Annotated in this window: 43 protein-coding genes, 2 tRNA genes, 2 rRNA genes and 2 pseudogenes; 30 read left to right on the top strand and 19 right to left on the bottom strand. The window is 74.1% G+C overall.

What is annotated here, in order from left to right; translation table 11 throughout:
• Together LX15_RS28615 and rrf are read left to right on the top strand one after the other, a co-directional pair.
• Positions 1-98, top strand: a 23S ribosomal RNA gene (locus LX15_RS28615); the annotation flags it as partial.
• 89 nt (positions 99-187) lie between these two features.
• Positions 188-304 (top strand): 5S ribosomal RNA (gene rrf, locus LX15_RS28610).
• A 1,365-nt stretch (positions 305-1,669) separates the two neighbouring features.
• Here rrf and LX15_RS28605 read toward each other — a convergent pair.
• The 3 genes and pseudogenes from LX15_RS28605 to LX15_RS28595 all read right to left on the bottom strand — a co-directional run.
• Positions 1,670-1,810 (bottom strand): annotated as a pseudogene (locus tag LX15_RS28605) (enoyl-CoA hydratase-related protein); the annotation flags it as partial.
• Between the two features lie 56 nt (positions 1,811-1,866).
• A complete protein-coding gene (locus LX15_RS28600; protein WP_253673598.1) occupies positions 1,867-3,516 on the bottom strand; it encodes an isovaleryl-CoA dehydrogenase in 1,650 nt (549 codons plus the stop codon).
• 120 nt (positions 3,517-3,636) lie between these two features.
• Positions 3,637-4,341 (bottom strand): SDR family NAD(P)-dependent oxidoreductase, encoded by a 705-nt coding sequence (locus LX15_RS28595; protein ID WP_253673596.1) that lies wholly within the window; start codon positions 4,339-4,341, stop codon positions 3,637-3,639.
• Between the two features lie 531 nt (positions 4,342-4,872).
• On the opposite strand from LX15_RS28595, the gene LX15_RS28590 reads away from it, so the two are divergent.
• The 3 genes from LX15_RS28590 (at position 4,873) to LX15_RS28580 (ending at position 8,101) form a co-directional block, all read left to right on the top strand.
• Positions 4,873-6,324 carry an FAD-binding protein gene (locus LX15_RS28590; protein WP_253673582.1) on the top strand — a complete coding sequence of 484 codons (1,452 nt, stop codon included), beginning with the start codon at positions 4,873-4,875 and terminating at the stop codon, positions 6,322-6,324.
• Positions 6,325-6,521: 197 nt separating this feature from the next.
• Positions 6,522-7,436: an NADP-dependent oxidoreductase gene (locus tag LX15_RS28585; protein ID WP_253673572.1), complete on the top strand. Its 915-nt coding sequence runs from the start codon at positions 6,522-6,524 to the stop codon at positions 7,434-7,436.
• Entirely contained in the window at positions 7,433-8,101 is a 669-nt protein-coding gene (locus LX15_RS28580; protein WP_253673570.1) for a DsbA family oxidoreductase, read from the top strand. The genes LX15_RS28585 and LX15_RS28580 overlap by 4 nt, the downstream gene beginning before the upstream one ends.
• 70 nt (positions 8,102-8,171) lie before the next feature.
• Here the strand turns inward: LX15_RS28580 and LX15_RS28575 are convergent, their stop codons facing one another.
• The 4 genes from LX15_RS28575 to LX15_RS28560 all read right to left on the bottom strand — a co-directional run bounded on the left by LX15_RS28575 (position 8,172) and on the right by LX15_RS28560 (position 11,625).
• Entirely contained in the window at positions 8,172-9,092 is a 921-nt protein-coding gene (locus LX15_RS28575) for an NAD-dependent epimerase/dehydratase family protein (protein WP_253673568.1), read from the bottom strand.
• Between the two features lie 118 nt (positions 9,093-9,210).
• On the bottom strand, positions 9,211-9,552 hold the full coding sequence (locus tag LX15_RS28570) for a hypothetical protein (protein ID WP_253673561.1): 342 nt from the start codon (positions 9,550-9,552) through the stop codon (positions 9,211-9,213).
• 62 nt (positions 9,553-9,614) lie between these two features.
• A complete protein-coding gene (locus LX15_RS28565; RefSeq protein WP_253673559.1) occupies positions 9,615-10,646 on the bottom strand; it encodes a YVTN family beta-propeller repeat protein in 1,032 nt (343 codons plus the stop codon).
• A gap of 906 nt (positions 10,647-11,552) precedes the next feature.
• Positions 11,553-11,625 (bottom strand) — tRNA-Arg (locus LX15_RS28560).
• Positions 11,626-11,723: 98 nt separating this feature from the next.
• Here LX15_RS28560 and LX15_RS28555 point away from each other — a divergent pair.
• Positions 11,724-12,647 (top strand): ferredoxin family protein, encoded by a 924-nt coding sequence (locus LX15_RS28555; protein ID WP_253673557.1) that lies wholly within the window; start codon positions 11,724-11,726, stop codon positions 12,645-12,647.
• Between the two features lie 385 nt (positions 12,648-13,032).
• Positions 13,033-13,680 carry a response regulator gene (locus LX15_RS28550; RefSeq protein ID WP_253673554.1) on the top strand — a complete coding sequence of 216 codons (648 nt, stop codon included), beginning with the start codon at positions 13,033-13,035 and terminating at the stop codon, positions 13,678-13,680.
• 44 nt (positions 13,681-13,724) lie between these two features.
• Here the strand turns inward: LX15_RS28550 and LX15_RS28545 are convergent, their stop codons facing one another.
• Positions 13,725-15,254, bottom strand: coding sequence for a GGDEF domain-containing protein (locus LX15_RS28545; RefSeq protein ID WP_253673552.1), 1,530 nt, complete (start codon positions 15,252-15,254; stop codon positions 13,725-13,727).
• Between the two features lie 97 nt (positions 15,255-15,351).
• Positions 15,352-16,080: a 5,6-dimethylbenzimidazole synthase gene (gene bluB, locus LX15_RS28540; RefSeq protein ID WP_253673550.1), complete on the bottom strand. Its 729-nt coding sequence runs from the start codon at positions 16,078-16,080 to the stop codon at positions 15,352-15,354.
• A 150-nt stretch (positions 16,081-16,230) separates the two neighbouring features.
• On the opposite strand from bluB, the gene LX15_RS28535 reads away from it, so the two are divergent.
• Positions 16,231-16,728 (top strand): hypothetical protein, encoded by a 498-nt coding sequence (locus LX15_RS28535; protein WP_253673548.1) that lies wholly within the window; start codon positions 16,231-16,233, stop codon positions 16,726-16,728.
• On the opposite strand, the gene rpsR is transcribed toward LX15_RS28535, so the two are convergent.
• The 4 genes from rpsR to rpmB are packed head-to-tail and all read right to left on the bottom strand — an operon-like array spanning position 16,673 to position 17,622.
• Entirely contained in the window at positions 16,673-16,903 is a 231-nt protein-coding gene (gene rpsR, locus LX15_RS28530; protein ID WP_253673546.1) for a 30S ribosomal protein S18, read from the bottom strand. The two genes, LX15_RS28535 and rpsR, sit on opposite strands and share 56 nt — an antisense overlap.
• Before the next feature lie 9 nt (positions 16,904-16,912).
• Positions 16,913-17,218, bottom strand: coding sequence for a 30S ribosomal protein S14 (gene rpsN, locus LX15_RS28525; protein ID WP_253673544.1), 306 nt, complete (start codon positions 17,216-17,218; stop codon positions 16,913-16,915).
• A 3-nt stretch (positions 17,219-17,221) separates the two neighbouring features.
• Positions 17,222-17,386, bottom strand: a complete 165-nt coding sequence (rpmG, locus tag LX15_RS28520; protein ID WP_253673535.1) for a 50S ribosomal protein L33 — start codon at positions 17,384-17,386, stop codon at positions 17,222-17,224.
• Positions 17,386-17,622, bottom strand: a complete 237-nt coding sequence (rpmB, locus tag LX15_RS28515; RefSeq protein ID WP_253673516.1) for a 50S ribosomal protein L28 — start codon at positions 17,620-17,622, stop codon at positions 17,386-17,388. Before rpmB ends, rpmG begins: the two co-directional genes overlap by 1 nt.
• Positions 17,623-17,724: 102 nt before the next feature.
• On the opposite strand from rpmB, the gene mrf reads away from it, so the two are divergent.
• The 12 genes from mrf (at position 17,725) to LX15_RS28455 (ending at position 28,784) form a co-directional block, all read left to right on the top strand.
• Positions 17,725-19,251 (top strand): ribosome hibernation factor-recruiting GTPase MRF, encoded by a 1,527-nt coding sequence (mrf, locus tag LX15_RS28510; RefSeq protein ID WP_372502806.1) that lies wholly within the window; start codon positions 17,725-17,727, stop codon positions 19,249-19,251.
• A complete protein-coding gene (locus LX15_RS28505; RefSeq protein ID WP_253673507.1) occupies positions 19,248-19,502 on the top strand; it encodes a type B 50S ribosomal protein L31 in 255 nt (84 codons plus the stop codon). The genes mrf and LX15_RS28505 overlap by 4 nt, the downstream gene beginning before the upstream one ends.
• Entirely contained in the window at positions 19,502-19,675 is a 174-nt protein-coding gene (rpmF, locus tag LX15_RS28500) for a 50S ribosomal protein L32 (protein ID WP_253673489.1), read from the top strand. The genes LX15_RS28505 and rpmF overlap by 1 nt, the downstream gene beginning before the upstream one ends.
• 388 nt (positions 19,676-20,063) lie before the next feature.
• Positions 20,064-20,390 (top strand): EthD family reductase, encoded by a 327-nt coding sequence (locus tag LX15_RS28495; RefSeq protein WP_253673487.1) that lies wholly within the window; start codon positions 20,064-20,066, stop codon positions 20,388-20,390.
• A gap of 40 nt (positions 20,391-20,430) precedes the next feature.
• On the top strand, positions 20,431-21,279 hold the full coding sequence (locus tag LX15_RS28490; protein WP_253673485.1) for a 3-hydroxyacyl-CoA dehydrogenase family protein: 849 nt from the start codon (positions 20,431-20,433) through the stop codon (positions 21,277-21,279).
• A gap of 185 nt (positions 21,280-21,464) precedes the next feature.
• Positions 21,465-22,280: a class I SAM-dependent methyltransferase gene (locus LX15_RS28485; protein ID WP_253673483.1), complete on the top strand. Its 816-nt coding sequence runs from the start codon at positions 21,465-21,467 to the stop codon at positions 22,278-22,280.
• Positions 22,281-22,291: 11 nt separating this feature from the next.
• Positions 22,292-22,903 carry a trimeric intracellular cation channel family protein gene (locus LX15_RS28480; protein ID WP_372502805.1) on the top strand — a complete coding sequence of 204 codons (612 nt, stop codon included), beginning with the start codon at positions 22,292-22,294 and terminating at the stop codon, positions 22,901-22,903.
• A gap of 77 nt (positions 22,904-22,980) precedes the next feature.
• Entirely contained in the window at positions 22,981-23,673 is a 693-nt protein-coding gene (locus LX15_RS28475) for a response regulator transcription factor (protein ID WP_253673482.1), read from the top strand.
• The gene (locus tag LX15_RS28470) at positions 23,670-25,100 is read left to right on the top strand and encodes a sensor histidine kinase (RefSeq protein WP_308213533.1); all 1,431 of its coding nucleotides are present in this window, start codon (positions 23,670-23,672) and stop codon (positions 25,098-25,100) included. The genes LX15_RS28475 and LX15_RS28470 overlap by 4 nt, the downstream gene beginning before the upstream one ends.
• A gap of 181 nt (positions 25,101-25,281) precedes the next feature.
• Complete coding sequence (locus LX15_RS28465) at positions 25,282-26,094, top strand: DeoR/GlpR family DNA-binding transcription regulator (RefSeq protein WP_253673480.1); 813 nt, start codon at positions 25,282-25,284, stop codon at positions 26,092-26,094.
• A complete protein-coding gene (gene galT, locus LX15_RS28460; protein ID WP_253673478.1) occupies positions 26,091-27,173 on the top strand; it encodes a galactose-1-phosphate uridylyltransferase in 1,083 nt (360 codons plus the stop codon). The genes LX15_RS28465 and galT overlap by 4 nt, the downstream gene beginning before the upstream one ends.
• A 78-nt stretch (positions 27,174-27,251) precedes the next feature.
• Positions 27,252-28,784, top strand: coding sequence for a trypsin-like peptidase domain-containing protein (locus LX15_RS28455; protein ID WP_253673476.1), 1,533 nt, complete (start codon positions 27,252-27,254; stop codon positions 28,782-28,784).
• A gap of 749 nt (positions 28,785-29,533) precedes the next feature.
• Here the strand turns inward: LX15_RS28455 and LX15_RS33325 are convergent.
• Positions 29,534-30,763, bottom strand: a complete 1,230-nt coding sequence (locus LX15_RS33325; RefSeq protein WP_253673475.1) for a DUF6493 family protein — start codon at positions 30,761-30,763, stop codon at positions 29,534-29,536.
• A gap of 641 nt (positions 30,764-31,404) precedes the next feature.
• On the opposite strand from LX15_RS33325, the gene LX15_RS28445 reads away from it, so the two are divergent.
• The 3 genes from LX15_RS28445 (at position 31,405) to LX15_RS28435 (ending at position 34,439) form a co-directional block, all read left to right on the top strand.
• Positions 31,405-31,980, top strand: a complete 576-nt coding sequence (locus tag LX15_RS28445; RefSeq protein ID WP_253673473.1) for a TetR/AcrR family transcriptional regulator — start codon at positions 31,405-31,407, stop codon at positions 31,978-31,980.
• A gap of 244 nt (positions 31,981-32,224) precedes the next feature.
• Positions 32,225-32,722, top strand: coding sequence for a MogA/MoaB family molybdenum cofactor biosynthesis protein (locus LX15_RS28440; RefSeq protein WP_253673471.1), 498 nt, complete (start codon positions 32,225-32,227; stop codon positions 32,720-32,722).
• A 226-nt stretch (positions 32,723-32,948) separates the two neighbouring features.
• Positions 32,949-34,439 carry a M48 family metallopeptidase gene (locus LX15_RS28435; RefSeq protein ID WP_253673469.1) on the top strand — a complete coding sequence of 497 codons (1,491 nt, stop codon included), beginning with the start codon at positions 32,949-32,951 and terminating at the stop codon, positions 34,437-34,439.
• A gap of 64 nt (positions 34,440-34,503) precedes the next feature.
• Here the strand turns inward: LX15_RS28435 and LX15_RS28430 are convergent, their stop codons facing one another.
• Positions 34,504-34,776 (bottom strand): hypothetical protein, encoded by a 273-nt coding sequence (locus tag LX15_RS28430; RefSeq protein ID WP_253673467.1) that lies wholly within the window; start codon positions 34,774-34,776, stop codon positions 34,504-34,506.
• Between the two features lie 104 nt (positions 34,777-34,880).
• On the opposite strand from LX15_RS28430, the gene LX15_RS28425 reads away from it, so the two are divergent.
• A complete protein-coding gene (locus LX15_RS28425; RefSeq protein ID WP_253673615.1) occupies positions 34,881-35,060 on the top strand; it encodes a hypothetical protein in 180 nt (59 codons plus the stop codon).
• Between the two features lie 187 nt (positions 35,061-35,247).
• On the opposite strand, the gene mscL is transcribed toward LX15_RS28425, so the two are convergent.
• Both mscL and LX15_RS28415 read right to left on the bottom strand, forming a co-directional pair.
• Positions 35,248-35,685 (bottom strand): large-conductance mechanosensitive channel protein MscL, encoded by a 438-nt coding sequence (gene mscL, locus LX15_RS28420; RefSeq protein ID WP_253673465.1) that lies wholly within the window; start codon positions 35,683-35,685, stop codon positions 35,248-35,250.
• A gap of 55 nt (positions 35,686-35,740) precedes the next feature.
• A complete protein-coding gene (locus LX15_RS28415) occupies positions 35,741-36,427 on the bottom strand; it encodes an SAF domain-containing protein (RefSeq protein WP_253673463.1) in 687 nt (228 codons plus the stop codon).
• Between the two features lie 165 nt (positions 36,428-36,592).
• Between LX15_RS28415 and LX15_RS33865 the strand changes: the two genes are divergently transcribed.
• Positions 36,593-36,736 (top strand): hypothetical protein, encoded by a 144-nt coding sequence (locus LX15_RS33865; protein WP_443729326.1) that lies wholly within the window; start codon positions 36,593-36,595, stop codon positions 36,734-36,736.
• Between the two features lie 14 nt (positions 36,737-36,750).
• On the opposite strand, the pseudogene LX15_RS33860 reads toward LX15_RS33865, so the two are convergent.
• Together LX15_RS33860 and LX15_RS28405 are read right to left on the bottom strand one after the other, a co-directional pair.
• A pseudogene (locus LX15_RS33860) lies at positions 36,751-36,891 on the bottom strand (FmdB family zinc ribbon protein); the annotation flags it as partial.
• Positions 36,892-37,059: 168 nt separating this feature from the next.
• Positions 37,060-37,665: a 5-formyltetrahydrofolate cyclo-ligase gene (locus LX15_RS28405; protein WP_253673452.1), complete on the bottom strand. Its 606-nt coding sequence runs from the start codon at positions 37,663-37,665 to the stop codon at positions 37,060-37,062.
• Positions 37,666-37,731: 66 nt separating this feature from the next.
• Here LX15_RS28405 and LX15_RS28400 point away from each other — a divergent pair, with 66 nt between their 5' ends.
• The 5 genes from LX15_RS28400 (at position 37,732) to LX15_RS28380 (ending at position 41,849) form a co-directional block, all read left to right on the top strand.
• Entirely contained in the window at positions 37,732-38,622 is an 891-nt protein-coding gene (locus tag LX15_RS28400) for a UTP--glucose-1-phosphate uridylyltransferase (protein WP_253673450.1), read from the top strand.
• A gap of 73 nt (positions 38,623-38,695) precedes the next feature.
• Positions 38,696-39,919, top strand: coding sequence for a molybdotransferase-like divisome protein Glp (glp, locus tag LX15_RS28395; RefSeq protein WP_253673448.1), 1,224 nt, complete (start codon positions 38,696-38,698; stop codon positions 39,917-39,919).
• A gap of 6 nt (positions 39,920-39,925) precedes the next feature.
• Positions 39,926-40,600, top strand: a complete 675-nt coding sequence (locus tag LX15_RS28390; RefSeq protein WP_253673446.1) for a GNAT family N-acetyltransferase — start codon at positions 39,926-39,928, stop codon at positions 40,598-40,600.
• Between the two features lie 334 nt (positions 40,601-40,934).
• The gene (sepX, locus tag LX15_RS28385; protein WP_253673444.1) at positions 40,935-41,720 is read left to right on the top strand and encodes a divisome protein SepX/GlpR; all 786 of its coding nucleotides are present in this window, start codon (positions 40,935-40,937) and stop codon (positions 41,718-41,720) included.
• Positions 41,721-41,776: 56 nt separating this feature from the next.
• Positions 41,777-41,849, top strand: a tRNA-Ala gene (locus LX15_RS28380).
• The last annotated feature ends 429 nt before the right edge of the window (positions 41,850-42,278 follow it).

Here is a 42,278-nt window from a genome sequence, read left to right as displayed (position 1 = left end):
GGTAAGGCTCCCAGGAGATGACTGGGTTGATAGGCCGGAGATGGAAGGTCGGTGACGGCTGGAGTTGACCGGTACTAATAGGCCGAGGACTTGTCCATGGAGATGTCTCGCATTCACTGTGTGGTTCTGGGAGAACCAGCACCGCTGGCCCGTGTGTGGGTTGGTGTGTTGGTGTCTTCGTGGGTGTTTCGGTGGTTTTGGCGGAGGGGTCACGCCCGGTCCCATTCCGAACCCGGTAGCTAAGTCCTCCAGCGCCGATGGTACTGCACTCGTGGGGGTGTGGGAGAGTAGGTCGCCGCCGAACGTTGTGTGGGTCGTGGCCCGTGCCAGGTTTTCTGGTGCGGGCCACGGCTTTTTTGTGGGTTGTGTGGGGTTGTGGTGTGTGCCTGCCTGGGTGGGTGTGCGCGGCAACCCCTTTTTTTTGTTGTGTTGTGTGTTGGTGGGTGTTCCCGGCGGCGGCCCCTGCCCTGGTGTTGGCTCTGGTTCTGGTGCTGGGTGTGTGTGGAAGGCCAGCTTTTTTGGTGGGTGTGGGGGTTGTGGGGCTGGTTTCTCGTGTGCTGTCAAGCGCATCATCCTGTTGGGGGATGGGGTTGTCCACAGGTGCCTGAGTTATCCACAGGTGCGGCCGCTGCCGCTGCGGTGGCCGGGTGGTGGTCGGTAGGCTGGAGCGGGGCTCGCCCCCCAGGGCGGGTGGGGGCTGACCTGGGGTAGTGAGGGTGTTGGCCTGGCCGCGAGGGAAGTGCTGGGGCTGGGTGACCCTCGGGAGCTGCCGTTCTTCTGTGGAGCCGGTCCGGCCTGGTGTGAGGGTGCGCGGCAGAGCGTCAGGGTCGCGTGATCGGTGATCCGGAGCGATGTCTGAGCCGCCGTAGACGATGTGATCCTCGCGGTCTCCCGGACGGCCGCGCTCTCATGCGGCGCGCCCCGGGAAGAGGTGCCAAGCGCGCGGCGGCAGGACGAACCGCCGAGGGCGCACTCGGGGATCTGGGATCTGGTTGGTGGCGAGGCCCTGACGACGGCACGGAGAAGGTGCTCGGCCTGGGCGCTGATGTGAGGTCGCTCCCCGGTGCGGTGGCGCCCGGCGTGCGGGCCGGCCCGGGCGCCACCGCTGGTGGACTGGCGTGCCGGTGCGGTCCCGGCCCTGGGGGTACACCGGTCCGCACTCGGCTGTCGCCAGCCAGGCGCGTGTCCGTGCGAACTCCGGCCCCTGCTTCCGGTGTCCGCGCGGCGCGCCGTCCGCCCGGCGTCTGTCGTCGGGGAGCTTGCGCTCGGGCGAACATGATTCATGTTGCCGGCAGATGACCGGGGCGCGCATCGTGCGATCGTCCAAGTCCCGATGGTCGGCGGTCGTAGCCCGGTGGAGTGAGCGGTCGGGACGTGCGCTGGTTCTCGCTGGTCAGCTCCGGTCCCGGTGCACGTTCGGCCGCGAGTCGATCGGCGCGGTCCGTTCGGCTCGCGCCCAACCGGCCGGCGGCGGGGCGCCCGGGTGGAGGCTCCCCCGGCAGCCGGAGGAAAGCGCTTTCGAGGACGCTGACGGTACCTGTCCTGACTCAGCCGTGACTTCTGGTTTTCTCCTCCGGTCAACTGGTGGGGAAGTGACCGTGCCGGCCCTCTCCCGAGACGAAGCGCGCCGCGCCCCGCTCGGCGTCGGCCGCGAGGGACCGCAGGCCGTGCCGGAGCAGAAGGCGCCGCCCTCGCCCCACAACACGGCGACGGCGGCGTCGGGGTCGGCGTCGAACGCCCGGAACGCGTCGGCCAGGGCCTCGGCGGTGGGCCGGTCGACCGCGTTGCGCACCTCGGGGCGCGCCAGCATGACGGTGGTGACCGGGCCGGCGCGCTCCACCCGGACGGTGGGGGCGGGCACCGGTCTCACGCGACCTTCGGGGTCGCGCGCTCCAGGATGCCCGCGAGGTCCACGCCGGAGGGAAGCGTGCCGAAGGCGAGGCCGGCGTCGCCGTCCAGCCTGGCCGCGCAGAACGCGTCCGCCACCGCGGGGTGGCCGTGGCGCACGAGGAGGCTGCCCTGGAGGGTCAGGGCCATCGTCTCCACGAGGCGGCGCGCCCCGGCGGCGACCACGTCGACGTCCCGGGACGGCAGCGCGTGCAGCTCCTCCCGGAGGCGGGCCACCGCGGCGTCGAGTCGGCGGTCGCCGCCCGAAGCGGCGTCCAGCTCCGCGAGGAACGCCCGCACCGATTCGGGTTCCCTGGTCATCGCGCGGAGGACGTCGAGCGCGGCGACGTTGCCCGATCCCTCCCAGATGGAGACCAGCGGCGCCTCCCGGTACAGCCGGGGCAGGCCCGACTCCTCCACGTACCCGTTGCCGCCCAGGCATTCCAGCGCCTCCGCGGCGTGCGGGGCGGCGCGCTTGCACACCCAGTACTTGCTGACGGCCAGCGCCAGTCGCCGGAAGGCGGCCTCGTGCTCGTCGCCGGCGGCCGCGCGGTCGGTGGCCCCGGCCAGCCGGAGCGCGGTGCTCGTGGCCGCCTCCGACTCGACGGCCAGGTCCGCCAGGACCACCCGCATCAGCGGGGCGTCGGCCAGGCGTCGGCCGAACGCCGCGCGGTGGGCGGCGTGGTGGGTCGCGTGCGCGACGCCGAGTCGCATGCCGGCTGCCGCGCCGAGCACGCAGTCGAGCCGGGTCATGTTGACCATCTCGATGATGGTCCGCACGCCCCGGCCCTCCTCGCCGACGAGCCAGCCGACCGCCTCGTCGTACTCGACCTCGGCCGACGCGTTCGAGCGGTTGCCGAGCTTGTCCTTGAGGCGTTGGAAGTGCAGCCGGTTGCGAGTGCCGTCGGGCAGCACGCGGGGCAGCAGGAAACACGACAGGCCGCCGGGCGCCTGGGCGAGCGTGAGGAACAGGTCGGACATCGGGGCCGAGGTGAACCACTTGTGCCCGGTGAGCCGGTAGGTGCCGTCGCCGGCGGGCACGGCGCGGGTGGTGTTGGCCCGCACGTCCGATCCGCCCTGCTTCTCCGTCATCGACATGCCGGCGACCAGCCCGCGCTTGGTGTCCGGGGGACGGGTCCCCGGGTCGTAGTGCGGGGCGGCGAGGAGGGGTTCGTACCGCTCGGCGAGGTCGGGGGCGAGGCGCAGGGCCGGGACCGAGGCGTAGGTCATCGAGATCGGGCACCCGTGTCCGGCCTCGACCTGGCTCCAGACGAGGAAGGCCGCGGCGCGGGCCGCGTGCGCGGCGGGCTCGTCGGACCGCCAGGGCGCGGCGTGCAGGCCGTGCCGCACCGCGACCGTCATCAGCTCGTGCCACGCGGGGTGGAACTCCACCTCGTCGACGCGGTGGCCGTAGCGGTCGTGGGTGTGCAGCACCGGCGGGTGCGCGTTGGCCAGTCGTCCCCACTCCTGCGCCTGTTCGCTGCCGGCGAGGCGTCCCAGTTCGCGCAGGCGCTCCTCGGACCGTCCCGCGCCCTCCCTGCGCAGCGCCTCCAGCAACGCCGGATCGTCGGCGACGTCGTGGTTGACCAGCGGCGGGACCTGGTTGACGACCTCGTGTGTCGCGGGCATGGGATCCTCCGACGGCTGACGGACGGTGGGACCCACGGTACGGAGGAGATCAACCCCTCACGGGAGGATCAACGCCTCGCCGACGGCGGCGAGGCGGGCGCGAGGGCGGGGAGAGCCTGGTCAGGCGTTGCCGTAGACGGGCACCGCGGCGCCGCTGACCGGAGTCGCGTCCGGTCCGCACAGGAAGGCGATGACCCTGGCGATCGCCTCGGGCCGGACGGCCTTCGCGAGCGCGGCGGCCGACATCCACTCCCGGTTCGCCGGCGTGTCGATGACCGAGGGCAGCACGCAGTTCACCCTGATGCGCTGGGGCCGCAACTGGGCGGCGAGGACCTGGGTGGCTCGGAGCACGGCGGCCTTCGCCGCGGCGTAGGCCACGGGCGCGTCGCCCTCGACCGCGGCGCGCGCGGCGACGGTGACGATCGCGCCGCCGCCGGCCTCCGCCATGCGGGGCGCCGCGGCCTGGCAGCACCAGAGCGCGGTCACCAGGTTCGTGTCCATCATCGCCGTGAGGTCGCCGAGGTGGAGGTCGGGCAGCGCCGCCGCGCCGAACCCGCCGGCCACCGTGACCAACGCCGTCGTGGGCCCCAGGTCGTCGACGCGTTGCCAGGCTTCGTGCACGGCGTCGCGGTCGGTCAGGTCGAGGCTGACGGCCAGCGCGACGTCGTCCGAGTGGGCCAGCTCGTCGAACCGGTGGCCGGCGCGGTCCAGCCCGACCACGCGGTGGCCCCTGGCGGTGAACTCGCGGGCGACCGCGCGTCCCAGCGCGCCGGCCGCCCCGGTCACCACGGCGACCGGCGCTTCCGCCGCACCCGACTCGGGCATGGGGCACCTCCCGTTCCCGGGGCGTGTCCCGATCCTGGCAGTCCTGGCCGTGCTGGCCTTCGGTCGAGGCCCGACGCCACCCCAGTGGGTGGGGCTGGTTCCGCCTCGGGCGGTTCTGGTGTGGCGCGCGCCGGTTTCGGCGGTGCCAGGCCTGTCTGCCAGCGGTGACCCACGTTCGTGAAGGTCCGGCGGGTGGTTTTCGGTCGTCGCCGGCATATTTCCCTACGCCCTGCTTACGGTTTCCTTCCACCGGGTGGTTGTCGTCCCACGGACAGGTTTCGCGCGGTGTGTCCGAACGCTGTCGCCGTCTATAAACGGGGCGGCACAGTGATCATGGCGCTGATCTCGGTGGGATCACGGTGGGCGGAACGCTGTCGCTGTCGGCGCGGGCCGGTCCCGGCCGGTCGCGTCCCACCGCGCCGTGGTCGTTTCCCGGTCCGCCCGCGCGCGGACGGTGTTCGGGTCGCCCTGTTCCCCGCGAGACGACCGGTCGACGGGCGGGCGCACGGCGACACACCGGGTGGCCCGGGTGTGGAGAAGGCAGGAACCGACGAGGGCGGCGGTCGTGGCGCGGCCGGCGGGAAGGCGGAGTGCCGCATGGAGAGCATCCGACATCACGACGGGGACGGGGCGGTGGCGATCGCGGTCGACGCCCTGCCGGCGTTGGACGGCGAGCTGGTGGTGGACGTGGCCAGTCGGAGCGCCCTGGCCGACGACGACGGCCACGCCGCGCGCCACCTGCCGCTCGCCGTGCTCCGTCCCGGCTCGGTGGCCGACGTGGCGGCGATGTTGCGGTTCGCCGCCGAACACGGCCTGCGGGCCGCCCCGCGCGGGCAGGGGCACGCGACGGGCGGCCAGGCCCGGGTCCCCGACCGGATCGTCATCGACATGCGGACGCTCGACACCGTGCACAAGGTGTTGCCGGACCGGGTGGTCGTCGACGCGGGCGCCCGGTGGCGGGACGTGCTCACGGCCACCACGCCGGCGGGGCTGACCCCGCCGGTGCTCACCGACTGCGTCGAGCTGACCGTGGGCGGGACGTTGGCCGTCGGCGGTGTCGGCGGCACCTCGCACCTGCACGGCCTCCAGACCGACAACGTGCTGGAGCTGGAGGTCGTCACCGGCGACGGCAGGGTGCGGACCTGTTCGCCGAACTACGACCGTCCGTTGTTCGAGGCGGCGCTGGCCGGCCTCGGGCAGTGCGTGGTGATCGTGCGGGCGACGTTGCGGCTGGTCCCGGCGCGGTCCCGCGTGCGGCGCCACCGCCTGCGCTACGCCGACCCGCACCGTTTCCTGGTCGCCCAGCGCCGCCTCGTGACCCACCACCGGTTCGACCACGTGTCGGGGCGCGCCGTGCCGGACGAGCGGGGCGGGTGGCGGTACGTGGTGGAGGCGGCCCGGTTCCACACGCCGCCGTCCTCGCCGGAGGACCCGGCGGCGTGGGACGACGTCGTGCCGTGGGACGGCGACGTCGAGACCGATGATCTGTCCTATGTGGACTTCGTGACGCGGGAGAGCCCCGGTGCGGCGGGCTGGCCGCCCGCTCGGTCCGCGCACCCGTGGCTGGGTGGCTTCCTGCCCGACGTGCGGGCGGAGGAGGTCGTCGTCGACGTCCTGGCCAGGGTGTCCCGGGAGGAGTTGGGCGAGGGCGGCCGCGTGGTGCTGTACCCGACCACCACCGACCGGTTCAACACCCCGTTGTTCCGGATGCCCGGTGGTCCGGTCGTCGTCCACTTCGCCTTGCTGCGCACGACATCTCCCGACGACGCGGACGCGTTGGCCAGGATCGCCTCGGCCAACCATTACTTCGCGGAGCGGGTGCGCGAGGCGGGCGGCGCGGTCTACCCGCACGGCACCATGTCCTTCACGCGGGACGACTGGCAGGCGCACTTCGGTCCCGTGTGGCCCCGGTTCGCCGCGGCGAAGGTGCGGTACGACCCGCGGCACGTGCTCACCTCGGGGCAGCGCATCTTCCTGTCCTGACACCGGTTCCGTCCTTCCCGACAGGTGCTCCGGGTGTTCCTCGCGCGGGCCTGAGAGGGACGTCACGGGGTTCCGGGCATGGACCTCAACCTTGCTTGACGTCCTAGGTTCGGGTCGTCGCGGCGCGCCGATCACGGGCGCGGAGGCCGAACCTCCCGCGCGTGCCCTGGCATGCCGCACGGGGAAAGGACGAACCGATGAGAGCAGCCGTCATCACGGCCCCGGGGCCGACGGCGACCCTCCGCGTGGCGGAGGTGCCGGACCCCCGGGCCGGGCCGGGCGAGGTCCGGGTCCGGGTGCGCGCCGCCGGCGTGCAGCCGGTCGACACGGCCGTGGCCGCAGGGTGGGCGCCGCCGGGCGTGACGCCGAGGTACCCGCAGGCGCCCGGCAACGAGTTCGCCGGTGTGGTGGACCAGGTCGGCGAGGGCGTCACCGGGTTCTCGGTGGGCGACGAGGTGCTTGGGTGGCGGATGCTCTCCTGCTACGCCGAGCTGGTCGTGGCCCCCGCCGACCAGGTCGTGGCCAAGCCGGCGGGCATGCCATGGGAGGTGGCCGGCGGGCTGTCCGGCGCGGGGCAGACCGCGTACACGGCGTTGCGGGAACTCGGGGTCGGCCGGGGCGACACGGTGCTGGTCCACGGGGCGGCCGGCGGTGTGGGGACCGTCGCGGTGCAGCTCGCCCGGCTGTGGGGCGCCACCGTCATCGGCACGGCGAGCGAGGCCAACCACGAGCACCTCCGCTCGCTCGGCGCGGTTCCCGTGCGCTACGGCGAGGGCCTGGTGGAGCGGGTGCGGGCCGTGGCCCCGAACGGGGTGGACGCCGCCCTCGACGCCGCCGGCGAGGACGCGCTGCGCGCCTCGGTGGAGCTGGTGGCCGACCGGAACCGGATCGGCACGCTCGTCGCCTTCGGGCTCCACGAGGAGCTGGGGGTGCGGGCGATCCGCGGCCAGCGCGGCGCCGAGCGCCTCGCGGAGCTGGCCGAGCTGTGGGAGAAGGGGCTGCTGCGGATCTCCGTGCGGCGCACGTACCCGCTGGAGCGGGCGGCGGACGCGCACGGCGAGATCACGTCGGGCCACGGCAGGGGAAAGATCGTTCTGGTGGTGGGCTCGTGAGCGGCGGAGGGGACACGATGCTGGTCGAGATCTGGTCGGACGTGCTGTGCCCGTGGTGCTACCTCGGCAAGCGGCGGTTCGAGGCCGCGCTGGCCCGGTTCGAGCACCGCGACGCGGTCGACGTGGTGTGGCGCAGCTTCGAGCTGCGGGCCGACGAGCCGACCGTGCCGGGGCGGTCGCTGCTCGACGTGATGGCCGGCTACGGCCTGGACCGGGAGGCGGCGCTGGAGCGCTTCGAGCACATCCGCCAGCTCGGTGAGGCGGAGGGCCTGACGCTCAACCTGACCACCGCGCGCCCGGTGAACACCTTCGACGCCCACCGGCTGACCCACTGGGCGGCCGCGCACGGGCTGCGGGGCGAGCTGAAGGAACGCCTGTTCCGGGCCTACCACACCGAGAACCTCAACGTGGCCGACCACGACGTGCTGGCGGGCCTCGCGGGTGAGGTGGGGTTGGACGCGGACCAGGCGCGGGAGGTCCTCGCCGGCGACGCCTTCGGCGAGGACGTGCGGGCCGACGAGCGGCGGGCGCGGGAGGTCGGGGTCGGCGCCGTCCCCACCTTCCTCGTCGACGGGCGGCGGACCACGGCCGGGGCGATGTCGGCCGACGTCCTGCTGAACCTGCTGGAGACGGCCTGGTCGGAGCGGCAGCCGCACCACGTGTGAGTGCCGCGCCGCCGGCGAGGGGAGCCGGGGCGCGGGGCGGGCGGGTCGGCCCCCGCCCCGCGCCCCGGGATCACCCGTGGGCGCGTTCGGCGCGCCACTGGTCCAGCACGAGGTCGGCGAGGTCGGAGCGCAGCGGCGTCCAGCCCAACGCCCGGAGCCGGGTCGTGTCGGCCCGCGGCTCCGGCACCTCCGCCGGGTGCGGCTCGTGGTGGACGACGTGCACGGCGCGCCCGCTGGTCCGGTTGACCGCCTCGACGATCTCGCGGACGCTCGCCGGGGTGGCGCCGACGTTGAACACCTGGTGCGTGCCGGGTTCGCAGGCGTCGAGGGCGCACCCGACGGCCTGGGCGACGTCGGCGACGTGGACGAGGTCGCGCACGGCCGAGCCGTCGCCGTACACGTCGAGGTGCGGGACGCGGCCGGCGGCCACCGCGCAGGCGCGGGTGATGATCCGTGTCTCGTCGGTGTCGCCGCGGTCCGCGCACGCGCCCGCCACGTTGAAGATCCGCAGCGTCGCGGCGGCGAGCCGACCCGTGGCCGCCTGCCAGCCCACGGCCTGCTCGGCGGCCAGTTTCGAGGCGGCGTAGGGGTTCCTGGGGTCGGTCGGGGCGTCCTCGGCGACGGGTTGTCGGCGCGGCGCGCCGTAGACGGTGGCGGTGGAGGCGAGGACCAGGCGCGCGTCGGGGCGGCGGTCGAGGACCTTCAGCAGCGTGACGGTGCCCCCGACGTTGACCTCGTAGTAGCGGGCGGGTTGGTCGAGCGCCTCGCGCACCCGGCACAGGCCCGCGAGATGGACGACTCCCTCCACCCCGGTCAGCGCGTCCTCGACGGCGGCGGGGTCGAGCACGTCGCCGTGACGCCACTCCACTCCCGGAAGGATTGGTGGAGGGGTGGAGTGCGCCAGTCCCACCACCTGGTGGCCGGTGTGCGTCAGATGCCGCACCACCGCGTATCCCAGGTAGCCGGTGGCGCCGGTGACGAGAACACGCATGTCGGTCATCCCAACAGAACCCGGTCGTCACACCCTGAGAGCCGACCGGAGGTGGGCGTGGGCGGCGGCGGGCTCCTCCCTCGCCGCGGCGGGGCGCCGGGGCGGAGCGGCGGTCCCGCTAGACGCCGAGGTCGAGCGCGAGCTGGTTCCGGTGGGCGGGGGCTCCGGGCGCCGCCGCGTCCCGACACCGTTGGTGCTCGCAGGTCACCTGCTCGGTCGTCGGGTGCAGCTCCCCGGTCACCCCCGGCCCACCCCAGCCCTGTCCGCACGCCGGTCCCGGCAACGACAGCCCGCCGATCCACGGGTAGGACCGGACGGCGTGGACGACGCGGCTGCGCCGGATCCGGAGGTTGCGGCTGGCGAACCGGGACGCGGAGTCCCGCGCGATCCGGTCGAGGGCGGCCACCGTCGGGTCGGGTTCCCTCGGGTCGGGCTCCTTCGGAAGGTCAGGGGTGGTCACACCCCGCATCGTGCCTGATCCGTCCGACGGGCACCGGCCCCCCGCGCGCGGGTGGCCCGGGCTCACAGGGGCGAGACCGCCGCGCCCTCCGGAGCCGTGCCCACCGGGATGGTGGCCACCACCGTGTTGGTGAGCACGTCGATGATCGAGATCGTGTTGTCCAGGGTGTTGGTGACGAAGACGAAGCTGCCGTCCGGCGCGGCGGCCACGCCCTCGGGCTGGTTGCCGACCGGGATGGTCGCGACGACCTGGTTGGTCCTCGCGTCGATCACCGACACGGTGTTCGCGCCGGCGTTGGCCACGTAGATGAAGCCGTTCGGGGCCACGGCGATCCCCATCGGCGCCGCTCCGACGGGGATCGTGCCGATCGGCTGGAGCGTGTTGGTGTCGATCACCGTGACCGTGTTGTCGCCGGTGTTGGCCACGTAGGCGCGGTTGCCGTCCGGGGAGAAGGCGATCCCGGCGGGGAACCGGCCGACCGGGATCGTGGCGATCGGCTGGAGCGTGGCGAGGTCGATCACCGTCACCGACCTCGACCCGTTGTTGGTGACGAAGAGGCGGCTGAAGTCGGGGGTCACGGCCGGGGTGTGCGGGAAGCGGCCGACGGGGATCGTCGCGATGACCTGGTTGGTCGTGGTGTCGATGACCGACACCGTGCCGTCGCCGAAGTTGGCCACGAACACGCGGTTCGGGGTCGCGGCGATGTCGAAGGGGTGGTTGCCCACGGGGATGGTCGCCACCACCTGGTTGGTCAGGGTGTCGATCACCGTGACGGTGTTGGCGCTCTCGTTGGTGACGTAGGCGAACCGGCCGTTGGGCAGGAAGGCCACCCCGACCGGCGTGCCCTGCACGGGGATCGTGGTGATGATCCGGTTGAGCCGCGTGTCGAACACGGTGATGTCGCCGGAGCCGGTGTTGGCCACGAACAGCGGGACCCTGGGCGGGTAGAGGGTGCTGTCGTCCGCCGACTGCGCCGTGGCCGGCAGGGCCATGGCGAGCAACACCGCGAGGAGCAACGACAGACTTCGCCACGGGCGGCGTCGGGGGCGGGCGGGGATGTGGTGACGACCGGTCGTCCTCGTGCGCGCCTTCATGATGAGGCGACTCCTTCTCTGTCCTGCCGACCTGCGGGGCACGTCGGGTCGCCCGGACGGCGCGTGGGCGTCGTCCGCGCTCTCCCTGCGCCGGGTGGCGCCTCACGGACCGGCAGATCGGCTGCTCGGCCCTGGGTGGGAGGCCTGACGGCCGTGTCCCGCCGCGTCCGCCGCGTCCGCCGCGCCCGTGCGGGGCCCGGGCCGCTCGGCGACCGCGAGGGGCGCGGCGTCCCGGGGCCCGGCGGCGCGGCGGTCCGCCCGGGGACTCGGCGTCCCGTCCCCCTGGGGGAAGCCGGGCGGTGCCACGTCGGCTCGTCGGGCGCGCGCCCGCGGGCGAGGGGACCGCGCGGGTCCCCGTCGACCGGCTCGTCCGCGGCGCGCGGCACGTCCATCACGGCCTCCCTGCCGCGTCCTGCGGGATGCGTGTGATCGGAAGGAAGCGGCTCGCGATCCACGATGCGGAACGTCGGAGAACGCCGCATCTCGACATACCCGGCCGAGCAACGCCCGGCCGGGGGAGGGACGGCCGAGGTCAATTGCCGTGCCGACAGTGAGGCCCTGACCAGGCGGGAGGGCGGATTCCGTCAGGCGTCGCGGGGTATACGGCCTTCTGGGCCCGCGCCGACGCCCGACGCGTCGGGGCGCGATGCGGGCTGGGCGGTCACGGGTGGACGATGACGGCCCGGTGGCACCTGCCCGGCGGTCGTGTTCGAGAGGCGGGACGGGTGGCGGAGGGGACTGGCAGGTTCGCCGGGACGAGTGGCGCGCCAGCGACCGCCGGACGGGCGTGGCGCAGGAAGACGGAGGCGACAGCGACCACGCGCGGGACGTGGTCATCAGCGCCGGGGCGCGGCCGGACAAGCGGAAGGGGCGCGGACGATGACCGTCCGCGCCCCTTCGGCGCTGTGCCCCCGGCAGGACTCGAACCTGCGACACCCGATTTAGGAGATCGGTGCTCTATCCCCTGAGCTACGAGGGCGGGCTGTTGCCGAGTGACAGGGTAGCGGGCCGGGGGAAGGGGGTGGCACGCCGGGGTTCCCTCCGCGCCGTTACGCCAAGAGGGGGACACTCGGCACTGTGCCGAGACCTGTCGTGAGCGACGCCGACTGCGCGGTGCTGTCCGCGAGGCTCGGGGAGCCGCTGCCGGGCACCGCCCCGACCGCTCCGGCCTGGCTGTGCCTGGAGCAGCCGGGCCCGTGGGGCGACAAGGCGCTCGTGCGCAGCCACCTCGACCCCGCCGTCGGCGCCGAGTTGCAACGCCGGGGCGACGAGGTCGGCGTCCGGGTGGTGCTGATCCGCCGGCCGGGCCACCACGCCGACACCGGGCCGGCCGAGCCCCGGCGCGTCTACCTCGCCCACACCCGTCCCGGCGCGAGCTGGTTGGAGCAGGTGGCGGTGCGGGACGCCAAGGACCTGCTCGACCTCGACTTCGGGGGGCTCGCCAGGGGAGAACGCCCCGAGGTGGGCGAGCCGTGCGCCGACCCGCTGCTGCTGGTGTGCACCAACGGCCGGCGGGACCGGTGCTGCGCGTTGCTCGGCCGTCCCGTCGCGGACGAGTTGGCCGCGCGTCACCCCGGGCGCGTGTGGGAGAGCACGCACACGGGCGGGCACCGGCTCGCGCCGGCGGCGGTGGCGCTGCCCACCGGGTACGCGTACGGCCGCCTGGACGTGGCGACGGCCGAGGACGTGCTGCGGGCGACGGCGGAGGGCGTGGTCGCGCCCGTGGGCTGTCGGGGTCGGTCGACGTGGTCGCGGTTCGGCCAGGTCGCCGAGCTGGTGGTGCGCGAGCGGGTCGGGGAGCGCGACGCCGACGCGGTGCTGGTCGAGGGGGAGCGGGCCGACGGCGACGGGTGGCGCGTGCTGGTCGCGCACCGGGACGGCCGGGCGTGGGAGGTGCTCCTCGGGGAGCGGCCCCAGGAGCCGCCCCGGCCGGTGAGCTGCGGCAAGGCGCCGAGCACGCCGTCGGCCGTCGAGGCGCTGTCGGTCACCCGCGTGGGATGACCGCTGATGACCGCTGATGACCGCTGTGGGGTGACCGTCTCCGTCTGGTCCCTGTCCCCCAGGGCCGTTCGGGTCACCGCCGCCTCGTCCCGGCCGTCGGTCGTGGGACGGGAGTCGGAACCCTGGTCGGGCGCCCGGTGGCGGAAATGTTGACGGATTGGTGACACAGCGCCAGGAGTGTCCTCCCGTGTGGTGAGACAGTGATCACCATGTTCGATCCGAAACCGGGCGGAAACAACTGTGCGCGGGGTTATACCCGCCGGTTATGGCCGTTCGGGGGAAGAGCACTACACCATGGAGTGAAATCGTGGTGAGATGTGGCGAGCTGCGAAGCCTGCACCCACAAGGGCTCTCCTGAGCACGCCACGCCGCCGGGGAGGCGTCCGTGATCAAAGTTCTGCTGGCCGACGACGAGGACCTCGTCCGCTCCGGCCTGAGAATGATCTTGCGCAGCGCCGGTGACATCGAGGTCGTCGCCGAGTGCGACGACGGCTCGATGGTGGTCGACCTGGTCCGTCGGCACCGTCCGCACGTGGTGCTGCTCGACATCCGCATGCGGGAGGCGGACGGGTTGGCCGCGCTGCGCCGGTTGCGCGAGCTGGCCGACCCGCCGCAGGTCGCCATGCTGACCACCTTCGACGTCGACGAGTACGTCAGCGAGGCGCTGCGCCTCGGCGCGAGCGGTTTCCTGCTCAAGGACACCGAGCCGGCCCAGCTCGTCCGCGCCGTGCGCGACCTGGCCAGGGGCGGCGCGGTGCTCGACCCCGGCGTCGCCTCCCGGGTGCTGGCCGCGCTGGCCGACGAGGAACGGGTGGCCGAGCCGGCCCGCCGGCTGCTGTCCGGGCTGTCCGCCAGGGAACGCGAGGTGCTGGCGCTGATCGGGCAGGGCATGTCCAACGCCGAGATCGGCGCGGCCCTGCACCTGTCGGAGGCGACGGTCAAGGGCTACGTCTCCGCCGTGCTCGGCAAGATCGGCGCGGTGAACCGGGTGCAGGCGGCCCTGGTCGCCTACCGGGGCGGGTTGATCGCCTAGCCGCGACACGCCGGAGGGACCCCGGGGCGCGCTGCCCCTCGCCGTCAGCCCAGCCCGGCGTGCTCGGTGGTGGGGGAGGCGTCGGCGGTGTCGCTGGTGTCGCCGGTGTCGCCGCCCTCGCCCAACGGCGGGTGCACCTCGACCCGGTTCCTGCCGTGCCGTTTGGCCCGGTACAGCGCGATGTCCGCCGCGGCGAAGAGCTGGTCCAGCTTGGCGGGGCCGGCCGCGACGCCGATGCTCACGGTCGGCCGGCGCGTGTTGCCGAGCATCATCGTCCAGTCGTGCCCGTCGACCGCCGCCCTGATCCGCTCGGCCACCACCGGGCCGGCGTCCTGCCGGTCCTCGCTGGCGTCGACCAGCAGCACCACGAACTCGTCGCCCGCCCACCGGGCCACCAGGTCGTCCGCCCTGCACTCGCGGCGCAGCAACTGGGCGATCTCCCGCAGGGCCGCGTCCCCGGCCGCGTGCCCGGCGACGTCGTTGACCCCCTTGAACCAGTCGACGTCGACCAGCACCAGCCACGGCAGCCGCCCCCGGGCCGCGGTGCGCTCCAACAGGTGCGGCGCGGCCCGCTCCAGCCCGAGCCGGTTCGCCAGCCCGGTGAGCGGGTCCCTGGCCGCCGCCTCCTGCGCGGCCACGGCCAGCCGCTGCGCCTGCACCGCCAGCCTGCGCTGCTCCAGCGCCTGCGCCAGGCCCTCCTGGAGGGTCTCGACGGCCTTGCGCCCCGCGGTGACCGTGCGGCGCAACGCCGTGGCCTCGCCCACGTGGTCGCCCAGCTCCTCGCAGATGTCGGCCAGGTCCTGGGAGAACCGGCGCAGCAGCGCGGCGTCGTTGATCCGCTCCGCCTCGGCCACCGCGCGGCTGCCCAGCGTGCGGGCCTCGGGCAGCGCGCCCTGCGCCCTGCGCACCGTGGCCAGCACCCAGTTGCCCACCGCGAGGCCCCAGCGGTCCTCGGCCTCCCTGGCCAGCTCCATCGCCTCGCGCGCGACCCGCTCGGCCCGCTCCAGCTCGCCGACCCCGGCCAGCGACCGCCCGTAGGCCCCCAGCAGGGCGCGGTGCACGTAGCCGTCGCCGACCAGGCCGAGGCCCTCCTCCAGCAGGGCCCTGGCGTCGGCGAACAGCCGCCGGGCCGTGGCGGGCGCGGCGTCCAGCGCCCGGAAGTTCAACGTGCCGCCCAGCCGTTGCAGGCAGTGGGCGAGGGTCTGCGGGTGCCCGGCCTCCCTGGCCACCCGCACCGACAGGCGCATCATGTCCTGCGCCGCGCGGCGGTGGCCGATGCTCTCCAGCAGGTAGCCGAGCATTCCGATGGTCTGCGCCGCCGCCGTGCCCTCCGGCCGGGCCGTGTCGAACTCGGTCCAGCCCTCGGCGGCCAGCTCCAGCGCCAGCGGGATCCGGCCGAGCCGCCAGGCCACCACGGCGCGGTGCACCAGCACGGTCGCCCGGCGCCAGCGCTCGCCCCCACCGCCGGGCACCCTGGCGACCACCTCGTCGAACAGCATGTTCGCCTCGGGCACGCGGCCGGAGTCCAGCAGCAGGCGCACCTCGCGGTCCTCCCGCGGGATGTGGCCCGTCATCAGCGGCTCATCGTGCTCCACTGCGTCCTCGACATCCCCTACCCCGACGCGTGCCCCCGGGTGGCCCTCGTCGCCGGGAGCGCGGCTTGGCGACAGGCTACCGGGACGGTCGCTGCCCGTACCGCTCATAGTGCACAACGTCATCGAGGGGCATCCGCTTCCGCCAACCGTGCCGTTCCAGGTCGGGTGTCTGGTGGAGGTGGCGCACCGGGCCGAGGCACAGCCAGGCCACCGGCCGCACCCGCCCCGGGATGGCCAGCAGCCGGCGCAGGAAGTCCTCCCGGTAGAAGCTGACCCAGCCCACGCCCAGCCCCTCGGCGGTGGCCGCCAGCCACAGGTTCTGGATGGCCAGGCACACCGAGTACAGCCCGGCGTCGGCGATGGCGTGCCGGCCCAGCACGGCGGGGGAGCCCCGGTCCGGGTCGTAGGTGACCACGACGGCGAGGCTGGACTCCAGGATGCCCTCGATCTTGATCCGGGAGAACGTCTCGGCCTGGGTGGAGTCGAGCTGGGCGGCGAACACCGAGCGCTCCGCCTGCACGTGCTCGCGGAACGCGCGGCGCGTGGCCTCGTCCCTGACGACCAGGAAGTCCCACGGCTGCGACAGCCCCACGCTGGGCGCGGCGTGCGCGGCGGCGAGGACCCGGCGCAACACCTCGGTCGGCACCTCGCCGCCGGTGAACTCCGCGCGCACGTCCCGCCGGCGGTGCAGCACCTCGTAGAACGCGCCGAGCACGTCCTGGGCGCCGAGGGGGCCGTGCTCGCCGTTCGCGCCGGGGGCGCCGGCGGGTGTCGGGACGGTCTGGTGGTTGGGCTGGACCGGCATCACCCGTTCGATCCTGCCGCAGACCCCTCGGCGGACGGCAGCGCCCCGGGGTCCCGGGAACATCAACAGGACGTCAATCCTCGGACCGGGGTCGTCAAGACCGCGACACGGGCGGGCGCGCGCCCGCGGGGATCAACCCATGCTGGCCGCGTGTTCCGCGACGGAAGGACGCTGCCGAGGCTGTCAGGGGGCTACGGCTCCGCGCTCGGGTTCGGCGTCGGCGTGCTGACGACGACGGCCGCGGTCGCCGGGGGCGCCGCCGGCGCGCCCTGGCTCGGACTGGTGGCGTCGGCGGTCGCGGTGCTGGCGGTCTCGGTGGTGACGACCCTGCCCGGCGCGGCGCTCACCGCCGCCCAGTGCTGGGGGTTGCACGCCGGTTTCGTGCTCGGCAGGGCCGGCGCGGTCGCGCTCGACGAGCGGGCGGCGCGGGCGGCCGCGGTGTTCCTCGCGGCCGCCCTGCTCGGCACCGGTCTCGGCTGGTTGGCGACCCGTGCGGGGGCACGGCACGCGGTGCCCGCTCCTCGCTCCGGGAAGGAGGGCCTCGCGTGGCCCGAGCCCTCCCACCCGGAATGCCCGGAGGTCGCCGGTCCGGTCAGCGGCGGGCCGGCGTCGGGTACGGCAGCAACGCCATCTCCCGCGCGTTCCTGATCGCGGTGGCGACGGCCCGCTGCTGCTGTGGCGTGAGCCCGGTGACCCGTCGCGACCGGATCTTGCCCCGGTCGGAGAGGAACGTGCGCAGCAGCGCGACGTCCTTCCAGTCCACCCGCGTCACGCCGGCGCGGTGCAGCGGGTTCGGCTTCCGCCTGGGTGTCCGCGTCCGCATGTCCTCTCCTCACCAACTCGACTTCGTGACACCGGGCAGCTCCCCGCGGTGCGCCATCTCCCGCAGACGGATGCGCGAGAGGCCGAAGGCGCGGTAGTAGCCGCGAGCCCGGCCGTCGACGGCGTCGCGGTTGCGCAGCCGCGTCGGGCTGGCGTCCCTGGGCAGCCGGCTGAGCGCCCGTCGCGCGGCCTCCCGTTCCTCGGCGCTCGACCGGGGGGAGCGCAGGACCTCCTTCAGCGCGGCCCGCCGCTCGGCGTGTCGGGCGACGATGATCCGCCGTTGGCGGTCTTTCGCGATCTTCGACTTCTTGGCCACGGCTCAGCGCTCCTCGCGGAACTCGACGTGCCGGCGCGCCACGGGGTCGTACTTGCGCAGGCGCAGGCGGTCCGGGTCGTTCCGCCGGTTCTTGCGGGTCACGTACGTGTAGCCGGTGCCGGCGGTGGACCGGAGCTTGACGACGGGGCGCAGTTCGGAGCGGGCCATCAGACGCGCTCCCCGCGCCGGCGCAGCTCGGCGACGACCGCCTCGACGCCCCGGCGGTCGATGGTCCTGATGCCCTTCACGGACACCCGCAGCACCACCCAGCGGTTCTCGCTGGGCAGCCAGTAACGACGGCGTTGGATGTTGGGCTCCCACCGGCGCGAGGTGCGCGTGTGGGAGTGCGACACCCGCTTGCCGTACCCCGGCCGGCGGCCGGTGACCTGGCAGCGCGCGGACATGGCCCCTCCCTTGTTGAAATTGACGATCGTTTTCACAAATGCCGGTGGTCAGGGTAGCGTGACGGCCGTCCAGATGGAAATCGTTGTCAGAAGGAGGGGCGCGTGCCGGACGAGCGCACACCGATCGTGCTGGTGGCCGGCCTGGCGGGACCCACGCCGAGGACGGGGAGCGCGGCGGACACCGGTCGGCTCCCGCGCTCCGGCGGATCGCGCCGGGTGCCACCAGACGAGGGCGCGGGAAGCCCGGTGGAGGAAGTGGCCGACGCGTTCCTCCAGCTCCCGGGAACCGCGGTGGTCCACCACGACCTGCGGCGGATCAGCCAGGGCGTCGTCCGTCGCCGCGTCCGGTGGGGGACGCCCCCGGCTGGCGGCACACGCCCGTCGATCCGGGGTGCCGACCCCGCGAACGTGGTGCCGCACACGGGAATCCCCCTCGACCGGTGGCACGTGTTGGAGCTGGCCCACGGCTGCGTGTCCTGCACCCTCCGCGAGGACCTGTTGCCGCTGACCAGGCGGTTGTGCGCCACGCCAGGCGTGGAGCGCGTCGTGCTCCACCTCGACCCCGCGCTGGAGCCGGAGGCGCTGTGCTGGGCGTTGCGCCACGTGGTCGTCGACCCCGGCAACGGCTCTGTCGGGGCTGCCGGCGCCGAGGGCGCCGAGGGCGCGACCGTGCTGGACCACGCCCGGGTCGAGGCCGTCGTCACCGTCGTCGACAGCGGGACCTGGCTGGCCGACGCGACCGGGGACGAGACACTGGCCGAACGCGGCCTGTCCGCCAGCGCCGACGACGACCGCACGGTCGCCCAGGTGTGCGTCGGCCAGGTCGAGTTCGCCGACGCGCTCGTGCTCGCCGGCGCGGCGCCCGACGCGTGGACGGGCGCCCGCACCGGCGCCGTGCTCGACCGGCTCGCGCCCACCGCGCCCCGGACCCGGCTCGACCGCCTCGACCCGGCGGCGCTGCTCGCCGAGGTGCCGGCGGACGCCCGCCGGGGCGAGGTCGACGACGCGCACGCCCCGGTCCTGCGGGGACAACCGCCGCTGGACTCCGACTGCGGCGTGTCGACGGTGGTGTTCACCGCGCGTCGCCCCTTCCACCCCGAGCGCCTGCACGACGCCGTGGACGTGCTGCTCGACGGCGTCGTCCGGGCGCGGGGGCGGATGTGGGTGGCCAGCCAGCCGGACGTGGCTCTGTGGCTGGAGTCGGCGGGTGGCGGCCTGCGCGTGGGGCACGCGGGTCCCTGGCTCGCGGCCCTGGACCGCGCCAACACCCCAGACGCCGACACCCGCGACACCGACACCCGCGACACCGACACCCGGGACGGGAACGACCCCTGGGTCGGCGTCGACCCCCGGAGGCGGGCGATGGCCGCGCTGCGCTGGGACCCGTACTACGGCGACCGGGACCAGGAGATCGTCGTCGTCGCCCACCGGGCCGACCCCGACGAGATCGAGGCCGCGCTGCGGCACGCCCTGCTCACCGACGCCGAGCTGGCCGAGGGCGAGGAGGTCTGGCGGGGCTGGCCCGACCCGTTCGGCGAGTGGCACGACGACCCCTGCGCGAGCGCCGAACCGCACCGCGAGACCGACCGGAGCCCCAGCAACCCCCTCAGGAACACGGAGGAGAAGTGAAGAAGGGAATCCACCCCGACTACCACCCGGTGGTCTTCCAGGACGCCTCGACGGGCACGGCGTTCCTCACCCGCTCGACCGCCGTGTCGAGCCGGACCGTGACGTGGAGCGACGGCAACACCTACCCGTTGATCGTCGTCGACGTCACCAACGAGTCCCACCCGTTCTGGACCGGCGGCCGCCGGGTGCTGGACACCGCGGGGCGGGTGGAGAAGTTCCACCGCCGCTACGGGAAGCGGGGTGACCGCTGATGGCCGTGCCGAAGCGGCGGATGTCGCGGAGCAACACCCGGCACCGCAGGGCGCGGTGGAAGGCGTCGGCTCCGGATCTGGTGCCGGTGCGCGTCGACGGCCGGTGGCTGATGGTGCCCCGGCGTTTGGTGCGCGCGGTCGAACGGGGCCTGGTGCCGCCGCCCCTCGTCTGACCCTGGTTCGGCCGTCCTCCCGACTCCGGCGCCCTCTCCGCCCTTCCCCGGAGGGTGACCGGCGGAGCGCGGGCCGTGGCGCGGTCCCCTGCCCGTGTGCCACGGCCCGCGCTGTCGGCTGGTTCTCGTCTTGTCCCCGTGACGGCGTCCTCCTTGCCCCCGTGACCGCGTCGTCGGTCGGACCGAGGGGAACGCTGCGAGCGGGCGGCTCCGGGGGGCGGACTTCGGGGTGAGCGGCGTCGACACGCCCTCGGGCGACGGCGAGTGAACCCGGGCGAGATGGCGCGACGCGCCGTCGGTCGAGCGGTGTGGCCGTCCCCCGCGAGGGTCTGTCCCGGCCTCTTCCGCGCTGTTACAGTCCGGCAGCGAGTCGAGACGGGAGTGTCACATGATCAAGTATGTCGCCCTGTACCGGAAGCCGGCCGACGCCGCCGGGTTCGACGAGCGCTACTTCGGCGAGCACATGCCGCTGGTCACCAGGACTCCCGGCCTGGTCAGGTGCGAGGTGGCCAAGGTGGCGCGCGTTTTCGTCCCCGGCTTCCTCGGCGACACCGAGCCCTACCTGATGGCCGAGCTGTACTTCGAGAGCAAGGACGCCATGAAGGCCGCGTTCGCCACCGACGAGTGGAAGGCCTCCGGGGCCAACCTCACCGAGATCGGCGGCATGGAGCTGGTGGCGATGTTCTCCGCCGAGGTCGTGGAGGACCAGGCGTGACGTGCGGCCAGCGCCCGCCCCGGCTCCGCGAGGGCGGCCGATGAGCGCTCCCACCACCGCGGCGGTGATCGGCGGCGGCACGATGGGCGCCGGCATCGCCCACGTGCTCCTGGCGGCCGGGGCCAGGGTGACCCTGGCCGAGGCGACGCCCGAACGCGCGGACGCGGCGCGCTCCGCCGTCGCCGCGTCGCTGCGCAGGGCCGAGGAGAAGGGCCGGCTGGCCGGAGCGCCCGACGACCTGCTCGGCCGGCTGTCCACTGTGGACACGGCGGCCGCGCTCCCTCCCTCGGCCGAACTGGTCGTGGAGGCCGTCCCGGAGACCGTCGACCTCAAACGCTCCGTGCTCGCCGACGCCGCGTCGGCCTGCCCGGACGCGGTGCTGGCCTCCAACACCTCCTCGCTGTCCATCGCCGCGATCGCCGCCGGCCCCGCCGCCCACCGGGTGCTGGGCATGCACTTCTTCAACCCGGTCCCCGCGCAGGAACTCGTCGAGCTGGTCGTCCACGACGGCCTGGGCCCCGGCGTCGTCGAGCGCGCCAGGGGCTGGGCCGAGGCGCTGGGCAAGACCGTCATCGTGGTGCGGGACAGCCCCGGCTTCGCGACCTCCCGGCTGGGGGTGGCCGTCGGGCTGGAGGCCATCCGCATGCTGGAGGAGGGCGTGGCCTCGGCCGAGGACATCGACACCGGGATGCGGCTGGGCTACCGGTGGCCGATGGGCCCGCTGCGGCTGACCGACCTGGTCGGGCTGGACGTCCGCCTGGCCATCGCCGAGCACCTGGCCCGCGAGCTGGGCCCCCGGTTCGACCCGCCCGCGCTGCTGCGGGACAAGGTCGCCAGGGGGGAACTGGGCCGCAAGACCGGGCGCGGCTTCTTCGACTGGACGAGCTGATCCGAGCTGACGAGCCGGGCTCGCCGCACCCTCCGGACGGCCCGCCTGCCCGCCTTGCGCGGTCCGGCCGGACCCCCAGACTGGGGTGGGTGGGAACGCGGCCGTGACCGGGCGCCGTCCCGGCCACGGCCGCCTCGGCCGAACGCGGGACCAGCCGGGTCGGCGACACCCGGATCGGGGGAGCCATGGCGGAACAGGGCGCGACGCCGACCTCGTGGGAGTCCGCCGAGGTCGTGGCCGACTACGTGGCGCTCTACGACCTCGTCCGGTGGGTGCTGGGCTACCCCTTCGCGTTCCGCGCCGCCGGGCTGGGCCGGCCGGACGTGCGCGCGGTGCTGGACTTCGGCTGCGGCCCCGGCCTGGTCGCCGACCGCATGGCGCGGACGTTCGGCGTTCGGGTCCACGCCGTCGACGCCTCGCCGTCGATGGTCGCCCTCGCGAGGGCGGTCGGAAACCCCCTGGTCGAGGCGCGCCAGGTCGTGGCCAACCGGATGCCGTTCCTGGCCGACGGGTCGGTCGACGCGGCGATCTCCTGTTTCGTGTTCGTCTGCGTCCCGGCGCGCGCGGACCTGCGCGCGATCCTCGACGAGATCCACCGGGTCCTACGGCCAGGCGGCCGGTTCACCCTGCTCACACCGAACCCCGACGAGACCGGCCTCGTCCGGCACAGCGCCCGGTTCGGCGAACCCCACACCCACTACGCCTCGGGCGACCCGGTGCCGGTCTCGCTCCGCGGGCGGGACGGGTGGATGGACATCGTGGACACCCACTGGTCCACCGCCACCCTCCGCGAGCTGTTCGAGGAGGCCGGGTTCCGGATCGTCGCGGAGGAGCGGCCGGTGGTGGCCGACGCGCGGGGCGTGGTCGACGACGAGCTGATCGAGAACGCGCCCTGGGTCGTCGAGCACCAGACCCCGCCCTTCCTCCTGCTCACCGGTGAGCGCCCCGGTGAGCGCCCCACGCCCGTTCCACCTGTCGAGAACGCTCGTTCCAGTCGCTAAGCTGCGCTTTCGTGTTGCTGCTGGTGCTGGAGCTGGCGGGCACCGCCGTGTTCGCCGCCTCCGGCGCGCTGGCGGCGGTGCGCGCCCGGCTGGACGTCTTCGGGGTCGTCGTCCTCGGCATGACCACCGCCCTCGGCGGCGGCGTCATCCGGGACGTCCTGCTCAACGTCAGTCCCCCCACGACGCTGCGGGACTGGCGGTACCTCCTCGTGCCGGCGGTCACCGCCCTGGTGGTCTTCTGGTACCACCCGCAGGTCGCCCGCCTGCGCCGCGCGGTGCTGCTCGCCGACGCGGCCGGACTGGGCCTGTTCACCACCGCCGGCACCACCACCGCGCTGGCGCTGGGCGCCCCGGTCTACACGGCCTGCCTGATCGGCATGACCACGGGCATCGGCGGCGGCGCCGTCCGCGACGTGCTGCTCCGCGAGATCCCGATGGTGCTGCGCAAGGAGATCTACGCGCTGGCCGCGCTCGCCGGGGCGGTCGTGGTCGCCCTCGGCGACCGGCTGCACCTGCCGGCCGGGCCGGTCAGCGCCGTCGGCTCGGCGCTGGTGATCGGCATCCGGGTGCTGGCCCTGTGGCGGCGGTGGCAGGCCCCCGTCGCCAGGGGGCTGGAGCCCTAGCCCGGCTCCGGTGATCTCACGTGCCCTTCACATCCCCTTCTCAGCTCGGTCTCAGGAGCCGGGGCCAGACTGGCCGCATGCGGATCCTCGTGGTCGACGACGACCGGGCCGTGCGCGAGTCGCTGCGGCGCTCGTTGCAGTTCAACGGCTACCAGGTCGAGCTGGCCGGCGACGGGCTGGAGGCGCTGGACGCGGTCGGCCGCCAACGGCCGGACGCCATGGTGCTGGACGTGATGATGCCCAGGCTGGACGGCCTCGAGGTGTGCCGCCGGCTCAGGGGGACCGGCGACGACCTGCCGATCCTGGTGCTCACCGCCAGGGACGCGGTGTCCGACCGGGTCGCCGGGCTCGACGCCGGCGCCGACGACTACCTGCCCAAGCCGTTCGCGCTGGAGGAGCTGCTGGCCCGCCTGCGGGCGCTGCTGCGCAGGGCGGGCACGGCCGGTCCGGGGGACGACACCCCGCCCGCGCTGCGCTTCGCCGACCTGGAGCTGGACCCCGGCACCAGGGAGGTGCGCAGGGGCGAGCGGCCCATCAGCCTGACCCGCACCGAGTTCGCGCTGCTCGAACTGTTCCTCGCCCACCCCCGTCAGGTCCTCACCCGCGGTCGCATCCTGGAGGACGTGTGGGGCTACGACTTCCCGACCTCGGGCAACGCCCTGGAGGTCTACGTCGGCTACCTGCGCCGCAAGACCGAGGCGGGCGGTGAGCCGCGACTGATCCACACCGTGCGCGGCGTCGGCTACGTCCTGCGGGAGACGCCCCCGTGACCGTTCCCCACGGCGCGCAGGGTGAGGCGGGCGTCCAGACACCCCCGGCCGCCCGGCGACCCCGACGGATCTCCCTGCGCACCCGGATCACGCTGCTCGCCGCGATCTGCGTCGGCGGGGCGGTCGCCCTCGTCTCGCTGGCCGCCTTCCTGACCGTGCGCAACAGCGTCTACGGGCAGCTCGACGAGAGCCTCACCAAACGCGCCAACGACGCCGCCCACACCACCCTCGTCCAGGCCGAGCAGCTCAGGGCCGTCCCCGCGGCCCTGTTCGGGGTGTCCGACGTCTCGGTGGGCCTGCTCCAGGACGGCGGCCGCCGCCTCATCTACGCCACCGGCGCGGAGCCGCCGCCCGTCGGCGACACCGAGATCGCCGCGGCGCGCGGCGGCGTGCCCAGCCAGCCCCGCACCGACGGCAGGACCGACACCCGGGTCGTGGCCGTGCCCGTCGGGCCGGGCGCCGCGCTGGTCATGGCCCAGCCGCTGGGCGACGCGCGCAAGACCCTGGAACGGCTGAGCGTGGTGTTCGTGGTCGTCGGCGGGTCCGGCATCCTCCTGGCCGCCGCGGCCGGCACCGCGGTCGCCACCGCCGGCCTGCGCCCGGTGCAGCGGCTCACCGCCGCCACCGAGCGGGTCGCCAGGACCGGCATGCTGGAGCCGATCCCGATCGCCGGCGACGACGAGCTGGCCCGGCTGACCCACAGCTTCAACGCGATGCTCGGCGCCCTGGCCGAGTCGCAGGAGCGGCAACGGCGGCTGGTCGCCGACGCCGGCCACGAGCTGCGCACCCCGCTGACCTCGCTGCGCACCAACGTCGAGCTGCTCATCGCCTCGGAGCGGCCAGGGGCCCCGAGCCTGTCGGCCCAGGACCGGCAGGAGATCTACGACGACGTGCGCGCCCAGCTCACCGAGCTGTCCACCCTGGTCGGCGACCTCGTGGAGCTGGCGCGCGAGGACCCGCCGCAGGTGGTGCACGAGCCGGTCGACCTGGTCGAGGTCCTGGAACGGGCGCTGGACAGGGCCCGGCGGCGCGCCTCCGCCTCCGGCATCACCTTCGACGTCCGGCTCCAGCCGTGGAGCCTGCTCGGCGACGCCAGCGCCCTGGAGCGGGCCGTGCTGAACCTGCTGGACAACGCCGCCAAGTGGAGCCCGCCCGAGGGCGTGGTGCGGGTCGAGCTGCGCCAGCTCGGCGACGGCACGGCGCTGCTCCAGGTGGCCGACGCCGGACCCGGCATCAACGAGGCCGACCTGCCGCACGTCTTCGACCGGTTCTACCGCTCGAAGGAGGCCAGGACGCTGCCCGGCTCCGGGCTGGGCCTGGCGATCGTCAAGCAGGTCGCGGAGCGGCACGGCGGGACCGCCTCGGCCGGGCGCGCCCCGGAGGGCGGCGCGTTGCTGTCGATGCGGCTGCCCGGCCGCCCCGCGTGATCCTCAACGCATTCCAACAAAAGCGCTCAGATGGTCGGCCTGGTCGGTCCTCCGGTCTGTCAGGCCGCCACCTGCGGTTCCGCTGGTCGCGGACGCCGCGCCGGTGATGTTTGGTTGTGTTGACTCTGTGCGGTCCTGTGCGGCAGTCTGGGCATCGGCTTTCGGCGAACGGAGGAGCGGCGTGCTGGCGGGACAGCGGCAGTCGGTGATCCTGGACGAGGTGCGGCGCACCGGCGCGGTGCGGGTGAGCGACCTCGTCACCCGGCTCGGCGTGTCCGACATGACCATCCGGCGCGACCTCGACGCCCTGGCGCGTCGCGGCCTCGTCGACAAGGTCTACGGCGGCGCGACCGCCGTCGGCGGGCGCAGCACCGACGAGCCCGGCTTCGAGGCCAAGTCGATGCGGCAGCTCCCGGAGAAGACCGCGATCGCGTCGGCCGCCTCGGCCCTGGTCCGGCCGGGCACCGCGATCGGGCTCTCCGCCGGCACCACCACGTGGACCCTGGCGCGGCACCTCGACGAGGTGCCCGACCTGACCGTCGTCACCAACTCGGTGCGGGTCGCCGACGCGTTGCAGAGCGCGGGCCGCTCCGACCGGACCGTCGTGCTCACCGGCGGCGTGCGCACCCCCTCCGACGCCCTGGTCGGCCCGGTCGCCGTGCAGGCGCTGCGGTCCCTGCACCTGGACGTGGTGTTCCTCGGCGTCCACGGCATGTCCCCCAGGGCCGGCTTCACCACGCCCAACCTCAACGAGAGCGAGACCGACCGCGCGCTGGTCGAGGCCGCGAACCGCGTCGTCGTGGTCGCCGACCACACCAAGTGGGGCGTCGTCGGCATCTCCACCATCGCCGGGCTGGAGGAGGCCGACGTGCTGGTCACCGACGACGGGCTGGCCGAGGAGGCGGCGGCCGAGCTGCGCGAGCGCGTCGGCGAGCTGATCCTCGCCGGACGCCCCGGCGGCGCGGTCGCGCGGGACGCGGGGGTGGGCGCGTGAGGCGCACCGCGCGTCGGCTCGCCGACGGCAGGGAGATCGTCTACTTCGACGACGACCCGCAGGCCCCGCCCCGCACCGCCGAGGACACCCGGGACCTGCCGGCCCAGCGGCCCCTGTCGGAGATCCGCCGCGACCCGCTGACCGGAGAGTGGGTGGCGCTGGCCGCCCACCGCCAGACCCGCACCTACAAGCCGCCGGCCGACCTCTGCCCGCTGTGCCCGAGCAGCCCCGGCCGCCCCACCGAGATCCCCGAGCCCGACTACGAGGTGGCGGTCTTCGAGAACCGCTTCCCGTCCTTCGCGCAGGCCGTGCCCGAACCGGAGGGCGTCGTGCTCGACGGGCTGGTGCCCCGCCGCGCCGCCCTCGGCCGGTGCGAGGTCGTCTGCTTCACCTCCGACCACGACTCGGCCTTCGTCGAGCTGAGCCCGCGCAGGGCGCGCACGGTGGTGGACGCGTGGGCCGACCGCACCGAGGCCCTCGGCCGGCTCCCCGGCGTCGAGCAGGTCTTCTGCTTCGAGAACCGGGGCGAGGAGATCGGGGTGACCCTGCACCACCCCCACGGCCAGATCTACGCCTACCCGTTCGTCACGCCCCGCACCGAACGCATGCTGCGCGTGGCCGCCGAGCACCACGAGCGCACCGGGCGGCACGTCCTCGGCGACGTGCTGGCCGCCGAGCGCGCGCACGGGGAACGCGTGGTCGCGACCTCGGAGCACTGGACCGCCTACGTGCCGGCGGCGGCGCGCTGGCCCGTCGAGGTGCACCTCGTGCCCCACCGCCGGGTGCCCGACCTGCCGGCGCTCGACGACACCGAACGCGACGACTTCGCCCGCCTCTACCTGGACGTGCTGCGACGCCTCGACGGCCTGTACGCGCGGCCGCTGCCCTACATCGCCGCGTGGCACCAGGCCCCCGTCCACACCGGACGGGACCTGTCCTGGCTCCACCTCCAGGTGTTCTCCGTCCTGCGCACCGCCGACAAGCTGAAGTACCTGGCCGGCTCCGAGTCCGGCATGGCGGTGTGGATCAACGACGTCACCCCGGAACAGGTCGCCGACCGGCTCCGGCGCGCCGTCTGAGGAAGATCACTGACATCGCACACGGGACGCCCAGCGTCATCTCAGCGTGCTCTCAGCTCCACGGCGCACAGTAGAGACATGACCGAGCAGAACCCGGGTGCGTCCGGCGGGCAGCCGGAGCGGTCCGCGCAGCCCGCCGACGGCGCCCCCCAGCCGCCGTCGGCCGAGGCCGGCCAGCAGCCGGCCGGTTCGCCCGAGCACACGCCCGCCCCGCCCCCGCCGGCCGCCGAGCAGCCGCCGTCGGTGTGGGCGCGGGAGCAGGCTCCCGCTGGGTCACCCACGACTCCCGCCACCGGGACCGAGCAACCCCACCCGGTCGGGCTGGCCGCGCCGCAGCAGGCCGGCCAGTCCGGCCACATCGGGGACCAGGCCGCCAGCGGTCAGTACCCGTGGCAGCCCATCGGACCGCAGGGCGGCTACCCGGGCGGGCAGGGCGCCGTGCCAGGAGCCGGCCCCCACACCCACCCCGGCCACGCCGCGCCCCAGCACGGCACCGCGTTGTTCCCCCCTGCCCCGCCCGCGCGGCGCGGCCGGACCGGCAAGGTCGTCGGCGCGGCGCTGCTGGCGGTCCTCCTGGCCGGCGGCGGAGGGCTCGGCGGCGGCTGGCTCGGCTACGAGCTGGCCAAGGACCGCTACAACGGCCCGAGCGCCCTGGAAGTGCCCGCGCCCGCGCCGAAGCCGGCCAACTCGGCGCCCGCCGGCTCGGTCGAGCAGGTGGCGCAGAAGCTGCTGCCGAGCGTGGTCGAACTCCAGGTGCAGGGCCGCACGGCCGCCGGGACCGGGTCGGGCTTCGTGATCAGCGGCGACGGCTACGTCCTGACCAACAACCACGTGGTGGAGGCCGCGGCCAACGGCGGCCGGATCGGCGTGGTGTTCCAGGACGGGCGCACCGCGTCGGCGAAGATCGTGGGCAGGGCGCCCACCTACGACCTGGCCGTGGTGAAGGTCGAGGGCGTGTCCGGGCTGCGCCAGGTCGAGCTGGGCCGCTCCGACGACCTCCAGGTCGGCCAGGAGGTCGTGGCCATCGGCGCCCCGTTCCAGCTCGCCGGCACCGTGACCAGCGGCATCATCAGCGCCATGAACCGCCCGGTGTCGCCGGGCGACGGGCAGAGCGACGTGAACCTGGTGCTCAACGCGATCCAGACCGACGCGGCGATCAACCCGGGCAACTCCGGTGGCCCCCTGGTGGACCGGCAGGGCAGGGTGATCGGCATCAACTCGGCGATCTACAGTCCGAAGGGCACCCCCGGCGGGCAGGCCGGCTCGGTCGGCCTCGGCTTCGCCATCCCGATCGACCAGGCCAAGCGGGTGGCCAAGGAGCTGACCGACCACGGGAAGGCGACCCAGCCGGTGCTCGGCGTGGCCAGCAGGCCGGCCCGCACCGGAGGGGCGGAGATCAGCGACCTCGTGCCGGGCGGCGCCGCCGACCAGGCGGGCCTCAAGGCCGGCGAGGTCATCACCAAGATCGACGAGCGGCGGATCTCCAGCAGCGAGGAACTGGTGGCGGCGGTGCGCTCCTACGCGCCGGGCGCCAAGGTCAAGGTGACCACGCGGGGCGACGGCGGCGACCGCACGGTCGAGGTGACCCTCGGCTCCCAGCCCGCCGAGTGACCACCGCCGACCAGTGACCACCGCCGACCAGTGAGCACCGCTGACCAGTGAGCACCGCCAACCAGTGACCACCGCTGACCAGTGAGCACCGCCAACCAGTGACCAGACGTCCCGGCCCGAGGCGCCCTCCACGGGCCGGGTGAGCCGGAACCACGCCGGGCGGGACCTCCCCTCGTCCGTCCGGCGTGGTTTCGCACCTGTTGGCGTCGCCGTGGTGCCCTTTCGGGGTGGGCGCCGCGGCGACGCCAACGCCTCGTCCTCAAGGTTTCCCGACGCCGCCGCCCTCTGGAGCTGCGCACTCGGCGGCCGCGCGGCGCGACGGCCCGCCCTCTCCTCTGTCCGAGGAAAACCCTTGCGCCCCAACCGCTCCGCGGTCTCTCCCTCACCACGGACAGCCCCCACCCGCCCTGGGGGGCGACCCCTGCACCAGCCTATCCGCCTTCACCCCGCCGGGAAACCGACACACCACGCCCTGTGGACAACTCGGGGACCTGTGGATAACTCCGGCGTTTCAGGACAAAACGACTTGCTCGTCCGGCCTTTTTCTGACAGGCCACGAAAGAGTGTCCCAACATCCCTCGCGCGGAGGCTCAGCGGAGCCGAGACCCGGCCCCAGCGCTGCTCCGGGTTCCCGCGCCCCTCGCGAAAAGCTCGTCTCTCCGTCGACCGCCGTGCCCCGCGTGGTGCTCCACCGCGTCCCGTGGCAAACGGATCACTGGAATGCCCGGCCCGTCGTGTGACCGAGGCGGTCAGTTCGTCGCTCTCACCGCGCCCCGGTCGCCAGCCTCGACACACTCCTCCCCACCGAGGGAAGGCTTTCCCACCCGGACTGTCGGCAGACCCGATCGGGCGAGAGTCTCGCGAAGCTCCCTCGGAAGCGCCATCGCCGCCGTCGCGAGCTGCACACGCACGTGCTCACCCGCTCGCCGCGCGTGCCGGGCCGCGATCCGCACCCCGTGCCTCGCGACCTCGTGGTCCCGTCGACCGAACGCCACCGGCAACGCGGCCAACACCTCGTCGCCGTCAGGGCGACCGGCTGCTCTGTCCAACCAGGACAGTGCATTGTGGACGATCTTCCTCTCTTGCCGGAACAGCAGAGCCTCGAAGGTCTCGCGCAGCTCCGGCCCGCTCAACCAGCCCGCGTCGCACGCGCGTCGCAGCTCCTGGGCCGCCAGCTCCGCCACCGGCTCCGACGCCGACGGCAGCAGCCGGAGGAACGACACCACGTGGTCGGCGGCCTCGTCGACCGTCGGCGCGAGCTCCCGGTACAGCAGGGTGAAGAAGCGCATCGCCCGTGCCTCCCCGCCCCGCAGGAAGCGGCCCAGGCAGCCGGTGAGCGCCGACCGGCGGGGCAGCAGCCCCTCGTCCACGAGACGGGCGAACCGGCGCGCGTGCCCCGCGGCGTCCCCGGCCAACGCCGCGCCCACGCCCTCCGACCGGAAGACGCGGGGCGCCATCACGGACAGGAACGCGTCGGTCCTGAGCTCGTCCCGCCCCGCCCGCTCCAACTCCGCGCACCACGCCACCACGAGGAGATCGTGCCCGGGTGGTTCGACGCCGCCGAGGCGGAGCAGCGCGGAGGCCACCGCCCAGGTGTGGCGGCGAAGACGGAAGCCGGCGGCGTACCGCGTCGCGACATCCACCAGCCAAGCCCGTGAGCGTCGTTCCAGAATCTGGGACAACTCGGCGACATGGCGCCCCTCCGGCACCCAGTGGCGCACGAGGTCCCGATGCGCCAACCACCGGGCGGTCGCGGCGGCACCACCGAGACAGCCCGCGCCCGCCAACCACAACGGCATCTGGTGGTGACTCTCCAGCCGGCCCCGCGACGAGCGCTGGCGCAGGTCGCGCAGGAAGGTCGGCAGCCACCGCGCGGCGACCCGCCGCTCACTCGGACCCAGCGAGCCGACGAGCCGGGCCACGCCGGTGGCGTCACCCCGTTCGACCAGGTCGCGGAGGTCGTCGACAACCGCGCTCACGCGCCCGCCACCTCCCCCGAGAGACCGGAGACGAGGACGTGCTCGCGGGGTTCCCGGTCCCCGGGACGCCGTGCCCACCAGGGGTGACAGGTGCGCGAACGTGTGGACAGCCGCACGACGCGAGTGTGCCCACGGGGCAGGACGTGGGCGAGACCGGGGCTGTCGAGACGCGCCAGATCGGCTGGCCGGACGGCGCGGACGTGGGTCTGCGTCGATGCGCTCACGCCGCGACCGTAGGAACCCGGCCCGACAAACGGTGATCTATCCGAACCGTGTCGCCCAGTGCACGGCCATCGAGCCCGGTGCGGGGCGGTTCGTCTCCGCACGCTTGGAGACAGGCTGAGCGCCGACCCCTCCCACCGTCCACAGTGGTCATCTCATGCGGACTCCCTCGTGGGGACTTCTTCGCCCGCTCGCGCTCTTCTGCCGGTCAGGGAGGCTCGCCGTGGTGACGTTGGCCGCGACCCTCCCGGAGGAGAGATCCGAAACGCCCTCGCGCCGCCCGGGCACGCGCCCGCTGTGCCTGCGCGGTTTCGACTGGGCATGCTGAGGACATGGCGGACGCTCCGACAGACCTCGACAGGGACACCGGCGACGGAAACCCCCGGCCACGCCGACGGCAGGCGCGCGGACAGCGCCGCATGTCCCAGATCCTGGACGCGGCCGCCGAGGTGCTGGCGGAGTCCGGCTACGAGAGCACCACGACGAACGCCATCGCCGCCAGGGCCGGGATCTCCCCGGGCACGGTCTACCAGTTCTTCGCCAACAAGGACGCCATCGCCGAGGCGCTGGTCGCCCGCTACCTGACCGCCCTCCGCGCCGCCTACGTGGAGGCGTTCCCGCCCGACCTCGTCCGACTCCCCATGGCCGAGCTGATCGACCGCATGGTCGACCCGATCCTGCGGCTCCACCTCGCCCACCCCGGCATGAAACCGCTGTTCGCGCGCACCGACATGCCCGAACGGCTGCTCGCGCCCACCCAACCCCTGCTCCAGGCCGTGCGCGAGCGGGTGGAGAGCGTGTTCGCGGCACGCGCGCCGGAGCTGTCCGCCGAGCGGCGCCGACGCTGCACCCAGGTGAGCGTCGAACTCTTCCGGGGGCTCCTCCCGCTCGTCCAGGCCGCCGACGGCGCGGAGCGGGACGCGCTCGTCACCGAACTGAAGGACGTGCTTCGCCGCTACCTGACACCGATCATCGGCACACCGGCGTCGGACTGATCCCGCTACCCGTGTCCCGCTACCCGTGTCCCGCCACCCGTGTCCCGCCACCCGTGACGGCCGCGCCTGTGGTCCCGCACACGAATCGACGTCTCGAACAATTTCCGTCCGGCCTCGCCCACCCGCCGATGTCGTTGGCGGAGAAAGAAAGTCGTTCTCGCGTTCCCCCTCCGTTCGTCGTGGTTCCGGGTCCCGGCCGCGACGGACCACGACGGAGTCCGCGACACCGGCTAACGTGACCGGCATGGAACGCACGCAGCGACTCGGCCGGGCTCTCGTCGTGATCGTGGACGACCGGATCGCGCAGGGCGAGCACGACGACAGCACCGGTCCGCTGGTGACCGAGCTGCTGGAGGAGGCCGGATTCATCGTCGACGGGACCGTGGCCGTGGCCGGGGAGACCGTGGACATCCGCAACGCCCTCAACACCGCCGTCATCGGCGGCGTGGACCTGGTGGTGACCGTGGGCGGCACCGGCGTCTCGCCCCGCGACGTGACCCCGGACGCCACCGCCGGCGTCCTCGACCGGCCCATCCCGGGCATCGCCGAGGCCCTGCGCGCCTCCGGCCTGGCCGCGGGCGCGGTCGACGCCGGCATCTCGCGCGGCCTGGTCGGCGTGTCCGGCAGCACCCTCGTGGTCAACCTCGCCTCGTCCCGGGCCGCGGTCCGCGACGGTATGGCCACCCTGACCCCGTTGGTCCAACACGTCATCGAGCAGCTCTCCGGGCTCGAAACCGCCTGAGGCGCTCCCGCGCCGGAAGCCCCGGCCGGGATCCCGGAAGGGAACGGACGCCGAACACGCGGAGCGGCGGGAAAGCCACCCGCCTTCGCGGCCGGTGTCCGTTCTGTTCCATAAGCGAAATTTCGCGCATTCGTAGTTGCCGTCTGATCGAGTGAAAGGCCAGACTGCGCGGGCTCGACAGTCGGGGGCGTGTTTCCCCCGCGTCCCCGCTCGTCATGGAGGCTCGATGCGCGTCCCGCTGCGCGCCGTGCTGGCACTCGTCCTGCTCGTCGGCTTCTTCGTCCTCGTCCTCGCCCTCACCGTGGGCGTGGCCGGCGTCGCCGTCTACGCCCTCACCACGGGGCACGGAGTCGGCGGGATCAAGCTCGGCCTCCTCGCCGGAGCGGTCGCCCTCGCGGTCGGCGCGGCCGTCCGCTCCGTGCTGCGCGTCAAACCGCAGCCCTACGGCGCCGTCGTCGACCGCGCCGCGCAGCCCCACCTCTGGGCGGTCGTCGACGAGCTCGCCGCCACCGCCCGCACCCGGGGACCGGACGAGATCCGTCTCGTCCCGGAGGTCAACGCCGCCGTCTTCGAGGAGGCGCCGCTGCTCGGCCTCCGCGAGGGCCGCCGCTACCTGATGATCGGCCTCCCGCTGCTCGCGGGCCTCACCGTGAGCGAGCTGCGCGCCGTGCTCGCCCACGAACTCGGGCACTACAGCCACGGCCACACCAAGCTGTCCGCCCTCACCTACCGCGCCACGGCCACCGTCAGCCGCACCGTGGAGGAGGTCGACGGCGTCGCCCGGTGGATCCTCAAGGGCTACTCGAAGCTCTACCTGCTCGTCGCGCGGTCCGCGAACCGGCAGCAGGAGCTGCACGCCGACGCGGCGTCGGTCGCCGCGGCAGGACGCGAGGCCACCCGCAACGCGCTGCGCCGCATCGGAGCCCTGGCCCCGGCCTGGTCCTTCTACGGCGACGCCTACCTCAGCCTGGCGCCCGCCGCGGGCCGCACCCCGGACCTGCTGGCCGGCTTCCGGTCGTTCCTCGCCGACCCGCACCGTCAGAAGGCGCTCGCGGAGATCGAGACCGCGCTGCTCGACGCCGAACCCTCGTCGGCCTTCGACAGCCACCCCCCGATCCGCAAGCGCATCGCCGCCGTGGACCGGCTGCCCGACCCCGGCCTGCCCCTCGACCAGCGACCGGCGTGGAGCCTGCTCGTCGACCCCGAGCGGGCCATCCCCGCCTTCGAGGAGCAGATCCTCATCGACGGGCTCGGCCCCCGCGCGAGCTGGGACGAGATCGTCCGACTCGCCGGGGCCGAGCAGGCCGCGCACCAGGCGCGCCTGCTGGCCCGCGCGGGCACGGAGAGCGGCGCCGCGCCGGCGGGGACGCTCGGCGCGGTGCTGGACGCGGTGCGGCGCGGCGACGGGCACCGCCTGGTCGGATGGGTGGTCAAGCCGGACCTGACGCCCGAGGAGTTCGCCGAGGCCGTGCCCGCCGTGCTCACCGACCTGCTCGCGGCCATGGTGGTCTCCGCGCTGATCGACGCGGGCCGGGCGCACCACGAGCTGGACTGGGGCGGCCCGTGGCGCGTGCGCCTGGCCGACGGAGCCGAGCTGGACCCCGAGGAGGTCGTCAGGGACGCGGCCACCCACCCCGCCGCCGTGCCCGCGCTCCGCGACCGGCTCGTCGCGATGGGGGTCTCCCTCCAGTACTCGCCCCGGCCGGCCGACGACTGACCGAGCGCGGCCCCCGCTCCCGATCACGCGGGAACGGGGGCCGCGCCTGGTCAGCCCAGTTCTGTCACTTCTGGCCCTCGCGCCCGTCGCGGCGCAACAGGCCCTCGACGCGGTGGCTCACGGTCTCGATCCGGTCGTGGTACCGGCCGTGGGTGACCCGGTCGATCCGGGTGGCGGCCATGTCCACGCCCCTGGCGGCCATGCCACCGGCCCGCTCCGCCCACGGCCCCGCCTTCTCGGCGATCGGCCCGGCCTTCTCCCGCGCCTTCTCGGCGATCGGCCCGGCTTTCTCCCGCGCCTTCTCCGCGAGCCGCCGGGCACTGTCCTTCAGGCTCATCGCGCGTCGCCTCCCTCGTCCGACCGCGACCTCGGCCGCCTCCATGCTGGCACGCGGCGCCGCCGTGGTGTGGACGCGGCGTCGACGTGGGGGACCATGGGGGAGTGACAGGCAAGACCTCGGGCCACGACAGGCAGCGGCGCCCGGCCGACTGGGACCGGCTGCGCGAGGTCTTCGGCGACGTGCTCCCGGAGACCACCCGCGACGAACGCGACCCGGAGAACCCGCGCCGCGACACCGACACCTGGTACCGCGAGAACCGCCCTCCGCACCACGACCGCTGACCGGGCCATCCGCGCCCCACCGCAGTAGCGGGTGGGGGTGGGGGGGTGGGGGTCCCCCCGCCCCCCACCCCCCTCCCCCGCCCCTCCCCGTTCCCCTTGGTGTGAGCCCCTGACCCCTGGCCGTGGTGATGTGGCCCCCGACCCCGTCGGTGGTCGTGGTGGTCAATCGTGTTGTGTGGGTGCTGCGTCAGTCGATGGTGCGGTCGCCCGTCGGGCGGTCCGTCGTCGTGGTGCGCGCCTGGGACTTCAGCAGGTCGCGGATCTCGGTGAGCAGCTCGATGTCGGTCGGCTCGGACGGCCCGGGTTCCTGGCCGCGTCGCCGGCGCTCCTGGAGCTTGTTCATCGGCATGACGAGCAGGAAGTAGACCACCGCCGCCACGATCACGAAGTTGATCGCCGCGTTGATGACGCCGCCCAGGTCGAGGAACGTCGAGTCGTTGCCGCGCAGGATGTTGAAGCCCAGGCCGCGCGCCGCCTCGGTGCCCCCGATCGAGTTGATCAGCGGTTTGATGACGCCGTTGGTGAACGCCGTGACGATCGCGGTGAACGCGGTGCCGACGACGACCGCGACCGCGAGGTCGATGACGTTGCCGCGCATCAGGAAGTCCTTGAAACCCTTCAACACGAGCCGTTCCTCCTGACGGAGTAGAAGTCGATGAGGCGTTCGGTCGAGAAGCGGTCTATCGGAGAGTAACGGCGACCCCGTGTGAGAGTGACGCGGCCGTGACGCCGGGCGCCTCGTCCCGGGACACGCCGACCACCACCAACCGGCCGGGGTGGGAGGGGTTCGCGCCGCCGGGCCGGACCGCCACCACGACGGCGTCCGAGGCCAGGACCGTCGGGGGCGACCGGTCGGCCGTCACGGCGACCACGTCGACCCGACCGCCCGGTCGCAGCAGGTCCGCGACCTCGGGGTCCGACAGGCGCACCGGCACCGCCGCGGCCGCGCCCCGCCGCGTGGCCATCTCGACGAACTCCGGCCCGGCCAGCCGGACGTCGGTCAGCGGCTCGCCGGCCCTGGCCGCTCCCGCCAGGACCCTGCCGACGGCCTGCTCGGGGTCCCGGAGCACGTGTCCTGGTGCGCCGCCGGCCGATGAACGCCGCTGTTCCACGTCGCCCGACTGGATCAGCGCGCCGGGGCCGATGTCCCGCGCCGCGACGAGGACCGGTCCGGTGTCGGGCGCCTCGCCGGGCGGTGGCCGCAGGGCGAGCGCCAGGGCGAGCAGGGCCAGCAGGCCCGCGAGGATCCGGCGGAGACGGATCGGGCGGCTCCAGCCGCCGCCCCTCAACAGCCCGTGAAGGCGGTCGCGCAGCGGTGCGGCGAGGGTGGGCGACGGTGGCGTGAGGTGATCGTTTTCCCTGCTCATCGGGCGTCCTCGGTGTCGTGCGGGTTCGTCGCCTCGACGGTAGGGCGCGCGGGGACGCAGGGAAACGACAAGCGCCCCGGCTGTGGATAACTGGGGCGCCTGTGGATAACTCGCGGTGTCGCGCGGTTATTCGGTTGACAACCGCGTCACGACGCCGCGGTCGCGGTGGAGCCGCTCGAGGACGAGCTGCCGCTGGACGCGCTCGACGAGCTGGAGCTGGACGAGGACGAGGTGGTCGAGGACGACGAGGAAGTCGACGCCGTCGACGACGACTTGCCGCTGCCCGACGAGCGGCTGTCGGTACGGTAGAAGCCGCTGCCCTTGAAGACGATGCCCACCGCGTTGAACAGCTTGCGCAGCTTGCCCGAGCACTCCGGGCACTCGGTGAGTGCGGCGTCGGTGAACGACTGCACCGCCTCGAACCGGTGGTCGCACTGGGTGCAGGCGTAGGCGTAGGTCGGCACTGGATCCCTCCGCGGCTTCCCGATCTGGCACTCGCCAGGCGAGAGTGCCAAACCGATGATGCGCCAACGACGGCCCGGACGCAAACACGTCCTGGTCACACCCACACGAGTGGCCCTGGGCCGACCAGCGCCGGAGCCCCGCGTGGTCCTCGCTCACCGCTGCCGACATCACCCGGACGAGGAGATCAGGACAAGTCCTCTCGTGGGGGTGAGCACAGCGCCGACACGCACGTCATGCGGCTCCGCCGGCAGCTCGTCGACGAACTCGCTGTCCCGGACCACGGCCACCAGCAGCGCGCCGGGCCGCGCGAGCGGCAGCGAGCGGTCGTAGTAACCCCCGCCGCGCCCGAGCCGCACGCCCCGCGAGTCCACCGCCAGCGCCGGCACGAACAGGACCTCGGCCTCGCCCACCGCCTCGGGCCCCAGCCGCGGACCCGTCGGCTCCAGCAACCCGAAGGCCCCCGCCGTCAGCTCCCCGACGTACTCCGCCCACTCCAGCGCCTCGGGTTTCGTCACGGGGACGGGAACGACGGGCAGCAACACCCGCCAGCCGGCCCGCCGCAGCGCGTCCACCATCGCGAGAGAACCGGGCTCGCTGCCCACCGGCACGTAGGCGCACGCGGTTCCGGTCCGTCCGTCCGCCCACCGGCCGACCGCCTCGGCCAGCGCCGCCGCCTCGGCCGACCGGCTCTCCTGGGAGGACGCGCGTCGTTCCGCGAGGACACGCGCCCGCCACCCCGCCTTGTCGAGCTCGTCGCGCCCGCGCCCTACCACGGCACGTGAGCATACGGTGGCGGATGGCTCAGCTCGCCCGCTCCGTCGCCGTTAGGCTCGCTCACCATGAGCTCGACGAGCACGTTTCGTACCGCGATCGTCCCCGCCGCGGGCCTGGGTACCCGATTCCTGCCCACCACGAAGACGGTGCCGAAGGAACTGCTCCCCGTCGTCGACACACCCGGCATCGAGCTGGTGGCGGCCGAGGCCGCCGACGCCGGCGCCGCCCGACTCGTCATCGTCACCTCCCCCGACAAGCGGGCCGTGGTCGAGCACTTCCGGCCGCGCCCCGACCTGGAGGCCACCCTGGAGGAGCGCGGCAAGACCGCGTTGCTGGAGAAGGTGCGCCGCGCCCCGAACCTCATCGACGTCGACGTGGCCATCCAGGAGCAGGCGCTGGGCCTCGGCCACGCCGTCGGCTGCGCCGAGTCCACTTTGGACGGTCAGGACGAGGCGGTCGCCGTGCTGCTCCCCGACGACCTCGTGCTGCCCACCGGCGCGCTGAGCGCGATGGCGCGGGTCCGCGAGGAGCGCGGCGGCAGCGTGCTGCTCGCCCTCGACCTCCCCCGCGAGGAGCTCTCCGCCTACGGGGTCTTCGACGTCGAGCCGACCGACACGCCCGACGTGCTGCGGGTCAGGGGCATGGTGGAGAAGCCCCGCCCCGAGGAGGCTCCCTCGACCTACGCCGCCGCCGGCCGCTACCTGCTGGACCGGGCCGTCTTCGACGCGCTCCGCCGGATCACGCCGGGGGCGGGCGGGGAGCTCCAGCTCACCGACGCGATCGCGTTGCTGATCCAGGACGGGCACCCGGTCCACGTCGTGGTGCATCGTGGGTCCCGGCATGATCTCGGCAACCCGGGCGGTTTCCTGCGGGCGGCGGTCGACTTCGCCCTGGAGAGCCCGGAGTACGGCCCCGGCCTGCGCGAGTGGCTGCGGGAGCGGGTCGCCGAGGCGTGACGCGCCCGGCGGCCGACGGCCGGCGAGCGCCAGAAGGGGGGAGTGCGAGGTGTCGGGAGTTGAGGTCACAACCATGAGGTCGGTCGAGGAGCAGCTCCACCGGGTGCTGGCGGCCGCGGTGCGTCCGGCCCCGGTCCGGGTGGCGATCTCCGAAGCGCAGGGCCTGCTCTGCGCCGAGGAGGTGGTCGCGGAGAGCGCGCTGCCCGGCTTCGACCAGGCCGCCGTGGACGGCTACGCGGTGCGCAGCGTCGACGTGCAGGCCGCGGCCGAGGACCCGGTCGTGCTCCCGGTCGTCGGCGAGATCCCGGCCGGCTCCCGGCAGCCGCACCGGCTCCAGCCGGGGCAGGCCGTCCGGGTGGTCACCGGCGCGCCGCTGCCGACCCTCGCCGACGCCGTCGTCCCCCTCGGCTACACCGACGAGCACCCGGCCAGGGTCACCATCAACCGCCCGGTGCCCTCGGCGGGGTTCGTCCGCAAGGCCGGCGAGGACGTGCAGACCGGCGACGTGGCGGTGCGTTCGGGCTCCCCGATCGGCCCCGCCCAGGTCGGCCTGCTCGCCGCCGTCGGCAGGAACAAGGTGCTGGTCCACCCCCAGCCACGCGTGTCGATCATCTCCGTCGGCGACGAGCTGGTCGACATCGACCGCGCCCCAGGACCGGGGCAGGTCTTCGACGTCAACTCCTACGCCCTGACCGCCGCGGCCAGGGACGCCGGCGCCGAGGCCACGCGGGTCGGCATCGTCAGCACCGACCCGCGCAAGCTGCGGGAGACCGTCGAGGGGCGGCTGCTGATCTCCGAGGTCGTGGTGATCGCCGGCGGGGTGGGGGGCTCCGCCGGCGACGAGGTCAGGGCCGCCCTGGCCGACCTCGGCGACCTCGACGTCACCCGGGTCGCCATGCACCCCGGCTCGGTGCAGGGCTTCGGCCGGCTCGGCCCGGACGCGGTGCCCACGTTCCTGCTGCCGGGCAACCCGATCAGCGCGCTCGTCGTGTTCGAGGTGCTCGTGCGGCCGCTGATCAGGACCGCGCTCGGCAAGCGCAACCCGACGCGACGCAGCGTGCGCGCCCGGCTGCTCGCGCCGGTCACCTCCACCAAGGGGCGGCGCGGCTACCTGCGCGGCCAGCTCCTGCGCGACACCGAGACCGGCGAGTACCTGGTGCAGCCGCTGGGCACCGCCGGCGCGCACCTGCTCGCCTCGCTGGCCGAGGCCAACTGCCTGGTCGTGATCGACGAGGACGTCACCGACGTGGCCGAGGGGGACGAGGTCGAGGTCAGCTTCCTGGCCCAGCGGGGCTGAGCTGCGGTGCGCCCGGTCGACGGCGCCGCGACCGAGCTGGTCGTCGGCACCCGGCACCCCGGCTGGCCGGCGCGGCTGGGGCCGCTCCTGGTCCCGGCGGGCGCCGTCGCGCTGCGCCCGCCCCGGTTGTTCGACGGGGCGGCGTGGAGCCGCGTGCGGCTCAGGGACAGGGCGCTGCTGGAGCCGTGGGAGCCGAGCCTGGGCGCCGCGTGGGAGGACCGCAACACGGTCCTGGCGTGGCCGGGGCAGTGGTCGTCGTTGCGGTCCATGGCCCGCCAGGGCCAGGCGCTGCCGTTCGTGATCACCGTGGACGGCGAGTTCTCCGGGCAGATCACCATCGGCAACGTCGTCAGGGGCGCGTTGCGCTCCGCGTGGGTCGGCTACTGGGTGGCCGGCGACCGGGTCAGGGGCGGCGTCGCGACCGCGGCCGTCGCGCTTGTCGCCGACCACTGCTTCGGCGCCGCGGGCCTGCACCGGCTGGAGGCCACGGTGCGCCCGGAGAACGCCGCCTCGCTGCGGGTCCTGGCCAAGCTCGGGTTCCGCGAGGAGGGGCTGTTCCGCCGGTACCTGGAGGTGGACGGCGCCTGGCGCGACCACGTCTGCCTCGCCATGACCGCCGAGGACGCCCCCGAGGGTCTGGTCGCCCGTCTGATCGCCTCGGGCAGGGCCCGCCGCCCCTGAGGCGTGGCGTTCATCACCCCGGGACCGGGGTCGGTATCCGACCGGCTCCGGCCGTCACCTGATCAAGCATGTGGGGGACAGGGGTGACGCGGAGTGGGTGCCGTCCGCCGCCGGTCGGGGACGGGGCGGTCCGCGTTGGTCCGTGCGGGTGGTCACGTCGGCGTCACGCTGGCGCGTCGAGATCGTCTTCCGGTTCGATGAACGCATCGGGTGATCTCTGCCGCGTACCGGGAACGCGTTCCCGTCGGCGCGCCTCCGTCACTGGTGTGACTGCTGTGACTAGCGTGGCGGTGGCACACGCGCGCTGCTCGACGACCGGGGGAGGTGGCGAGTCATGAGCTCGTTGATCTTCGCGGCGCTGGCCGTCGCCTGGCTCGTCGTGCTGGTCCCCATGGTCGCCCGGCGGCGCCAGGAGGTCGTCCGTACCGCCGACTCCGCCCTGGCCGCGCGCGTCCTGCGCCGCGGCGGGGCACGGCGGGCCGGTCCGGCCAGCAGCACGGAGGACGGGTTCGACATGGCCGACCCCGACAACGTCGACCCCGCCCCCGGCGGGGACGACTACGACGCCTACGACCGAGACGCCTACGGGCACGACGGGTACGAGCACGGCGACGAGCCCGGCCACGACGAGCGGATCGACCTCGCCGACGAGCCGGGACCCGCCCGGCGGTACCGGCCGGGCCGGGGCGGCTTCGACCCCGACCACGCGGCCGCCGTCGCCAGGGCCAAGTACCAGTTCCGGCAGCGCGTGGTGCTGGCCATGCTCCTGCTGGCCCTCGTCAGCGGCGTGCTCGCGTTCGTCGCCGTGCCGCTCCTGTGGTGGGTCCACGGCGCGCTCGACGTGCTCCTGGTGGGCTACCTGACCTACCTGCGGCGCCAGGTGCGCATCGAGGAGGAGGTCCGGCAGCGGCGGCTCGCCCGCCTCGCCGGCGCCCGTCGGCGCGCGGCCGGCCAGCCGCACCCCACCACCCCGGCGGAGCGGGACGAGCAGCTCGCCACCCCGCCCCACCGCTCGCCGCGCCCCGGCGCCCTCGTCGTGGAGATCGACGACGAGGACCCGGCGTTCGACGAGCTCGACGCCCCCACGCCGTTCAGCTACCGGCGCGCGGTGGGCGAGTAGAGGGGGGTGGCGAAAGTGCCCCCAGAAACCTGCTATGCTTCGGGGGCACCAAGCACGGGGCTGTAGCGCAGTTGGTAGCGCGTCTCGTTCGCATCGAGAAGGTCAGGGGTTCGATTCCCCTCAGCTCCACGTACGACTGGGCGACCCCTGTTCGCGGAAAGCGCGAACAGGGGTCGTCCGTTTATGACGTTGGGGGGCCGAGCCCCCCATACCCCCCACGGTGCGAGCTCCTCACCTTGGCGAGCGCTGGGCACGACTTCCCTGACCAGCACCCCTCTTTCTTGTGGCCTTCCTCACCTCCTCTCTGTCCGCTCGACTCTCATTCACCGCCCCTTGCTCGCATTGTGTTGAGGCTCACATCACGTTTGTTCCTCAGTTGGTCGTCTGCTCTGGGGTGGGTCGTGGCGGTCTTCGACCGCACGACTGCTGGGCGCGGCTGGCTTTGCCAGCGCGGCTGGCTGGTGCCCGACCTCAGACGCGCGCCGTGGGCTGACACCAACCGCACGACTGCTGGGCTCAGCGGGGGAGGGGGGGCGCGGCTGGCTTCGCCAGCGCGCC

Origin of the sequence: Streptoalloteichus tenebrarius, from assembly GCF_024171885.1 — a bacterium.
GTDB lineage: Bacteria > Actinomycetota > Actinomycetes > Mycobacteriales > Pseudonocardiaceae > Streptoalloteichus > Streptoalloteichus tenebrarius.
Note: the sequence above shows the minus strand (reverse complement) of the source record. Positions and strands in the feature narration are given on the sequence as shown.

Bases quoted from the DNA above. Each gene is read 5' to 3' on its own strand.
- LX15_RS28435 (WP_253673469.1), top strand. From the start codon at position 32,949: ATGCGCGTCCCGCTGCGCGCCGTGCTGGCACTCGTCCTGCTCGTCGGC.
- LX15_RS28415 (WP_253673463.1), bottom strand. From the start codon at position 36,427: ATGAGCAGGGAAAACGATCACCTCACGCCACCGTCGCCCACCCTCGCC.
- LX15_RS28445 (WP_253673473.1), top strand. From the start codon at position 31,405: ATGTCCCAGATCCTGGACGCGGCCGCCGAGGTGCTGGCGGAGTCCGGC.
- sepX (WP_253673444.1), top strand. From the start codon at position 40,935: ATGAGCTCGTTGATCTTCGCGGCGCTGGCCGTCGCCTGGCTCGTCGTG.
- LX15_RS28595 (WP_253673596.1), bottom strand. From the start codon at position 4,341: ATGCCCGAGTCGGGTGCGGCGGAAGCGCCGGTCGCCGTGGTGACCGGG.
- LX15_RS28430 (WP_253673467.1), bottom strand. From the start codon at position 34,776: ATGAGCCTGAAGGACAGTGCCCGGCGGCTCGCGGAGAAGGCGCGGGAG.
- LX15_RS28485 (WP_253673483.1), top strand. From the start codon at position 21,465: ATGGCGGAACAGGGCGCGACGCCGACCTCGTGGGAGTCCGCCGAGGTC.
- LX15_RS28440 (WP_253673471.1), top strand. From the start codon at position 32,225: ATGGAACGCACGCAGCGACTCGGCCGGGCTCTCGTCGTGATCGTGGAC.
- LX15_RS28545 (WP_253673552.1), bottom strand. From the start codon at position 15,254: ATGACGGGCCACATCCCGCGGGAGGACCGCGAGGTGCGCCTGCTGCTG.
- LX15_RS28495 (WP_253673487.1), top strand. From the start codon at position 20,064: ATGATCAAGTATGTCGCCCTGTACCGGAAGCCGGCCGACGCCGCCGGG.
- LX15_RS28600 (WP_253673598.1), bottom strand. From the start codon at position 3,516: ATGCCCGCGACACACGAGGTCGTCAACCAGGTCCCGCCGCTGGTCAAC.
- LX15_RS28455 (WP_253673476.1), top strand. From the start codon at position 27,252: ATGACCGAGCAGAACCCGGGTGCGTCCGGCGGGCAGCCGGAGCGGTCC.
- LX15_RS28475 (WP_253673482.1), top strand. From the start codon at position 22,981: ATGCGGATCCTCGTGGTCGACGACGACCGGGCCGTGCGCGAGTCGCTG.
- LX15_RS28575 (WP_253673568.1), bottom strand. From the start codon at position 9,092: ATGCGTGTTCTCGTCACCGGCGCCACCGGCTACCTGGGATACGCGGTG.
- bluB (WP_253673550.1), bottom strand. From the start codon at position 16,080: ATGCCGGTCCAGCCCAACCACCAGACCGTCCCGACACCCGCCGGCGCC.
- rpsR (WP_253673546.1), bottom strand. From the start codon at position 16,903: ATGCGGACGCGGACACCCAGGCGGAAGCCGAACCCGCTGCACCGCGCC.
- rpmF (WP_253673489.1), top strand. From the start codon at position 19,502: ATGGCCGTGCCGAAGCGGCGGATGTCGCGGAGCAACACCCGGCACCGC.
- LX15_RS28490 (WP_253673485.1), top strand. From the start codon at position 20,431: ATGAGCGCTCCCACCACCGCGGCGGTGATCGGCGGCGGCACGATGGGC.
- LX15_RS28585 (WP_253673572.1), top strand. From the start codon at position 6,522: ATGAGAGCAGCCGTCATCACGGCCCCGGGGCCGACGGCGACCCTCCGC.
- rpmG (WP_253673535.1), bottom strand. From the start codon at position 17,386: ATGGCCCGCTCCGAACTGCGCCCCGTCGTCAAGCTCCGGTCCACCGCC.
- LX15_RS28565 (WP_253673559.1), bottom strand. From the start codon at position 10,646: ATGAAGGCGCGCACGAGGACGACCGGTCGTCACCACATCCCCGCCCGC.
- glp (WP_253673448.1), top strand. From the start codon at position 38,696: ATGAGGTCGGTCGAGGAGCAGCTCCACCGGGTGCTGGCGGCCGCGGTG.
- rpmB (WP_253673516.1), bottom strand. From the start codon at position 17,622: ATGTCCGCGCGCTGCCAGGTCACCGGCCGCCGGCCGGGGTACGGCAAG.
- LX15_RS28400 (WP_253673450.1), top strand. From the start codon at position 37,732: ATGAGCTCGACGAGCACGTTTCGTACCGCGATCGTCCCCGCCGCGGGC.